The sequence below is a fragment of the Streptomyces sp. NPDC048291 genome (genome assembly GCF_043201715.1).
GTDB lineage: Bacteria > Actinomycetota > Actinomycetes > Streptomycetales > Streptomycetaceae > Streptomyces.
The window spans coordinates 109073-166131 of sequence record NZ_JBICZC010000007.1 but is presented as its reverse complement, the minus strand read 5'-3'; the positions used below and the strand labels follow the sequence as shown (position 1 = coordinate 166131).

Here is a 57059-nt window from a genome sequence, read left to right as displayed (position 1 = left end):
CCTCCTTCGGCACCGACGCGCGCCCCACACCGTCGTCCAAGGAGGAAGCGGCCCTCCAGCGGCGCAACCACCGCGAGCTGATGGCCGCCCTGTCCGAGACCAACCTCCGGGTCAACAAGGACCAGCTGACCACCACCGGCATCCGGGTGCGGCTGCGCCGCAAGTCCACCCTGCACTCCCACGACGTGCAGGTCCACGTCCGCGGGCAGCTCCGCGAGACCGGCTACCTCGGCGACACCGACGACTGGCTGGTGCGCAGCCACTCCGGCGTCACCGCCAACACGCAGAGCGGTCGCGGCAGTTCGCGGTCGATCGGCGGTCTGGTGCTCGGCCAGGCCAGGATCGTCCCCGGCATCCTGACCGGCTCGGCCCGCTACGAGAGGCACAGCACCGGCACCCGCCGCAACCAGGCCGGCCCCACCACCCGTACGGACGTCCTCACCAACGGCTCCGAGAAGGCCAGCACCTTCGGGGCGGCCCTGCGCTTCGACGTCGACGTCACCATGACCTCCCGGCAGCGCAAGCTGGGCCGCGCCCTCACTCCCGGCGCCCCCGGCCGGCAGGCGCCCGAGGCGCGGCAGCTGGCGGACCTGCACCTGGACGAGCAGGACGTACGGCTGGTCACGCCGACCGAGTTCACCCTCGACGAGGAGGGCAGGCAGCGGCAGGACGCGGTGGGCGGCCGGCGCCGGGCCCAGGCCCCGCGCCCCGAGCACGCCGTCACCGCCGAGGGCATCGGCGACCTGGCCGGTCTCGTACCCCGGCCGTCGGTGGGGCAGCCGCTGCGGGACTGGCAGCTGGTGGAGACGGTCGGCGACGGCCAGGCCGTCCGGGACCTCGCCTTGCAGCTGCTGTCCAGGGCCGCCGCCCGCAACAAGGGGGTCCGCGAGGATCCCGCACTGGCGACCGAGGGGCTCGCGCCGCGGCTGGCGATCGAGGAGCGGTTCGGGCCGCAGGCCATCACGGCCTCGCTGCGGCAGGCCGCGTCCTCCGGGTGGGTGGTGAAGAACCTGCGCTATCCGCGCCGGCTCGCCGCGCTGAACGGGGCCGTCGGCACCCGGCTCACGCTGACCAACCCGAAGTTCCTGCACCGGGGCGCGGGTCCCGGCACGGAGACTTTCGTGCTCGGCGGCCACCAGGCGGCCGGTCAGGAGGGGCAGGGCACCACCAGCACCTGGCAGTTCGGGGCCACCGGCTCGGAGAACGCCGCCGAGTGGCGGCTGGGCCAGGGCCTCTCCGGGAACCGCACCACGAGCCAGGGCGGCGCCCGGACCGAGGCGCTCTCCGGCACGGTCGAGCGCAACGCCCACACCCCGAAGAAGGCGCCGCTCTACCTGGTCCAGTGCGACCTGCTCGTCACCATGGTCGCCGAGGTCAAGGTCACCGGCGGCGGCCCCTACGTGGCGACGGCCGCCCGCACCCTGCCGGCCGAGGCGGCGGTGTGGCTGACGGAGGCACAGCTTCCGGCACCGATCCGCCGCCAGCTGAAGCTCGACCCCGAACCGGCGCCGATGACCTCGTCGCTGACCTCGCCGAAGACCTCGCCGAAGACCTCGCCGACGGACTCGCCGCTGACGTCGCCGCCGCAGCAGCCGGGGCAGCGGCCCGCGGAGGGCTCCCGGGCGGGCGCCGAGCGCGAGGGCCGGGAGCAGGCGCGCGCCGCGGACACCGCCGGGTCCTCGACCTCCGCGCCGCCGCGCACCACCGCCCCCTCCTTCGCCCGCACGCTCCCCCTCGGCTTCGGCATGGTCGAGAACCTGCCCAACTTCGTGCCGCTGCTGGCCCGGCTGCGCACCCGCCTCGCGGAGAACGGGCAGCAGAGCCTCGCCGACGACCTGCTGCCCCGGCAGCAGCTGGCCGACCGCAACGACAACGTGCAACGGCTGCTGCGCGTCCTGGACCGCGACGGCAGCGCGGGACTGCTGTCGGGCGCGATGGACGGCGGGGTCACCGTCGAGCTGTTCGACGGCCGCAAGACCCCGTACTGGGCGGTGTTCAAGGTCAACCGGCTCGCCGACGGCGCCTACGACGGTGCCGCGGACGACGGCCGGGACATGGAGTACATCACCGCGGCCGTCGCCCAGCAGGCCGCCACCCACGACGAGGGCGTGTCGACCGGCCTGGAGGGGATCTTCGCCGGGTCCGGCAAACCGGACGGCGGGGCCGGACAGCTGAAGAGCATGGGCGGCGCGGCGGGGCTCGGCGTCGGCTCGGGCGGCGCGCGGCGCTCCGGCACGGCGAGCCGCGGCCAGCTCGGCATGAAGACGGTCGCGGAGGCGAAGACCGCGAAGTCGTCGAAGATGCGGGTGCCGATCGAGGCCACCCTCGAACTGCACCGCGGCGACCGTCGGCTGGCGATGGTCTCGCTGGGCCGCCAGGCGGTGACCCACCGCGTCCTGGACAAGGACCTCGCCGCCCTCGGCCGGCTGACCGCGCCCCGCCGGCAGGCGGTGGCCCCGGCACCCGGCCCGGGCGACGGCCGCCCGGCCGCGCTCGGCGGCTGGCGCTCCGGCGGGGTGCGGCTGCCGATGGAGGCGCAGGTGAACGGCTTCCAAGGGGCACCGCAGGTACGGGAGCTGGTCGGCTCAGCGGTCCGGGAGGCGGGCGGCGGCGACCGCTTCCGGTCCAAGGGCCAGGCCGCCGCCTACACCTTGCAGGAGGCCGTCTCCACCGAGTGGCTGATCGCGGCGCTGCCGCTGCTGACCTCGGCGGGGGCGGAGCTGCCGCCGGTGCACGCCACCGGGGCGGAGGGCCAGGACCTGCGGGCGTCCCTGCACGCGCGGCTGCGGGACGGGCGGGTGCTGGGCGTCGGCGACAAGATGACCTTCGAGACGGTGGGGCAGAGCCACCTGGACGCGCCCCGGCCCACCCAGACGGACGGTCTGAGCTCCGCCGACCACGGCCGGTCGGCGCGCGGCCTCGCGGGCGCGGGGCTGCTCAACGCCGACGAGTTCCGCCTCAACCAGATGATGGGCAACGCCGGTGGTGCGGGCGGTGCGGCCGACACGGCGGTGAACGCGTCCGGCTCGATGCCGCTGCACAAGCCCAAGTCGGCGTCGGTCCTGGTGCAGTTCACGCTGGACGTGCGGGTGGTGGCGCAGGTGACCAACCGCGTCCGCGCCGGCCGTACCGGGACCGCCGTGCGGGAGCTGACGCTGCCGCGGCCGGTGGTGATCCGTATGCCGGAGCCGGCGGTCCGCCGCATGGTTGCCGCGCAGCCGGACCGGCTTCAGGATCCGGACGATCATCTGGGGTTGCGGAAGGCGGCGCCGGTGCCGGTGCCTCCGGCGAGCTGAGGGCTTCGGCCGGTGCTCGGCTGACGGTCGGTGGGGGCTGGTCGCGCAGTTCCCCGCGCCCCTTACGGGGCGCTGTCGTCAGTCCTCGACCCGGATGCCCAGCTGTGCTGCCAGGACCGGGGCCAGGTCGAGTAGTTGGGAGGTGCTGATCACGGCGCCGGACAGGCGGTCGATGCCGGTCGCGATCTCCAGGGAGGCGGCTCCCCGCAGGTCGACGTCCTTCATCGTGACCCCTCTGAAGTCCGCCGCCTTCACCGTGCAGCCGGTGAACTCCACGCGCTCCAGCACCGCGTTGCCGAAGTCCGGTTCCACCAGGACGCAGCCCTCGAAGACGACGTCCCTGAGCTTCGCGGTGCGCAGGTTGAGGTAGTCGATCTTGCCGCCGCGGATCACCACCCGCTCCAGGACGGAACCGTGCAACTGGGTGCCGCCAAGCCGGGCGTCGACCAGCTCGACGTCGCGCAGGGTCGCCTCGGCGAGATCGGTGCCGACGCCTCTTATCCCGGTGAGGACCGTGTCCAGCACGCGCGCGTGCCGCAGCCCCGTCTCGTCGAAGGCGCAGTCCGTCAGCGCGCAGTCCATGAAGCGGGCGCCCGCCCCGTCCTGCCCCGCGAAGTCCGCCTCCCGGAACGCCTGCCCGTCGTAGTCCCCGTCCGGCTCCAGCTCGCCCCCGCCCCAGGGCTCCAGCTCGGGCAGCCGCACCTCCGGCCGCCGCGCGCCCTTCACCCTGCCTCCGCCGGCCCCACCGGCCCCTGTCCTCACCATGCCCCCATCTTGCAGGCTGCCACTGACAATCACCGCGGCCCGCGAGGGCGCAAGCGGCCCGCCCTTGACCTCAAGCACACTTGAGGACGGAGAGTCGCACGGGTCAGAGAGCCGGACCGCCGGATCGGCCGTCACCTCGGGGAGTCCCTGTGCACGCCATCGTTCTGCACGCCTTCGGCCCTGCCGAGAACCTCGTCCACGAGAAGGTGGCGGCCCCGGTGCCGGGCCCGGGCCAGGTGCGGATCGCCGTCGCCGCGGCCGGTGTCCACCTGCTCGACACCGCGCTGCGGGCGGGCCACCAGGGCCCGGCGCCGCACCCGACCGTGCTGCCGACGATCCCCGGCCGCGAGGTCGCCGGGGTCGTCGAGGCGCTCGGCGACGGCGTCGACGGGCTGTGGCTCGGGCGGCGCGTGGCCGCCCACCTCGGCTTCGTCCCCGGAGGCTACGCCGAGCTCGCGGTCACCGAGGTCGAGCGGCTGCACGAGGTCCCAAAAAACCTCGGCTTCCCCGAGGCGGTCGCCATGATCGGGACGGGGCGTACGGCCCTGGGCATCCTGCAGTTCGTGGAGCTGGGCCCGGATTCGGTGGTCCTCGTCCCGGCGGCGGCCGGCGGCATCGGCACGCTGCTCGTGCAGGCCGCCCGGCACGCGGGCGCCACCGTGATCGGCCTCGCGGGCGGCCCCGAGAAGGCGGCGCGGGTCCGGGCCGACGGCGCCGACCTCGCCCTCGACTACACCGACCCCACCTGGCCGGACCGGGTCCGCGACCACTCCGGGACCGTCACCGTCGTCCTCGACGGCGTCGGCGGCGAGACCGCCCAAAAGGCCCTCGCGCTGCTCGGCGAGGGCGGCCGGCACCTCGTCTTCGGCTGGTCGGCGGAGGGGATCGGGGCCGGTGGCGGCCACCTCGCCGACGCGCGGTCGGAGTCCCTCCTCGGCCCCGCGATGCTCCGCCGGACCGGCGGCCCCGACCCGCTGCGCACCCTCGAACTCCGCGCCCTCGCGGAGGCCGCCCAGGGCCGGCTGCGCCCCGCCGTGACCCGCTTCCCGCTGGCCGAGGCGGCCACCGCACACCGTGCCCTGGAGACCAGGGCGACCATCGGAAAGGTGGTCCTGGAACCGTGACCGGTAGCAGCCGTGCTGCGGAGGGCCACTGGAGTGCCGGTTCGATGCAGAGTGCTGGTCGTGGTGGGTTGCTCGCGCAGTTCCCCGCGCCCCTGACGGGGGCGCCTCCGCGGCGCCCAGCTCTTAGGGGCGCGGGGAACTGCGCGACCAGCCACGACGGCGCCGCAGCTGCCCGACCACGTGCTGCAACCTGCGGGAACGGCCCGCACAATCCCGCCGATGACCTGCGGCCGACCGGCCAATTCGCCTCATCCGGCTGACGTTCCGCAATCCGCTCGCTACTCTCCGGCCCTGTGAAGGCAACCGGTACGGATCCGCTCCGGTTCTCGCTGCTCGGCCCCCTGCGCGCGTGGCGGGCCGAGTCCGAACTGGAACTGGGATCGCCCCAGCAGCGCGCCGTCCTGGCCGGGCTGCTGCTGCGCCGGGGCCGCGCGGCCGGGCTCGGCGACCTGGTGGCCGGTGTCTGGGGCACCGACCCGCCGCCCGGCGCGGTCTCGGTGCTGCGCACCTACGTCTCCAGGCTCCGCAAACTCCTGGAACCGGAGCGGGAGACCGGCGAGCCGCCCCGGCTGGTGGTGTCCCTCGGCGACGGGTACGCCCTGCGCACCGACGCGGTCTCCAGCGACCTCGACACGTTCGAGGAGTACGTGGCCCGCGCCGAGCGGCACCGCGCGGCCGGCGACCCGGGCAGCGCGGCCGACCTGCTCCGCACCGCACTCGGCACCTGGTCCGGCACCCCGCTCGCCGGCGTCCCCGGCCCGTACGCCGAGGCCGAGCGCACCCATCTAGACCGGCGGCGGCTGGGCATGCTGGAGACCCGGCTGCGCCTGGAGCTCGACCTCGGCCGCCACGAGGCGGTGCTGCCGGAGCTGGCCGCGCTGCGGGACGCGCATCCGCTGCGGGAGAACGTGTGCGAACTGCTGCTGCTCGCCCTGTACCGGGCGGGCCGGCAGGCCGAGGCACTGGAGGAGTACGCCCGTACCCGCCGGACCCTCGTCGACGAGCTGGGCATCGAACCGGGGCCGTCGCTGCGCGCGCTGCACGCCAGGATCCTGGCGGGGGAAGGGGAGCCGGAGGAACCGGCCGCCCGGGGTGCCGCGAGCCCCGCCGGGGACCCGGCAGCCGCGCAACCGCCCTCGCGGACAGCGCCGTTGCCCAGGGCCGCCCTGCAACCCGCGCAACTACCCGCCGATCTGCCGGTCTTCACCGGCCGCCGCAGTGAACTCGACCGTGCCACCGCGCTGTTGCCCGAGGACGGGCCCCCGGCCGGTGCGACGATCGTGCTCGTCGAGGGGATGGCCGGCACCGGCAAGACCAGCCTCGCCGTGCACTGGGCCCACCGCGTCGCCGGCCGCTTCCCCGACGGCGCCCTCTACGTCAACCTCCGCGGCTACGACCCCGGCGGCGCCGGGATGCCCCCCTCGTACGCGCTCCAGACGTTCCTCGTCGCGCTCGGCGTGCCCCCCGGCTCGGTCCCGGACGGACTCGACGCCCAGGCCGCGCTCTACCGCAGTGTCCTCGCCCGGCGCCGGGTCCTGATCGTCCTCGACAACGCGCGGGACGCCGAGCAGGTCCGGCCGTTGCTGCCCGGCACCCCCGGCTGCCTGGTCGTCGTCACCAGCCGGTCCCGGCTCAGCAGCCTGGTCGCGGGACAGGGCGCGTACCCGCTCACGCTCGGCCCGCCGACCCCGGAAGAGGCCCGCGAGATGCTCGTACGACGGCTGGGCCCGGCCCGGGTCGCGGCCGAACCGGAGGCGGCGGACGCCATCGTCGGCCTGTGCGCGGGGCTTCCGCTGGCCCTCGCCATCACCGCCGCGCGCGCCGCCCAGCACCCCGGCTTCCGGCTCGCGGACATCGCCGACGAGCTGCGGGAGAACCACGGTGGCCTCGACGCGTTCGCCGGCGGCGACGCCGAGACGGACGCGCGGGCCGTCTTCTCCTGGTCCTACCGCGCGCTGCCGCCCGCCACCGCGGAACTCTTCCGCCGGCTCGCCCTGCACCCCGGCCCGGACCTCACCAGCCCGGCCGCGGCCGCCCTGGCCGGGGTCCCGGTCAGGGCCGTCCGTACCCTGCTGGCCGAACTCACCACCGCGAACCTGCTGATGGAGCGCTCCCCGGGCCGTTTCGTCTTCCACGACCTGCTGCGCGCGTACGCGACGGAACTCGCGGAGGCGGAGGCGGAGACAGAGACAGCTGCGGAGACGGAGACCGAGACGGAGGCTGAAGGGGAGGCGGAGGAGGCGGGGGCGGCGGCGGGGGGCTCCGCGGCCGGGCGCGCGCTGCTGCGCATGCACGACCACTATCTGCGCACCGCCCACCACGCGGCCGCCGTGCTCGGGCCGTTCCACGCGATGGTGCCGCTGCCCGAAGCCGTGCCGGGCAGCTCCCCGGGCCGGTTCGAGGACCGCAAGCAGGCCACCACCTGGCTGCGCACCGAACGGCAGGTGCTCGGCGCGGTCGTCGCGCACGCCGCCGCCCACGGCTACGACGAGCACGCCTGGCGCACGGCCTGCGCGCTGGACCTGTACTTCAACCGCCTCGGCTACAACCACGACCTCGTCGAGATCAACGCCATCGCCCTGCGCGCCGCCCGCGCCCTCGGCGACCGCGTCGGCCAGGCGCACGCCCTGCGCGGACTGGGCTACTCGGCGCTGCGGCTCGGCCGCGCGGAGGGCATGCGGCAGCTCGAACACGCCCTGGAGCTGTTCCAGGAGGCCGGCGACGGCTTCGGCGAGGCCCTCACCCGCCGTTCGCTGGCCTTCCAGACCAACCAGGCGGGCCGGCACGACGTCTCGCTCGGCCACTACGACCGTGCCCTCGCGCTCTACCGGGAACTGGGGCTGCGCAACGGCGAGGCGGGGGTGCGCAACGAGGTCGGCTGGACGTACATCCTGCTCGGCGAGCACGAGAAGGCGCTGCGCGAGTGCGAGCAGGCCATCACCGTGTACCGGGAGACCGGCGACCTGTTCGGCCTGGCCTCCGCGGAGGACAGCCTCGGCTACGCGCTGCACCATCTCGGCCGGTACGACGGGGCCGTCCCGCGGTTCGAGCGGTCGGTCGAGCTGTTCCGGGAGATCGGCGACCGCTACATGGAGGCCGACTCGCTGCGGCACCTCGGGGCCACCCACCGCGCCGCGGGCGACCCGGCCGCCGCGCGGGCGGCCTGGTCGAGGGCGGTCGTCCTGCTGGCCGAGGCCGGCAACCCGGAGGCGGAGGAGGTACGGGAGGACCTGCGCGCGCTGGGCGAGACCGGCGCGGTGGACGGCGGCGCGGCCGGCACCGGCCCGTCCGGTGTCGCGAGGGAGGCGGCGGGGCATCAGGAGGGGTCGCGTTCGGCGTGACCGCCGCCGGGTAAGGCGGGCCCGGTCCGCGGCGGGGGCGGGGGCGGCGGGCCCTCGCCCAGCGAGATCCCCTGTTCCTGGAGGGCCAGTTTGAGGTTGCGCAGGGCGTAGTAGACCCGGGACTTCACGGTCCCGTGCGGTATGCCGAGGGCCTCCGCCGCCTCCTGCGTGGTGCGGTCCGCGAAGTACGTCGCCTCCAGCGCCTCCCGGTGCGCGGGCGAGAGCGCGTCCAGCGCCTCCCGCAGCACCATCGCGGAGAGCATCCGGTCGATGTCGTCGGTCCCGGCCACCACGGCGGACTTCTCGCCGAGCCAGGCGCTGCCGTCCACCTCCACCGGGCGGGCGCGGCGCGTGCGGTGGCCGTCGATGACGAGGTTGCGGGCCACCCGGAACAGCCAGGGCCGCACGGACACCTGCGCCGCGTCGGCGGGGTCGGCCCAGCCGTTCCATTTCTCCGCGTTCTTCCAGCAGCGCAGCAACGTCTCCTGGACGATGTCCTCCGCACGGTGGCAGTCCCCGCCGACCAGCCGCACGACGTACGCGTACAGGGCGGGACCGTGCGCCTTGTAGAGGCCGTGCAGCGCCCGTTCCTCGGGCGAGACCGCGGCGGCCGATCCGATGACAGTCAGGTTCATGGGCGTTCCTCGGTGTGGTCGACCCCCGTGGGCCGAGAAATTCCGTGCTCCGATGAGATGACTTGGACGACTGGGGCGGGGTGCGGCGGCGAGAGCCGCTGCCGGTGGCCCTCAACCCGGTCCGAGTGTGCCGATCCGGGATCCACGTTCCGTTGACGCCTGGTGTACGACCCCGTCGACGTAGCGGCGGACCGCCGTGACCACCTCGGCATGGGCCGGCGGCAGCAGCTCGCGCCGCGCCAACTCGTCCCACAGTTCAAGCAGTTCACGGCCGTGACCGTGCAGGGACCGCGGGTCGTCGAGGGCGCCCCAGGCCGCGGCGGCACGGGCCACGGCGTCGGCGGCCCGCGGATCCCCGCCGCGGCAGCGGACCCGGGCCACGGCCAGCGCGGGCACGACGGTCTGCCGCCGTCCGTCGCGCAGCCGGGCGAGCACGGACTCCAGGGCCCGCACCTCCCACACGTACGGATGCGTACCGCCGTCGACCTGCGCGAGCCGCTTCCGCAGGGTGCTCGCCAGTTCGTACGCCTGCTCCAGCTCGCGCACGGCCACGTCGTCGACGAGCCGCTCCATCCGGGCCGCGAGGGAGGCGGGGACGAGGGGGGCGAGGGGGGCCGGGACGAGGGCGGCGGCTGAGCGGACGGCCACGGGTGCCGGTGCCGGTGGCGGGGGCTCGGGCGTCGCGGGCGTAGGCGTCGCCGGCATGGGCGTAGGCGTCGCGGGCGTGGCGGGCAGGACGTGGCTGGAGCCGTCCGGGGCGACCTGCAGGTGGAAGCGGGTCGCGCCGGGGCGGTCGTGCACCCATGCCGTGACCGGTGTCCCCCGTTCCCGTGCCCGCCGTTGGAGCAGGTCCAGGACCAGTTCCTGGACGGACCGGCCAGCTTCGGGGAACAGCGGCACACCGTCGACGAGCGCCGCTCCGTCGTCGGAGAGGAAGACGTCGACATGAGCGCCGTTCTCCCGGTCGCCCCCGTGGTTGGTTTCCATGGTCGTACTCCTCGACTTCACTGGGTGTCCGGAGCGGGCGTCGCGGCGGCAGGCGGCGGTGCGGGCGGCGAGGTCGTCGTCGGTGGTGGCGTGACGAGGCCCTCGTACTTGGCCAGCAGGGCCCGTACCCCGGCGACGTAGCCCTGGGCCTCGTTGGTCTTCGGCACGCCCTGGGCCTGGCGGACGGCGTCCAGGCCCTGGTCGTAGCCGACCAGCGCGAGGTCCAGGACGGAGCCGTTCGCCGCGCCGCTGTCGATGAGCTGCTGGGCCTGGCCGGCGAGGTCGCACATGAAACGGCCCTGCGCGACGATCGAGTCGGCCGGATCGAGCGCCGACGTCTTGCCGTTGCCGTCCTCGTCCTCGCCGAACCGCGCGAAGACCGCGGGCGGGAGCTGTGAGATGCCCTGGGACCCGTCGGGTCCGACCAGCGTCCGGTTGTAGTTCGACTCGCGCTCGATCTGCGCGGCGATCACCGTCGGCCCGATCGCGTCGCACAGCGTGCCCGCCTTCTGGATGGGGGCGACGAGATCGGCGGGGACGGCGGCGGGGTCGAGCTCCCCCTTGCCGTCGCCCTGGAACACCGCGATCAGGTCGTCCGCGGAGGGCTGTCCGCCGCCGCCTCCGCCCCCGCCGAACGCCGTGATCAGCGCGATCAGGGGCGCCAGGACCACCCCGAACCCGCCGATGATGATGATCACGACCACCGCGCCGAGCAGCACCACCGGCGACAGCAGGCAGCCGCAGCCGGAGACGGCCAGCGCGTTGCGCACGGCGGCCGAGGCCGCCTCGCCGGTGCCGTCTCCCGTTCCCTCTTCCGAACCTGAACTCATGTGTGTGCCTTCTCCCTTCCGGCCGCCGGTGCCTTTGAACCGCCCGGGGTGACCGTGCGTTGTGAGGTCCAACGGACTCGTGAGACTCAAACGGGCCGGAAAGCAAACAGGTTCAAACCATGGGAAACCGGATGGGCATCAACGACATGAGAGACAAGGCGGCACGCGCATGACCGCTCCACCGACCACTCCGCCGGGACCGCAGTCCTGGGTACGCGGCCCGACCGCCTACGGCGGAACCGACGCCCCCACCACCTCGATTCAGGTGCCGGTACCGATGCCGATGCCGATGCCGGTGCCGGTGCCGTTGTCGACCCTGGCACCCGCACCCGCAGCCGCGCCCGCACCGGCACCGGCCGCCGAGGCAGCGCCCGCACCGCAACCCATGGCGGCGTACCTGTCGGCGCCCGCACCGGCCCACGTACCCGCGCCCGTTCCCGAAGCGGCACCCGAAGCCGCTCCCGAACCGGCCCTCCTGCCCGGCGCCCCCGTGCAGGGCCGCCGGCATCGGCGCCGGACCGGGGCGACACCCCCGGCGGTGCCCGATCCCGCGGCCTCCTGGAACGCGCCGCCGGAGTCCGAACCGCCCCGGTCCGGCCGCCGTGCGCAGCGGACCGTGTGCTGGGTGAAGGCGCACGGCGGGGCCGGTGCCAGCACGCTGGCGGGGCTCTTCGGGGGCATGGACGCGGGGAGCAGGTGGCCCGACCCGGCCGCCGGGGAGCCGAGCCGCCTCATGGTGGTGGGCCGCACCAACGCCGACGGCCTCCAGGCGGTCGCCCAGGTCCTGAACGCGCTGCGCGAGGGACGCGCCCCCGAGGGCCTGGACCTGCTGTCGCTGGTCCTGGTCGCGGACGCCCCGGGACGGCTGCCGTTCAGCCTGACCCGCCGGGTGCGGATCATCGCGTCGGTCGCGCCGGTCCAGTGGGTGCCGTGGGTGCCGGCCTGGCGGGTGGGCGGCCGGCCGAAGACCCTGCCGCGCGAATTCTCCGCACTCGCCGACCTGATCGGCGTACGCCTCGGGGACGTACGCCTCGGGGACGAGGAGGACGGCCGATGACCCCGACCGGCCCGGCCGGCCTGCCCCTCACCCTGGCCGCGTTCGACCCGGGTGCCGACGGCGACCAGATCCTCGGCATCCTCGCCTGGTCCGCGTCCGCCTGCGGCGTCGCCGGGCTCATCACCATCGGCATCCAGATGGCGCTCCAGCTCCGCCGCGGCGACCCGGGCGAGGGCGGCGAACACTTCCGGGGCGTCTTCTTCGTCCTGCTCGGCTGCGTGATCGCGGCCTCGGCGGGCCCACTGGTCGCCGCACTGGGCGACCTGTCCATCTGAGCCCCGCCCCGCGCCTCACGCCTCACGCCTCACGCCCCATCCCCGTATCCGCGGTGACGCGTCTCCGCACACCCACCCATACACCTTTCATCCAGCTTCATCCACTTTCGTCATGATTCACGGAGGGCATCATGAGCACACTCCTGCACTCGGCCTCGGTCCTGCTGGCCGACGGCGCGGTACCCGACCCCACCCGCAACGCACCCGACCAGCTCACCGGCAAGGTCAACACCGTGCTGGGCATAGCCGCCTGGGCGGGCACTGCGGCCGGTGTCGCCGGCGTGCTGATCACCGGCGCGATGATGGCCATCTCCCTCAAGCGCGGGGAGAGTTCGGAGCACATGGGCCGGCTCGGCATGGTGCTCGGCGGCTGTGTCCTGGTGGCCACCGCCGGCCCGCTGATCCAGTTCGTCTTCCAGTGAGCCGGCGGGAGACGATCCTCATGCGAGACAAGTCGAACGACCGTCAGGACGGCTTCGGCGTCCCCTGGCGGGACGAGACCCCGGTACGACGGGAACCGGCCGGCCTGCACCGGCGCGCCCCGCGCGAGGACACCCCCGTCCCGCGTCCGCAGTGGGCCGAGGACGGGCCCCGCCCGTTCTGGCGGCAGCGCAGCTGGCAGCTGTCGGCGGGCTTCTTCGCCGTCGTGCTGTTCGTGGCCGCCGTCGTGGCGCTGACCAGGAGCGGTGGCTCGGGCAGCGGCGACGGCCCGGTCTCGGCGCGCGGCGGGCAGGTGGTGGCCCTGCCGACCATGCGCGGTGGCCGCCCCGAGGGCTGTGCCACCGGCGACGGCACCGGCGACGGGGACACCGCGCCGCCCACGGCCGTACCCGACGACGTGCAGTGGCGCGACCTGTCCGGCACCCGGGTGCCGGTCTCCGCCTCGGCGGGCCCCACCATGACGACCGGACCGGTGTGGTGGTGCTTCGCGCACACCCCGACCGGCGCCGCGCTCGCCGCGCACGTCATCCCGTCCCAGATGAGCGGGTCCGCCTGGCGGACGGTCGCCCGGACGCAGGTGGTCGCGGGCCGCGGCCGTGACCTGTTCGTCGCCCAGCGCGCCACGGTGCCCGACTCACCGCAGGGCGCCTCGGGTTCCTCGGCCGCGTACGCGGGGTTCTCCGTGCTGTCGTACCAGAAGTCGGCCGCGACGGTGGCGCTGCTCATCAAGACGGCCAGCGGCTACGCCGCCACGAACGTCGGGCTGCGCTGGGGCGACGGCGACTGGAAGGTCGCGCCCGCCGCCGACGGCTCGCTGCACACCCCCGTCCGGACCGTCTCCGGTCCCGGCGGTTTCCTCCTCTGGGGAGTGTGAGATGGCGACGACCTGTACCACCGGCAACCCGATCGCCGACGCGGCCAAGGGCTTCTTCGACTTCCTCGGCGACCCCATCGGCACGATCGTCGCGGGGATCGCGAACACCGTGCTGTCGGCCGCCATCTCGGTGTTCGGCAGCCTCACCACCGCCATCCCGACCCTGGCCGGGGAGGACTCGGCCCGCGCGGTCGACGACCAGACCCAGGGCATCGTGGTCTATCTGGCCGTCGGCTCACTGCTCTTCGCCGCCGCCCGGATGGCCCTGGAGCGGCGCGGGGACGCGGGCCGTACCGCGCTCAAGGGCGTCATCCGGATGATCCTCGTCGCGGGTGCCGCCACCACCGTCCTCACGGCGGCGGCCCGGCTCTCCGACCAGTACGCCGACGAACTCTTCGCCCAGGGCGCGCAGAACCAGCTCGACAACTTCGGCTGCCAGACCGACATCGAGTCCTTTCTGCTGCTGATCCTCGCCTTCCTGCTGCTGGTCGCCGGGATCGTGCAGACCATCCTGCTGTTCGTGCGGCTCGGCGTGATGATCCTGCTGCTGGGCACGCTGCCGCTGGCCGCGGCCGCCTCGATGACCGACTGGGGCGGCGGCTGGTGGCGCAAGCACATCGGCTGGATGGTCGCCTGGCTGCTCTACAAGCCGGCCGCCGGACTCGTGCTGTTCGCGGGCTCGGCGATCTTCACCGCGGGTGGTCAGGGCGGGGACGACGGCAACGGTGACATCAACCAGCGCATCGCCGGTATCGGCGTGATGCTGCTGTCCGCGATCGCGCTGCCCGCGCTGCTGAAGCTCGTCGTACCCGCCACGGCCGCGCTCGGCAGCGGCAACGCGATGTCCGTCGCGATGTCCACGGCCGGTTCGCTCGCCTCGGGCGCTCGGTCGACGGGCGGCGGCGGCAGCGGTGGCGGGGCCGGCCAGGCGGGCCCCTCGGGCGCGTCGGGCACCGGCGGTACGAGTGGCGGCAGCGGCGCGAGCGGCGGCAACGGCTCCGCCGGTACGACGGGTTCGGCCGGCTCGGCGGGGTCCAGCGGATCCGCGGGGTCCGCCGGCGGTGCCGGGTCCGCGGGCGGTGCGGGCGCGGCCGGTGGTGCCGGTGCGGCCGGTGCCGCGGCGGCGGCAGGGCCCGCGGCAGCCGCGGTCGCCGCGGCCCAGTTCGTCGGCCGCGTCGCCTCCGGCGCCGTCCAGGACGCGGACGGCGACCGGGGCCACAACAGCTGAGCACAGCGCCCCAAAGGGGCGCGGGGAACCGCGCGACAAGCCCCCACCGGCCGCCGGCAGACACACCACATCAGCCACCCCTCCCCTCCCACGTCAACACCTCCCACCCCACCCACCTCACACCTCACACGAGAAGGAGGTCCCCTCCCATGTCCACGGAAGCCGTCACCCATCCCACCTACGGGAACTGGCGTCGTCCGCGCAGGCCGGGTCTGGGTCCGCTCGGGCTCGTCGGCACCTTCGGTGTCTTCGGCGGGCTGATCCTGACCCTGCTGGTGTCGCTGATCTCGCTGACCGCGGCGCTGGTCGTGATCGGACCGCTGCTGCTGTTCCTGGTCCCGCTCGCCGTCCGGACCCAGGACGGCCGCAACGTCTACCAGTTGATGACCCTGCGGATCGGCTGGCGCCGCCGCAAGCGCAAGGGCGCCCACCTCTACGTCTCGGGCCCGCTCTCCCGCCGTCCCGGCGGCCGGTTCCGCCCGCCGGGGCTGCTGAACAAGGTCACCATGCACGAGGGCCGGGACGCCTACGACCGCCCGTTCGGCGTGCTGCACCACGCGGCCCGGGGCCAGTACACGATCGTCCTCGGCTGCGACCCCGACGGCGGCTCCCTGGTCGACCCCGACCAGGTCGACGTGTGGGTGGCGATGTGGGGCGACTGGCTGGCCCGGCTCGCCCACGAACCCGGGCTGCGCGGCGCCGCCGTGATCGTGGAGACCGCCCCCGACCCGGGCACCCGGCTCGCCAACGAGGTGCTGCCCCGTATCGCCCCCGACGCCCCGCCCGCCGCCCGCGCGGTGATGGAGGAGGTCGTCCAGCGCTATCCGAGCGCCTCCTCCGAGATGCACACGTACGTCACCCTCACCTACGGCACCCCGCCGGGCCAGAAACGCGGCCCGGACGACATCCTCACCGACCTCGCGATCCGGATCCCCGGCCTGCTCAGCGGGCTGGTCGGCGCGGGCGGCGGCGCGGCCTACCCGCTGTCCGCGGAGCGCATCGCCGAGGTCGTCCGCGTCGCCTACGACCCGGCGGTCGCCCCCGACGTGCTCAACGCCCGCGCCCAGCACGGCGGTACCGGCCTGGAGTGGGAGGACGCCGGGCCGGCCGCCGCGGTCGAGACCGTCGGCAGCTACCAGCACGACTCGGGCGTCTCCCGGACCTGGCTGCTGACGCTGGCGCCCCGGGGCACCGTACGGTCCTCGGTGCTGCGCGGGCTGCTGGAGGCGGCGCCCGGCACCCGGCGCAAGCGGGTCGCGCTGGTCTACCGGCCCATCGACCCGGCCACCTCGGCCCGGATCGTGGAGTCCGACCGGCGCAGCGCCCAGTTCATGGCGACGTCCGGTCGGGGCATGGTGCAGGCCCGCGCCGCCTCCGAGGTGCGCGCGGCCGAGCAGGCGGCGGCCGAGGAGGCGGCCGGTGCGGGGCTCGTCGAGTTCTCGCTGATGCTGACGGTCACCGTGGACTCGGACGCGGAACTCGCCGACGCCGGAGTGACCGTGCGCAACCTGTCGGCCGCCGCGCGCGTGCAGTTGCGGGCCGCCGACCGGATGCAGGCGGCGGCCTTCAACTGCACGCTCCCCGCCGGGCTGCTGCCCTGGGAGCAGACCCTGGTTCCGCAGCAGTTGCAGGAGGCACTGTGAGCAGGCGCGACAGCAAGAAGAAGCCGGCCGACCGGCTGTACGTGCCGGCCCGTGGCTGGGCCGGACCCGGTGGCGGGCGCGTCGGGCACATGGACCCGCCGACCATGTGGCGGGCCACCACCGTGCAGGCCTGCGGCATGTGGCCGTTCGCGGCGGGTTCCGGCTCGCCGATGACCGGGGTGCCGCTCGGGCAGCACCTGTTCACCGGGGCCACGGTGTGCGGCGACCCGCTGAACTGGTTCACCCGGGCCCGGTACATCTCCAACCCGTCCCTGTTCATGCTGGGCATGCCGGGACTCGGCAAGTCCACGCTGGTCAACCGGATGCTGATCGGGCTCGCCGCGACCGGGGTCGTACCGCTGGTCCTCGGCGACCTCAAGCCCGACTACGCCGACACCGTGCGGGCGCTGGGCGGTCAGGTGATCTCCATCGGGCGCGGGCGGGGCGGCATCAACGTCCTCGACCCGGGCGCGATGGGCGCGGCGGCGGCCCGGATCGGCGGGGAGGCCGGCGAGGTCCTCAAGGCCGAGACGCACGGCCGCGTCCTGAACATGGTGGCGGCGCTGATCACCATCGTGCGCGGCCGTCCGATGGACGACCACGAGCAGTCAGTGCTCTCCGCGGTCCTGCACCATCTGCGCGAGCGCACCCCGGCCGGCCGTTCGCTGCTGCTGCCCGATCTGCTGCGGGTGCTGACCGAGGGGCCGGACCGGGTGCGGGCGGTGACCCTGGACCGGGGCGACGACACCCGCTACCGGGACGCCGTGGACCCGCTGCACCGGTCCCTGCTGGGCATCCTGGACGGGCCGCTCGGCGACACCTTCGCCTCCGAGACGTCCACCAGGATCAACCCGGACGCGCCCGCCGTGTGCATCGACATCTCCGGCATCGGGGAGGCGGACACCCAGCTGACCGCCGCGGCGATGCTGGCCGCCTGGTCGGACGGGCTGGGTACGGTGGCCGCGGCGCACGCGCTGGCGGACGCGGGCCTTGCGCCCCGCCGCTGGTTCTTCACGGTCCTCGACGAGCTGTGGCGACCGCTGCGGGCCGCCTCCGGCATCGTCGACCGCATCGACGCGCTCACCCGCCTCAACCGCTCGCTCGGCCTCGGCGACGCGAAGATCACCCACACCCTGAAGGACGCGGAGGCCCTGGGCACGGACTCGGACCGGGCCAAGGCACGCGGGTTCGTGGAGCGGGCCGGGATGGTGGTGTGCGCGGGTCTGCCGCGGGCCGAGATGGAGGATCTGGGCAAGGTCGTGGGCCTGTCCCAGCGGGAGATCGAGCTGGTCTCCTCCTGGTCGTCCCCGCCCGGCTGGGGCACGTCCGGCGACCACGAGGAGCCGCCCGGCCGGGGCCGCTTCCTCATCAAGGTCGGCGGCCGTCCCGGCATCCCGATCCGGGTCGCCATCACCGACGTGGAACGCCGGCTCCACGACACGAACACCCGCTGGACCCCGAACGGGGTGACGACGAGCCGGGTGGTGGACCTCGGCGCGATCGGAACGGCCGAAGCTGCCGGGACGGCCGGGGCTGTCGGGACGGCCGGGGCTGTCGGGACGGTGGATGCCGGTGCCGGTGCCGCGGTGGAGGCCGTCCCGCAGGGCACCCCGCAGGTCGTCGTCCCGCAGGAGGCCGCGCAGTACGCCGTGCAGGGCACCCCGCAGGACGCCGCGTTCGGTGCCGCGCCCCTGGACGACCCGCCGACCATGCTACTGAGCCGACTGCGGAGGCCCGCATGAGCGCCGGGCGGCCCTCCGCCGGGGGCGGCCAGGAGATGGCGTCCTGGGCGGTCGTCGCGGTGGCCGCCGTGTCCCTGCTGGTGTTCACGCTGCTGTGGTGCGGCGGCACCCTGGGCGCCGGGCTCAGCGGGCACGGCTGGAGCGCGCCGCCGTTCGCGCTGTCCACCGTGGCGACGCTGGCCGCCGACGGCCCGGCCCGGCTGTGGCCCGGGGCGCCGCCCGCCGCGGTGTACGCGGGCCTGGCCGGTCTGCCCGCGCTGCTCGCGGTGCCCGTCGCCATCGGCGTACGACTGGTGCTGAAGCGGCTGGCGCGGCCCTCCGGGCTGGCCGGAAGCCGGGAGCTGGCCAGCATGTGCCCGCAGGGCATCGCGGCCCGCGCCCGCGACCTGCGCCCCACCCTGAAGGGCCGGGACCGCCTGGACCCGGACGAGACCGGCAACCTCCTCGGCGACCTCGACCCCTCAGGACCCGAACTCCGCTCCTCCTACGAGGACGTGGAGCTGGACCTGATGGCCCCCCGGGCCGGCAAGTCCACCGGCATCGCGATCCCCCGGGTGCTGCGCGCGCAGGGCCCGGTGCTGCTGACCTCGAACAAGTCCGACGTGTACGCCGTCACCCGCGCCGCCCGCGCCGAGGCCGGCACCGTGTGGACCTTCGACCCGCAGGGCATCGCGCACACCCCGCGCGAGATGTGGTGGAACATGCTCGGCGAGTGCACGACGATCGAGGGCGCCCGCCGGCTGGCCGGCCACTTCGTGGCGTCGGTCAACGACGACTCGTCCCAGAAGGACTTCTGGATCGCCGCCGCCCAGAACACCCTGACCGCCCTCTTCCTGGCCGCCGCGCGCGCCGGGGTCGACGTCCGCGAGCTGCTGTCCTGGCTCGCGGACCCGGCCGACCGCACCCCGATCGACCTGCTGCGGGACGCCGGACTCCCGGCGATGGCCGACCAGTTGCAGGGCACCGTCCGGGGCGCGGTGGAGACCAGGGACGGCATCTACGAGACCGCCCGGCAGACCGTCTCCTGTCTCCTGGACCCGGAGATCCTGGCCTGGGTGACCCCGGACCCGGACCTGCCCGAGTTCGTGCCGGCCGTCCACGTCCTCGGCCGCGACACCCTCTACCTGCTGTCCAAGGACGGCGGCGGCTCGGCTGCGGGCGTCATCGCGGGCATCGCGGACGCCACCATGCGGGCCGGTGTGGTGGCGGCGGAACGGATGGGCGGCCGCCTTGACCCGCCGATGACGGCGGTCCTGGACGAGGCGGCGAACGTCTGCCGCATCTCCGACCTCCCCGACCTGTACTCCCACTTCGGCTCCCGCGGCATCAACGTCGTGACGCTGCTGCAGAGTTACCGGCAGGGGGCGCGGGTCTGGGGCGACGCCGGCATGGACGCGCTGTGGAGCGCGGCGACCGTCAAGCTGCTCGGCGCGGGCCTGGACGACGCGGACTTCGTGCAGAAGATCTCCACCCTGGTGGGCCAGCACGACGTCCGCACCCCCAGCGTCTCCCGCAGCAAGGAAGGCACCTCGCGCTCCTACTCCTACCGCCAGGAGTCGGTGCTGCCGCCGGACCGGATCCGCGCCCTCCCCAAGGGCACGGCCCTGCTCCTCGCCACCGGCATCCGGCCGGCCCTGATCCGGCTGCGCCCCTGGTACAAGGAGCCGGACGCGGGCCCCGTCTCCGCGGCGGCGAAGGCGGAGACGGCGGCCATCACCGAGCGGGCGGCGGCCCGGCTGGGGGCCGGGCCGGTGCCGCTCACCAAGGCGACGGAGCAGGTGGACAAGGACCCGGCCTCGACGGGCGCGTAACCGGGGCCACACGGTTCGGGCCGGGAGCGGGGTTCCGCTCCCGGCCCGAAGTCCTGCCCGCCGTCCCGCTCGGTGTCCTGCCCGACGGGCCGGTGGTCACCGCGACAGACCGACCGCGGCAGCGATGCCGAAGGCCAGCGTGCAGGACACGAACCAGGCGAAGGCCGCGCCCCACGGCTGCCGGCCGGGAGCGGCGGCACGCCGGTCCCCGCCCGCCCCGCCGGTCCGCCGCCCCGGGAGGAACGGCCGCGGCCGGACCGCGCGTACGGCTTCGTACACCGCGCGTGCCAGACAGCCGATCCCTGTGACCGTGCCGAACGCCTGAATCACCAACTCGCCGTCCATGACTCTCCTTGACTCTCCTCGGCTCTCGTTCGCCTCTTGCTCACCCGGCCTCCCGGCCGCACGGACACGGCGGGCCCACCGGTCCAGGGCGCGTTCCGCGCCCGGCCCGATGGGCCCGCCGTGCGGGTCCCGCCCACTCGTGTGACTAACTGAGCTGGTTTGTCGGGTTGTTGTTGGTGGGCAGGACTGGAACGGGGTTCGTGCCCGACGTGGACGCCAGCGACGAGCTGGCGTTGTTCTGGAGGTTCTGGCTTCCGGCCGGGACCAGGCTCGCGGCGGCGGCGGTCTGCTTCTCCACCAGGATCTTCTCCGAGGTCTTGATCAGGGAGTCCATCCCCTGGACGAAGTTGTCCCTGAACTTGTCCTTCGCGCCCGACATCTTGGCACCTTCGTTGGTCACCTCGAAGGGCTTTTTGTCGTCGATGACATGAGCGAAGTCGATGAGCTTCGCGTCCACCACGGCATTTCCATCGGTCTTGTCCTTGCCCGAGACCGTGAAGACGCTGGAGGCGACCAGACCGATGTCGGTCGTCTTCACCGCGTCCCTGATGCCCTTCATCTTGTCCACCATCTGCTGCCACACCGCAGGATCGTCCGAGAACTTGCTCAGGATCTTCTCGGACTTCATGCCGGCCAACGTACGATTCGAGTTCGCGTCATCCCCGGCCACCACACGCCAGTTGCGGGTGGCGGACCCGGTGGCGATGTCGAAGAACTTGAGCTTGATGGACTTGACGACCGCTTCCGGGGCGCTCTTCCCCTGCTGCTCCGTGTTGTCCCGGTAGCTCGTCGTCTGAGAGCCGATCTTCATGTCCAGGACCTTCTTCTGCTGGACGTTCGCGATGTTCTCCATGTACACGTACTTCTTGTCGTCCAGGGCGGCCTTCTGGGTGTCGTCCAGGTCGTTCTGCAGCGCGTTGCGCACCTGTTCGGCGGTGTAGGTCTGGGGCACCACACCCTGCATCGCCGGGTACTCACCGTTCCGGACCCGTTCGTAGAACTCGTTCTCCGTGTTGTGGCTCCCGGCCGGCTTCTGCACGATCTGCCGGTCCGCACCGAGGAACTGGAGGTCGCCGTGGCCGCCCGCGCTCTTGGCCTCCTTTTTCTGCTGTTCCTGTTCCTGTTCCTCATCGGTGCCGTAGCCCAGCTCGATGTGGATTTCCTCGTTCTTCTTCGTTTCCTTGGCCATGCGAACGCTCCTTTGTGGGATACCTCAGCAGTCCACAACGTGTCCGGCACGAGCGGGAGTTCAACCGAACCGAATCCACTTGAACCCCCGTCCGGCCCCTGGCGTAGTGCGGGGTGAAACGGCCACCCCACAAAGGACCGGAGTACCTCGAATGCCCTCCGTGCAGGAACAGCGAGAACGCGAAGAACACGAAGTGGACGAACAAGCGCAGCAGAAGCCGGTTTTCATCCTCTATCTGACGGGCGCCGAACACGACGAGGCCCTGCAGGGGCTGACGCAGTGGGTGCGCCATCTCCTGCTGCCGGTCTACGGCCGGGAGGTCACCTCCACGGCTCCCTGGTGCACCAGTTGGTGGCTGCACCGCGAGGCCGTGGCCCAGCTGTACGGCCTGTGGCTGTCCTGGCAGGAACTGACGAGCGCCGCCGCCGGGTTGACCGGCCCCGCCATCTGGCACCGTGACCATCTCGCGCACGTCATGAACGCGCTCCGCGATCCCTCCGGCCCGTTCGCGGGCTGCAAGGCGAGCGGTCACCGGGAGAAGGAGCCCCCGGGGATGGCGCCCTACGAGGAGTGAGCCACCGTCACCGGGAGTGGGTGGACGTCACCGACACGGTCAGCGACGGCAGTCGCACGGTGGCGTTCTCCCCGCTCCTGGTCGGGCCCTGGCCCAGCGACTCCGTGTTGACCCCGCGCAACGCCGCCGCCTCGGCGACCGACGGCGGCGCCGGGGGGTACGCGACCGTGTCCAGCGCCGGCCGGACCTCCTTCCAGGTGTCGGCGTCGTGCAGCAGGGCGTAGCCGAGTTCGTGCGCCACCGCCTGCTCCCGCGGGTTCGGGCCCAGGTGCCCGGCGAGCACGTCGGCCAGCCTCATGTCCCGGTACTCGCCCCGCAGCCCCACCCGGTCCGGCACGGTGACGCCTTCCAACTCCTCGCGGGCGAACCCCTGTTCCTCGATCAGCCAGCGGCTCACCGTCTCCCGGTCCACGGCTCCGTCCCCCGCGAACTCCCGCACGTCCTCCCGCAGCCGCTCCGGGTCCTCGTAAAGCGGCACCAGAAGCTTCCGGACCCCGTCCGGGAGGGGCGTGTCGTCGTTCCGCAGGACGATGTCCCGTACGGGGGCGGGGGCGGACGGCACGGGCACCCGCGGCGGATACGGCGCACGCGACACCGCCGGGTCCTGGGGCCCCTGGGGTCCCTGAGATCCCTGAGGCATCTGCGGCCCTTGCGGCCCCGGCGACGTCTGCGAAGTCGGCGAGTTCGCCGATGTCTGCGAAGTCCGCGGTGAAGCCCCTGCCGTCGACGGCATCCGCGAGGCCTGAGGAGTCGGCGCTTCCTGCTGCGACTGCGGCGACTGCGGTGTCCGTGGTGCCTGCTGCGCCGCCCGCCCCATCAGTTCGCCCAGCGCCCGGACCACCTTGTAGTACCGCAGGTCCTCCTCGCCGCCCAACGCGTCGAGGAGGTTCTTCCGCCACCCCTCCCCCGCGCCCTGACCTTGCCCCTGCCCTCGTCCGGCGGCCTCCGGCGCGAAGTCGACGACGTCGATGCGCCCTTCCTGGCGGAGGTCCACGAGAAGGTTCGCGTGCCGGGGCTCGACCCCGGCGACCCCGGCCTGCCGGACCGTCCCCTCCTCCTTCAGCTCGCCCAGGACCTCCCAGGCCTCCTTGACCTTTTCCTCGGGCGCGTCGAGATTGCCGATCACCGCGGCGTCGAGGTGCCCGTCGAACTTCGCCGCGACCTCCTGGAGCCTGGCCTTGAGATCGGCCCGGCTCTCGTCCGGCCGTACGTCGAACCGGTAGAGGACCTCCATCTCCTCCCGGTCAGCCCCGCTGTCCCGGACCGCCTCGGCCAGTTCGTCGGTCGTACGGCCGTAGCCCTCCCCCGCGTCGAACCGGCGGTAGCCGAGATCCACGGCGTCCCGCACGTCCTGCGTGCTCCGCCCTTCCAGCCCGAACACGGGCCACGGCTTGTGCGCCATGCGCACCCGCCTCCCCTCTCCACTGCCTTCCGGTGTCCCCGGCAGTCCCACGCCAAGGCACTCCTGCACCGACACAACGGCGGACGCTCGGAACCCGGTTCACGTCTCCCTTGAACCGCCCGCCCCGGCCGAGCCGTTGAGGTCACCACGACCCGGGACCGCACGGTGAGACACCAGCAGGGAGTGCTCCCATGAACGGCACAGTCTCGAACTTCCACTACGGCGCCATGACTCCGGTCACGGCCTATCTGATGGCCTGCCTGGGCTCGGCGCTCGGCCTGCGCTGCACCACGCGGTCGCTGCGCCGCGCCCGGCCGGGTCACAGGGCGGGCTGGCTGCTGCTGGGCGCGGTGTCGCTCGGCTGCGGCATCTGGACCATGCACTTCATCGCCATGATCGGCTTCGGTGTCGCGGAGACCCCCGTGGACTACGACCCGGAGCGGACGATGCTCAGCCTCGTGATCGCGATCGTCGTGGTCGCCGTGGGCGTCTTCCTCGTCGGCTACCGGGGCGCCGCACCCGCGAACCTGGCCGCGGCGGGCGTCTTCACCGGACTCGGGGTGGCCGCCATGCACTACGTCGGCATGGCCGCCCTGGAGATGCACGGAGCCGTGCACTACCGGACGGCGGAGGTGGTGCTGTCCGTGGTGATCTCCGTGGTCGCCGCCACCGCGGCCCTGTGGGCGGCGGTCTCGGTGCGCGGGGCCTGGCCGGCCTTCGGGGCGAGCCTGGTCATGGCGATGGCGGTGACCGGCATGCACTACACGGGCATGGCCGCCGTCACGGTCCGGCTGCACGCGGTCTCGCCGGCCGCCCAGTCGTCCGTGGGGCTGCTGTCGTTCCTGCTGGTGATGCTCGCCGGACCGCTGGTGGCCCTGCTGGTGGCCGGCGTGATCGTCATGTTCGACCCGGACGTCGTCCTGGGCGACGGCCCCTGGAACACACCGGGCACGACCCCCGGCACACCCCGGCACGCCCTCGCGAGATCCCCGCACACGACCCCGTAGCCGGCGCCCCGGCCCCCCCACCCCAGGACCGCGGGGAACTGCGCGAACGGCCACGACGGCGCCGCACCCGCCGGACGGCATCAGATGATCAGCCCATCCGGAATGTCACTCACGCACCCGGCGTTGCGGTCGTGCATGAATCGCCTCATGGGATTTCTCCGGGGAGTCGGCGGCAGGGTGTGGACGTACGTCCGCAGCGCCCCCGGTACGTACATCTGGCTGGCGATTCTCTTCATGACGGCCGTGGCGGTGCACCACATGTCACCGGAGTTCGAGCAGCAGTTCCTGCGGCAGCGGTCCACCAACATCCGGGAGCTGTCGGACAACCCGGTGCGGGTGCTGGTGGCCAGCGCGATGTGGATCGAGGGCGGGCACTGGGTGCCGTACGCCTTCCTCTACACCGTCTTCCACGCGCCGGCGGAACGCTGGCTGGGCACCGTCCGCTGGCTGGCGGTGTGCGTGACCGCGCACGTGCTCGCCACCCTGATCAGCGAGGGCGCGCTGCTGAAGGGGATCCACGACGGCATCGCCCCGCACTCCGCGGTCAACACCCTGGACATCGGGGTGAGTTACGCGCTGGCCGGGGTGATCGCGGTGCTCGCGTACCGGATCGCGACGCCCTGGCGGTACGCGTACCTCGGGGCCGTCCTGCTGGTCTACGGGCTGCCGCTGACCGAGTCGCCGACCTTCACCGACCTCGGTCACTTCGTCGCCGCCCTGCTCGGTCTCGCCTGCTATCCGCTGGTCAGAGGGCGCGGAAAAGCATGGAATCCGAAGGAGACACTGGCCGCCCTCAAGGGTTAGCGTCCAGGTCATGAGCAGCTCGGCAAGCAGGTCGGCAAGCGGGGTCGTCAACGGCGGCATCTCCTTCTGGTACGCGGACGACGGCCTCCCGGCGGTACGGGAGCCGCTCGCCGGTGACACCTCGGCGGACGTGGTGATCGTGGGCGGCGGGTACACCGGCCTGTGGACCGCGTACTACCTGAAGAAGGCCGCCCCCTTCCTCCGGATCACCCTCCTGGAGCAGAAGTTCTGCGGCTACGGCGCCTCCGGCCGCAACGGCGGCTGGCTCTACAACGGCATCGCCGGCCGCGACCGGTACGCCGCGCTGCACGGCCGCGAGGCCGCCGTACGCCTGCAGAAGGCCATGAACGACACCGTCGACGAGGTCGTCGCGGTCACCGCGGCCGAGGGCATCGACGCCGACCTGCACAAGGGCGGGGTGCTGGAGGTCGCCACCACCCCGGCCCAGCTGGCCCGGCTGAAGGCGTTCCACGCGCACGAGCTGTCGTACGGCGAGCAGGACCGCGAGCTGTACGGCGCCGGGGAGACCCGGGAGCGGATCCGCGTCGCCGACGCGGTGGGCGGCACCTGGACCCCGCACGGCGCCCGGCTGCACCCGGTGAAGCTGGTGAAGGGCCTGGTGGCGGCCGTGGAGGCGCTCGGTGTGGACATCCACGAGTCCACCCCGGTGACCGAGATCCGGCCCCAGCACGCCGTCACGCCGTACGGCACGGTCCGCGCCCCGTACATCCTGCGCTGCACGGAGGGCTTCACCGCGAACCTGAAGGGCCAGAAGCGCACCTGGCTCCCGATGAACTCCTCGATGATCGCCACCGAGCCGCTGACGGCGGAGCAGTGGGCGTCGGTGGGCTGGGACGGCCGGGAGACCCTCGGGGACATGGCGCACGCGTACATGTACGCGCAGCGCACGGCCGACGGGCGGATCGCGCTCGGCGGGCGCGGGGTGCCGTACCGGTTCGGGTCGCGCACCGACAACGACGGCCGCACGCAGGACGCGACGGTCGAGGCGCTGCGCGAGATCCTCGTCCGGTTCTTCCCGTCCCTGGCGGGTGTCGCGGTCGAACACGCCTGGTCCGGGGTGCTCGGGGTGCCGCGGGACTGGTGCGCGACCGTCACCCTGGACCGGTCGACGGGGCTCGGCTGGGCGGGCGGCTACGTCGGCTCCGGGGTCGCCACCACCAACCTCGCGGCCCGGACCCTGCGGGACCTCGTGCGGCTCGACTCCGGTCAGGCCGGCCGCACCGACCTCACCGAGCTGCCCTGGGTGAACCACAAGGTCCGCAGGTGGGAGCCGGAGCCGTTCCGCTGGCTCGGCGTCCAGGGCATGTACGCCACCTACCGCGCCGCCGACCAGCGCGAACGGCTCCGCCCGAGCACGGAGTCGTCGCGCCTGGCGCGGGTCGCGGACCGGGTCGCCGGGCGGCACTGAGGTCACGCCCCGCACGGGCGCCCCCGGAAACCCGTTGAGGCTGTGTCCCACCTGTGTGCGACCATCGCCCCAACGTCCGTATTCCAGGGGGGAATTGATGACGCTTCCCGTGCCCGGCACCGGTCCCGGTCCCGGTACGACGGCGAGACCCGGGCGGCTCACCGCCGTGACGGTCCTGGTCGTATCGCTGCTCACCTCGCTGCTCACCCTCACCGGCGCCGGGCCCGCCCGCGCCGACGACCCGGTGTGCGCGCCGCTCGCCCTCGCACCCTTCGGCGACCCCGGGGACGCGCAGGCCGAGGTGTCGGTGCCGGCGGACGGCAGTACCTGCTACACCCTCACCGCCGAGGCGCCCGGCCTGCACCTGGTCTCCCTCGGCACCGGCAGCAGCAACCTGTACCCGCAGCTGTACACCGCCGACGGCACCCAACTCGACTGCTACGACAACGAGTACGGCGTCAAGGGCTGGTGCGACCTGCCCGCGGCCGGCGCCTACACCCTCAAGGTCGTCAACACCGGCTGGGACCTCGCCGCCTCGACGCTCACCGTCGTCCCGCTCGGCTCGGCCACCCCGGGCTGCTTCGATCCGGCCGGCACCGGCTGGGACCAGCCGCCCGCCACCCGCACCAGCGTGAGCCCGGCCGAGGTCGACTGCCAGCCCTTCACCGGGCAGCCCGGCGAGCGCATCCGCCTCACCGCCGCCACCTCGGTCTACGGCAGCGCCACCGCATGGCTCACCGACGCGACCGGAGCCCGTATCTGCCCGCACTTCCCGGAGGACGGCGAGGACAGCTGCGTGCTGACCGGCAGCGGCCCCTACCGGGTGATCTCCCAGGTCGGCTACTCGGAGAACGGCTTCCCGGCCGGGTACACGGTCGCCGCCCGCCGCCTGAACGACCCGCAGGGCTGCACCACCGCCCCGGTCCGCCCCTACGGCGCCCTGGACCCGCAGGATCTCACCGTCGGCGGCTGCCACACCTTCACCACCGGCAAGGCCGGCCTCTACACCGTCCACTACGTCGACGAGGACCGCGGCACCGGCCCGGTCCAGGTCTACGACGCGGACGGCAGAACCGTGTGCCGCTCCGGCACCGACCCGTGCCGGGTGCCCGCGGCCGGCACCTACACCGCGATCCCCGAGGGCCCCGCCCGCCAGGGCGTGATCGTCCTCGACCGCGCCTCCGACGCCGGCTGCGTGACCACCGGCTACGGCCTGCACCAGGGCGAGCTGAGCACTCCCGGCCAGTACGACTGCCTGACCCTGCCCGCGCCGCAGAACGCCCGGATCGCCGCGCTCAGGCCGCTGGCCTCCGCCGGCGTCCACCCCGACGTGGAGGTCGTCGACGCCGACGGCACCGCCCAGTGCGACGCACAGGCCCTCGCGGACGGCGACTGCGCGCTCACCGGCACCGCGCCCTACCGCGTACTGCTGCACAGCGAGTACCAGGCCGAGGGCGCGACCGGCACCTACGCCCTCGCCCTGCACCGCACCGACGCCCCCGAGGGCTGCCCGGTGCTGCCCGCGGGCAGCTTCGCGGCCGACGGCGCGAAGGCCACGTTCGCCACCGGCGGCGGTGTCTTCTCGCAGTGCCTGAGCATCCCGGCGGACGCCCACACCGGCGCCGAGCTGCTCCAGCTGACCGCCACGTCCGGGGACGTACCCGCGAAGTTCTCGGTGCTGGACGCCACCGGCAAGAAGGTCTGTGAGCGCTACGCCTCCACAGACGGCTGGACCGTCTGCGCGCTCACCCCGGGCAAGGCCCACACCGTCCTGGTCACCGGTCAGGACAATGCGGCCGCGTACACGCTGACCCGCCGGGACGTCACCGCCTCCGCGACCTCGGCGGGCTGCGCGAGGACCGCGGCGGCCAAGGTCGGCGGCGCCTCCGTGCAGCGCGGTTACGGCGCCGCCGGCACCGTCGACTGCGTCCAGGTCACCACCCCCGCCGCCACCGACGTCGTCCACGTCAACGCGCGGGACGCGCTCGGCACGGCGAACATCGCGGTGTTCGGTGGCGACGGCAGGAGCGAGTGCTCCTTCCGCAACAGCGCCTGCGCGGTCACCGGGTCCACCACCCACCAGGTCCTGGTGCAGACCCCGGCCGCGCTGAAGGCCGCGCCCCAGTACCACCTGGACGCCCTGCGCATCGCGACCGCCGACGGCCCCGCGCCCGAGTGCACCAGGGTCCCGTCGGTGTCGTACGGCTACGGCCCGGTCACCGGCACCCTCGACGAGGCGCACAGCGCCGTCTGCGCGGTCCTGCCGACCGCCGGTCTCGACCGCTTCTCGGCCGACATCGAGGACACCACCGGCGCGACCGCGACGGCCGTACCGGCGCTGTACAACCCGGCGTCCTGGCGCAACGGCTGCGTCCACTACCTCGGTACGGACGGTGACGGCTACGACTGCGCCGCGCTCGGCTCGTCCGCGGCGGCCACCCCGACCGTGTTCCTGCTCGGCCTGCCCGAGACCGCGTCCCGCACCGCCTACAGCGCCCGGCTGGCCTGTTCCTCCACGCTCTGCGGCACCGACAAGGTGAGCGTCACGGGGATCAGCCCGGCCACCGGGGTGAGCGGTACGAAGGTGAAGGTGACGGTCACCGGCACCGCGCTCGGCCCGGCCACGCAGGTACGGCTGAGCCTGTCCGGCCGGACGATCTCCGCGAAGGCCGACTCGGTCGCCGCGGACAACCGCTCGGTGACGGCCACCCTGGACCTGACCGGAGCGGCCGTCGGCGCCTGGAACGTCAGCGTGCTGTCGTTCTGCTGCGAGTACCCGAGCGGCACCTTCACGGTGACCCAGCCCCAGTTGGCGAGCACGGCCGCCCCGAAGATCACCGGCACGGCCAAGGTCGGCGCCAAGGTCACGGCCACGACCGGGAGTTGGTCGGCGGCCCCGACCTCCTACACCTACCAGTGGAAGGCCGACGGCAAGGCCGTCTCCGGGGCGACCGCCGCGTCGTACACCGTCCCGGCGGCCCTGCTCGGCAAGAAGCTCACGGTGACCGTGACGGCCGTGAAGAGCGGCTGGACCGGCGGGTCGGCGACCTCGGCCGCCGCGACGGTCGCCAAGGGCGACGCCCCGAAGGCCACCAAGGCCCCGGCCGTCACCGGCACGGCGAAGGTCGGCAGGAAGCTGACGGCGGCCCACGGCACCTGGAGTCCGGCGGCCACCTCCTACGCGTACCAGTGGTACGCGAACGGCAAGGCCATCAGCGGGGCCACCAAGTCCACGCTGACCCTGAAGACGGCCCAGAAGGCCAAGAAGATCACCGTGAAGGTCACGGCCCACCGCACCGGCCACAAGGACGGCACCGCGACCAGCGGGCCGACGAAGACGGTCACCGGCTGAACACCGGCCCACCGGGGGAACGAACGGAGCCCCCTGTCGGATTCGAACCGACGACCTTCGCTTTACAAGAGCGGCGCTCTGACCAGCTGAGCTAAGGAGGCGTGCGCCCACTCCGGGTGGGCGCCTCGTGCAGTGTACCCACGTCGCGGGCGGGCCCTGTCGAAAATTTCCGCGAAGTTCACAGGGCTCCAGGTACTGACATACAGGGTGAACGCCAGGTACCGTCCTGATCCAGTTCACTCGCGTGGACCACCCGAGTGGACTACACCAACCGCCTTCCTACAACGGATCGTCCGGCACGTTCCTGCCGGTAGAAGGGGGCCTCTGAGCCATGGCCACTGTCACGTTCGACAAGGCGACCCGGATCTACCCGGGCTCCACCAAGCCCGCCGTCGACGGCCTCGACATCGCGATCGAGGACGGCGAGTTCCTCGTCCTCGTCGGCCCGTCGGGTTGCGGCAAGTCCACCTCGCTCCGGATGCTCGCGGGCCTGGAGGACGTCAACGGCGGCGCCATCCGCATCGGTGACCGCGACGTCACGCACCTGCCGCCCAAGGACCGGGACATCGCCATGGTGTTCCAGAACTACGCGCTCTACCCGCACATGAGTGTCGCCGACAACATGGGCTTCGCGCTCAAGATCGCCGGCAAGCCGAAGGCGGAGATCCGGCAGAAGGTCGAGGAGGCCGCGAAGATCCTCGACCTCACCGAGTACCTGGACCGCAAGCCGAAGGCGCTCTCCGGCGGTCAGCGCCAGCGTGTCGCGATGGGCCGCGCCATCGTCCGTGAGCCGCAGGTCTTCCTCATGGACGAGCCGCTGTCCAACCTGGACGCCAAGCTCCGCGTCTCGACCCGTACGCAGATCGCGTCGCTCCAGCGCCGCCTCGGCATCACCACCGTCTACGTCACCCACGACCAGGTCGAGGCCATGACGATGGGCGACCGCGTCGCGGTCCTCAAGGACGGTCTGCTCCAGCAGGTCGACTCGCCGCGCAACATGTACGACCGCCCGGCCAACCTCTTCGTCGCCGGCTTCATCGGCTCCCCCGCCATGAACCTGGTCGAGGTCCCGATCACCGACGGCGGCGTGAAGTTCGGCAACAGCGTGGTGCCGGTCAACCGCGACGCGCTCAAGGCCGCCTCCGACAAGGGCGACCGCACGGTCACCGTCGGCGTCCGTCCCGAGCACTTCGACGTCGTCGAGCACAACGGCGAGGCCGCCTCCGCCCTGTCCAAGGACACCGAGGACGCCCCGGCCGGTCTCGCGGTCTCCGTGAACGTCGTCGAGGAGCTCGGCGCCGACGGCTACGTCTACGGCAGCGCCAAGGTCGGCGACGACCTCAAGGACCTGGTCGTCCGCGTCAGCGGCCGCGCGGTCCCGGAGAAGGGCGCCACGCTGCACGTCGTGCCGCGGCCGGGCGAGACCCACGTGTTCTCGACCTCCACGGGCGAGCGTCTCACCGACTGAGCGATCCGACGGGTCGATCCGACGGGTCGATCAAGCAGAGAAACCTCTGACCAGGGTGAATCCACCCAGGTTGACGACAAGGGCCCCGCGACCTGCTGCGGGGCCCTTTTCGTTGCCCCGATTTACCCCGACAAGCGGGTGGTTTTCGAGCAGTGTGCGTCAACCCCGTACCCGAAACACGGCACTTCTCCATCCCCCGAACCGGTGACTAAATGTCGCCAAATCATTACCGCACGCTACCCTCACACGCGTGAAGCACTCCACCACCCCTCAGACGCGACGCGGCCACCGGGGCGGCCCTGCCCGCCGGATCGGCCGCACTCTCGCCCTTGTCCTGCCCGTCGTCCTGGTGCTCTCCGGGACCCTCGCGGTCACCCGCGTCAACTGGACCGGGTCCCCGCGGAGCTCGGTGCTCACCGCGACCGACGTGACCGACGCGCACGTCTCCTCCAAGGCGGTCTCCCAGGCCCCGCAGGACGTGCTGCGGGAGCAGCTGATGACCGAGCTCCAGGACAGGAACCCGGGCCAGGTCCTCACCCACCTCCAGCAGGCGGTCAACGGCCACCCGGCGCTGGCGAAGCACTGCACGTCCATCGCCCGTGCGCTGGGCCGGGCCGCGGTGCGGATGTACGGCGCCTCGCGCGCGCAGTCGTACGCCCGCCCGGTCTGCGACACGTCCTTCGCGTCGGGTGTGCTGGCCGCGCACAGCTGACCGCGGCTCGGTAGGTAGCAGGTAACGGCTCCTTAAGGGGTTCATCCGCCGGGAAACCGGCGCCGGGGCGCGTCGTACAGTTCGGGCATGACCCATCCGAACGCCGCGTTGCGCCCCACTCAAGCCGTGGTCCTGGCCGGTGGCCAGGGCTCACGGCTTCGTCCGTACACCGACGACCGGCCCAAGCCGATGGTCGAGATCCCGGGTACGGGCACGCCGATCATCGGCCACCAGCTGACCTGGCTCGCCGAGGAGGGCGTCACGGACGTGGTGGTCTCCTGCGGCCATCTCGCCGAGGTCCTGCAGAAGTGGCTGGCGACGGCCGACCTGCCGCTCTCCGTCACCACGGTGGTGGAGAGCGAGCCGCTGGGCCGGGGCGGCGGCCTCAGGTACGCGGCCGCGCACCTTCCCCACTCCGACCGGCCCTGGTACGCCACGAACGGCGACATCTGGACGCGGTTCTCGCTGCGCGACATGGCCGACTTCCACACGGAGCGGGACGCGGTGGCGACGCTGGCGCTGGCCCGGCCGCGGATTCCGTGGGGCGCCGTGCAGACCGACGGCTTCGGCCACATCACGGACTTCATCGAGGCGCCGCCGTCGACGTTCGAGATCAACGCCGGCGTCTACGTCTTCTCTCCCGAGTTCGCCGCGATGCTGCCGGAGCGGGGCGACCACGAGCGCACCACGTTCCCGCACCTGGCGCGGAGCCGGCAGCTGGCCGGGTTCCCGATCCCGCAGGGGGCGTACTGGCGGGCGATCGACACGGCGAAGGACCTGACGGAGGCGGCGAAGGAACTGGCCTCGCTGGGGCGGTAGGCCGAGGGGGGTTGTTGCGGCCGCTTCGTCGACCGCGGGCCGACGAGCGCCGTTCGCACAGTTCCCCGCGCCCCCTCGGGGGGGGCGAGCCGTCATTTTTGGCTGCCGGTCCGTCGTGGTTGATCGCGCAGTTCCCCGCGCCCCTCTGAGGAGGGCGAAGCGCCGTCGTCCGCTGCCGGTCCGTCGTGGCTCGGCGCGCAGTTCCCCGCGCCCCTTAAACGGGGCGCTGCGGCAGCGCCCCGTTTAAGGGGCGCGGGGAACTGCGCGAGCAGCCACGATGGTGGCGCGGTCGGCGGACGGCACAGCGGGCCCCTTCGGTACGCCGCAGCCCCGCGCCTGTGATGCGCGGGGCTGTGGTGGCTGTCAGCCGAGGAGGCCGCCCACCAGGCCGGGCTGGCCCGAGGAGGAGGCGCCGCCGGAGGTACCCGTGCCGGTGCCGCCGGTGGTCGTGGACGTGCCGCCCGTCGCGGTGCCGCCCGAGGTCGGGCCCGCCGTGGTGGGGGCCGGGGCGGTGTGCTGGGGCGGAGCCTGGCCCGTGGTGCCCTGGGTCTGGCTGGGGGTCGTCGTGGTGGCGCCGCTCGTGGTGCGGTCCGCACCCGGTGTGGTCGCCGCCTGCGAGGGGCTCGCGGTGGCACCCCCGGAGGGAGCCGTGGAGGCCGACGGAGTCTTCCGGTGGGGCTTGGCCGACTCGCCGGGCAGCGGAGAACCGGGGAGGTTGTTGCGGGGCGCCTCACCGGGGCCGGGGACGACCACGCGGCTGGAGTCGCGGACCGCGCCGCCCAGGAGGGAGCCGATGAGCAGGGTCAGACCGATGGTGACGGCCGTGATCAGGGCACCGCGGCGCAGCACGTAGGCGCGCAGGTCCCAGATGTCGGAGTGCGGGCCGAGGCGTCGCCAGGCGCTGCCCGCCAGCCTGCCGTCGATGGAGTAGACGGGGGCGCCCGCGATGATCAGCGGCGACCAGGCGGCGAGGTAGATGATGTCGGGGGCGTCGTACGCGGGGACGGTCTTCCAGCTGACGGTGACGATGAGCGCGGCGGAGAGCAGCGCGCCGACGACCGCGGCCACCCGCTGCCAGCAGCCGAGGACGGTCAGGACGCCGACGATCACCTGGAAGAAGGCGATGACGAGGCCGGAGCCGACCGGGTGCTGGAGGGCGAACTGGCGCAGCGGCTCGGCGACCTCCCAGGGGTGCAGCGTGTTGAGCCAGGTGACCATGGAGCCGCGCTTGCCGCCGTCGAAGTAGACGGGGTCGCAGAGCTTGCCCATGCCGGCGTAGACGGAGATGAAGCCGAGGAAGATGCGGAGCGGGAGGAGGACCACGCCCAGGTTCATCCGGCGGCCGGGGTAGTAGGCGTGCCGGGCCGGGTCCCCGTCGCCGGCCCGCCGGGCCGACCGCGGTTCGTCGAAGTCCTCGAACTCGTCGTCGCCGTAAGGCGGTTCGCCGTAGGCCGAGTCTCCGTAGGCCGAGTCTCCGTAGCCCGGGACGCCGTAGGCCGGGTCCTCGTAGGCGCTGCCCACCGGCGGCATGTTCGGGAGCAGCCGGTTCTCGCCGGAGGCCGGGGAGCGCGGGTGGCCGACCGTCGGCGTCTCGACGGTCTGTTCGAGAACGTCGTAGCGGTCGTCGACGCGCGGGATGACCCGGGTCGCGCCCGCCGGTTCGGCCGGCTCCTCGGCGTGCCGGACGCTGCCGCCCCGTACTGCCTGGAGCAGCCGGTGGGCCCCGGTGTCGTCGGGCGCGGACTTGCCGCTCCAGACGACCGGGCGGCGCCGGCCGGGCGCCGCCCCCGCTCTGCCCGCCGTGCCGACGACCGGGATGCGCGCGGTGTCCTCGGTGGCGCTCAGGTGCCGTGCGACCCGGGGTGATTGGGTACGCCGTGTCGATACGCCCAGCTGCACGCGGAAACTCACGTGGTTGACGATGACCTGCGCCGGATCGCTCGGCACCTTCACCATGCTCAGCGCGGGAGCGTCGTCGAGCCCGGAATCGAATCCGGAGCGGAATCCCGGCGAGCGGTCCCCCGTGGGTGTGCGGGGTGTTCTGGTGTCCACACTCATCTAACCGAGTGACGTGGAGTTAGGACACTGCTTTGACCGGCCGGATGTGTCCGGACCCCGTCAAGGATGTCCCGGACGCCGGAATTAACCCGTGCAGGTGAGGTTACGGACGTTTGTTCACCCGCGTCGGCGCGCCGCCTCGTACAGCACGATGCCGGCCGCCACACCCGCGTTGAGCGACTCGGCACCGCCCGGCATCGGGATCCGGACCCGGAAGTCGCAGGTTTCGCCGACCAGGCGGGACAGGCCCTTGCCCTCGCTGCCGACGACGATGACGACCGGGCCGCCGAGGGCCTCCAGGTCGCCGATCTCGTGCTCGCCGTCCGCGGCGAGGCCGACGATCACGATGCCGGCCTTCTTGTACGCCTCCAGGGCCCGGGTGAGGTTCGTGGCGCGGGCGACGGGCGTGCGGGCCGCCGTACCGGCCGACGTCTTCCAGGCACCGGCGGTCATACCGGCGGCGCGGCGCTCCGGGACGACCACGCCGTGGCCGCCGAAGGCGGAGACGGAGCGGACGACGGCGCCGAGGTTGCGCGGGTCGGTGACGCCGTCGAGGGCGACGATGAAGGGGTCCTCGCCCTCGTCGTACGCGGCGTTCGCCAGGTCCTCGGGGTGCGCGTACTCGTACGGCGGGACCTGGAGGACCAGGCCCTGGTGGTTGAGGCCGTTGGTCATGCGGTCCAGCTCGGGGCGCGGCGCCTCCATGAGGTTGATGCCGCCGCGCTCGGCCGCGAGCTGCAGGGCCTCGCGGACGCGCTCGTCGTTGTCGATGAACTGCTGGACGTAGAGCGTCGAGGCGGGGACGCCCTCGCGCAGCGCCTCGACGACCGGGTTGCGGCCGACGACCATCTCGGACGTGCCCTTGCCGCCCCGGCCGCGCGCCACCGGACGGCGCTGGACCTGCTTGGACTTGGCGTTCGCGATGCGGTTCTTCTTGTGGCCCTTGCGCATCTCGGCGGGCGGGGTCGGACCCTTGCCCTCCAGGCCCCGGCGCCGCTGGCCGCCACTGCCGATCTGCGCGCCCTTCTTGCCGGACATGCGGCGGTTGTTGGCTGCCATGGGTTACCCGTCTCCGTGAGCTGTCTTCGTAAGTCTTCGTACGTACGTCTTATGCAGTGTGCCGCCCGGGGGGCCGGGCGGCACAGTCGATCTTCAGATCCAGGGGCTAGGACTTGAGGGTCCAGCGCGGGCCCGAGGGGCTGTCCTCGATCGCGAGGCCGGACTGGTTGAGCTGGTCGCGGATGGCGTCGGCGGTCGCCCAGTCCTTGCGGCCGCGGGCGGACTCGCGCTGGTCGAGGACGAGGCGCACCAGGGCGTCGACGACCCCGTGCAGGTCCTCGCCCTTCTCGCCGTCGCCCGACCAGTGCGCGGCCAGCGGGTCGAGGCCGAGGACGCCGAGCATGGCGCGGACCTCGGCGAGGCGGGCGACGGCGGCTTCCTTGTCGTCGGCGGCCAGCGCGCTGTTGCCCTGCCGGACGGTGGTGTGCACGACGGCGAGGGCCTGCGGGACGCCCAGGTCGTCGTCCATCGCCTCGGCGAAGGCCGGCGGGACCTCGGCCGAGGGCTCGACGGCTCCCCCGGCCAGCTCCACCACGCGCTGCACGAAGCCCTCGATGCGCTCGAAGGCCGACTGGGCCTCGCGCAGCGAGTCCTCGCTGTACTCGATCATCGAGCGGTAGTGCGGGGTGCCGAGGTAGTAGCGCAGCACGATCGGGCGCCAGTTCTTGACCATCTCCGAGACGAGCACCGAGTTCCCGAGGGACTTCGACATCTTCTCGCCGCTCATGGTGACCCAGGCGTTGTGCACCCAGTACTGGGCGAAGTCGTCGCCGTACGCCTTGGCCTGGGCGATCTCGTTCTCGTGGTGCGGGAAGATCAGGTCGAGGCCGCCGCCGTGGATGTCGAAGGCCGCGCCGAGGTATTTGTGGGCCATCGCCGAGCACTCCAGGTGCCAGCCGGGCCGGCCGCGGCCCCACGGCGTCTCCCAGCTGGGCTCGCCCGGCTTCACGGTCTTCCACAGCGCGAAGTCGCGCTGGTCCCGCTTGCCGGTCTCGCCCTCGCCCTCGGGCTGACGGAGGTTGTCCAGCTCCTGGTTGGAGAGCTGGAGGTAGTCCGGGTAGGAGCGCACGTCGAAGTAGACGTTGCCGTCGGCCTCGTAGGCGTGACCGCGCTCGATCAGCCCGCGCATCATCTCGATCATCTCCGGTACGTGCCCGGTCGCGCGGGGCTCGTACGTCGGCGGGAGGCAGCCGAGCGCGGTGTAGCCGTCGTTGAACGCGCGCTCGTTCTCGTAGCCGATCGCCCACCAGGGGCGGCCCTGGTCGGCGGACTTGGCGATGATCTTGTCGTCGATGTCCGTGACGTTCCGGATGAACGTCACGGCATAGCCGCGGTATTCGAACCAGCGGCGCATGATGTCGAAGTTCAGGCCGGACCGGATGTGCCCGATGTGGGGCGCCGCCTGCACGGTGGCACCACAGAGGTAGATCGAGACACAGCCCGCGGTGAGCGGGGCGAAGTCACGGATCTGCCGGGCGTTGGTGTCGTACAGGCGAATAGTCACGGCACCTAGGGTAGTGGGCGGAGGGTGGTGCGTGGCACCGGCGTGCGAAGCACCGTTGCCGGGTGCGGGTGCGCTGTGGCTTGTCGCGCCCCGCGGCGGAGCCGCTGACGGATACAGCCCCGCACCCCTTGCGGAGCGCGTCCGCTCACCCCTGTTGAACGACCAATGCCGTCGCAATGGCCATCAGGCCTTCACCCCTGCCCGGAAAACCCAGACCGTCCGTCGTGGCTCCCGAAACGGAGACCGGAGCACCTGCCGCAGCCGAAAGGATCTTCTCCGCCTCGTCGCGGCGCTTTCCGATCTTCGGGCGCGGGCCCACGACCTGTACGGCGACGTTCCCGATGGTGAAACCGGCGTCGCGGACGATGCGGGCGGCCTCGGTCAGGAGGGTCACGCCCGACGCGCCGGACCACTGCGGGCGCCCGGTGCCGAAGTGCTGCCCCAGGTCACCGAGGCCCGCCGCGGAGAACAGCGCGTTGCACGCCGCGTGCGCGACGACGTCCGCGTCCGAGTGACCGGCCAGGCCCGGCCCCTCGCCCTCCCACTTCAGGCCGGCGCACCACAGGTCGCGGCCCTCCTCGAAGGCGTGGATGTCGGTGCCGATGCCCACCCGGGGGAGGATCACCTCAGAAGCCATCGTTGAGCCTCCTGCGGGCCAGGACCGCCTCGGCGAGGACCAGGTCGAGGGGGCGGGTGACCTTGAAGGCCTCCTCGTGACCGGGGACGACCACCACCCGGTCGCCGAGCTGCTCGACCATGCTGGCGTCGTCGGTGACGTTCTCGGTGACCGTCTCGTGGGCGCGGACCAGGGTCCTGCGGTCGAAGCCCTGCGGGGTCTGGACGGCACGCAGGCGGGCCCGCTCGGGGGTGGCGAGCACCGGCTCGGGGTCGCCGGGGGCGGCGGCCGGCTCGACCTCCTTGACCGTGTCGGCGAGCGGGAGGGCGGGGACGACCGCGGGGGCGCCGTCGCGGACCGCCTGGACCACGGCGTCGACCGTGTCGACGGGAACGAGGGGGCGGGCGGCGTCGTGGACCAGGACGATGTCGTAGTCCGGGGGCAGCGCGTCCAGGCCGAGCCTGACCGACTCCTGGCGGGACTCGCCGCCGGGGACGACGACGAAGTCGGTGCGGTCGGGCAGCGCGTGCGCGTCGAGCAGGGACTTGACCTCGGGCGCGCCGTCGGGCGGGGCCACGACGACGACCAGGGAGACGGCCCGGGAGGCGGCGAGGGCCCGTACCGCGTGGATGAGCATGGGCGTGCCGTTCAGCGCGCGTAGCGCCTTGGGGGCGCCCGGGCCGAGCCGTACGCCTCGGCCGGCGGCGGGAATCACGGCTGCCGTGCGCCGTGCGGTACCCGGTTCCGTACGCGAAGGACGCGAATCGTCAGACATCGGTTCCTGTCAGGTTTGTGTGCGGGCCTGGCGTGGGTATGGCCTGGGAAGTGCCGGGCGCGACGCCTTGACCGGACCCTTCCGTGACACTGGTCGAGCCAGCAGCCCGGGCCCGGCACGCTTAGTATCCGGGGTTTCCCGGCCTGGTACCGGCGTATCGGGGTTCCCCGAAGGCCGCTTCCCCGAAGGCCTGGGCAGAAGGCGCCTGGCCGGCTGGCGGGCGCCTGGGCAGCAGGCGTGGGCATAGGCGTGGGCATAAGGCCACGCAGACATGCCGCAGCGCCCGGCGACAGGGAAAATGTCATCGGGCACCGCGGCATTTCGGGTGTGCGGAGCTTCAGCGTGCCGAGCCGGACAGCGTCTGCGTCAGGACGCGAGGACCTCGTCGAGCAGGGCCTCGGCCTTGTCCTCGTTGGTGTTCTCCGCGAGGGCGAGCTCGCTCACCAGGATCTGGCGGGCCTTGGCGAGCATGCGCTTCTCACCGGCGGAGAGTCCACGCTCGCGCTCACGACGCCACAGGTCACGCACGACTTCCGCGACCTTGATGACATCGCCGGAGGCGAGCTTCTCCAGGTTTGCCTTGTAACGACGGGACCAGTTCGTGGGCTCCTCGGCGTACGGCGCGCGCAGCACCTCGAAGACCCGGTCCAGCCCGTCCTGACCGACCACATCACGCACGCCGACGAACTCCGCATTGTCCGCTGGCACACGTACCGTCAGGTCACCCTGGGCGACCTTCAGCACCAAGTAGGTCTTGTCCACGCCTTTGATCTGGCGAGTTTCGATGGCCTCGATCAGCGCGGCCCCGTGATGGGGATAGACCACGGTGTCGCCAACCTTGAACGTCATGTGACAGGTACCCCTTCCGTGGCTATCCAGGGTAACACGGAAACCGGCGGTTCTGAATGGCGTTTTCGCAGGTCAGGGCATATCTCGGGGCTTGACAACAGCAACAGGAACGTGCTTCGCGGGCCGTCCGGAAGCAGGTATTCGCAGGTGGGAGCGGCTCTCCGGGCGAGGTGAAACGCGCACGTTACACACATCCGGACGCCCGCCCGAGCGGCTGAACGTCCCCATATGTCCACTTCCAAGCGTACGACTTCCGCTACTCCGTTCGGTTGCCGGAGCCGGATCCCGGACGTTTCCGGAATTGATCACAGGGCCCGGCCGAACGCCCGACTGAACGGTACGTGAAGCCGTACCCGAAGCAGTACGTGATCAATTTCCCCGGCGGCCGTGCATTCCTTCACGGAAATTTTGCGCGCGGTGTTGCGGACGGGTTATGTGAATGCCGGACGAGCGTCGCTCCAAAGTGGCCGAAGGGGCACTTGTGGATGCCCCCGCGTACCCCCTGCCCGGGGGAAGCGCGGGGCTTGGGGAGGGTCGGGTGCGGCAGCGCGGGAACGGCTCGGTAACCTAAGGCCGCTGACAGACACTTAGGGCGGCTTTATAAGCGGGGCCGCCCGTGCGTTCAAGGAGTTGCCGCCGCCGTGAGCAGCAGCCTTCGACGCGGCGCCCTCGCCGCCTCCACCATCGCCTTCTCCGTCGCCGCGCTCTCCGCCTGCGGCGCGGGCAACAACTCCCAGACGCTGGAGATCAAGCCGGACAACGCGGCCACGAGTGTCGGCGACATCAAGGTCCAGAACGCGACCGTGATCACCCAGCCCGACCTCACGTCGACGGGTCCGGCCGTGGTCTCCGCGACCATCTTCAACACCGGCACCGAGCCGGAGACGCTGCAGTCGATCACCGTCGCCGGCACCGGCAAGACCGCCGAGCTGCACGCCACCAAGACGCAGCCGCTGACCATCCCCGGTGGCGGCCGGCTGATCCTGGGCGGCAAGGACAACGCGTCCGCGGTGCTGGGCAGCAGCCGTGAGGCGGTCCAGGACGGCAACGCCCAGAAGATCACCTTCACCTTCAGCACGACCGGTGACGTGAGCCTGCGCGCGTTCGTCGTGCCGGCCGAGAGCTTCTTCACCGGCTGGGGCCCGAGCGCGGTGCCGTCGCCCTCGGCCTCGCCGTCCACCTCGACCACTCCGGTCGCGGGCTCCACGGCGAGCGAGAGCGCCAAGCCGGGCAAGAAGGACAAGGAGTCCGCGAGCGCCACCCCGAGCGACTCGGCCTCGGAGTCAACGAACGCGGGCTGAGCGGCGCCGAAACCGGCAGAAGGGCGGCACCCCGAGGGGGTGCCGCCCTTCTCCGCTGAGAAAACCGCGCCCCATAGGGGCGCGGGGAACTGCGCGGCCCGCCCCCACCGACCCGCGGATCCGCCGCTACGGACGGCCGGGACGGGCAGCGAGCGACGGGCCCGGCGCAAGGCCGGCCTTTACGGCTCGAACTTGTAGCCGAGACCACGCACCGTCACCAGGTACCGCGGCGCGCCCGGGTCCGGCTCGATCTTCGCGCGCAGGCGCTTGACGTGGACGTCGAGGGTCTTGGTGTCGCCGACGTAGTCGGCGCCCCAGACCCGGTCGATGAGCTGCATGCGGGTGAGGACACGGCCCGCGTTGCGCAGCAGCATCTCCAGCAGGTCGAACTCCTTGAGCGGGAGGTCGACCTTGGAGCCGGAGACCGTCACCACGTGGCGGTCGACGTCCATGCGGACCGGACCGGCCTCCAGGGCGGCCGGGGTGACCTCCTCCGGCTCGCCGCGACGGCGCAGGACGGCCCGGATACGGGCCACCAGCTCGCGGGAGGAGAAGGGCTTGGTGACGTAGTCATCGGCTCCTATTTCGAGCCCGACGACCTTGTCGATCTCGCTGTCCTTGGCCGTCACCATGATGACGGGGACGTTGGAGCGGCCGCGCAGCTGGCGGCAGACCTCGGTGCCCGGCAGGCCGGGCAGCATCAGGTCGAGGAGGACGAGGTCGGCGCCGTTGCGCTCGAACTCGTCGAGTCCGTCGGGGCCCGTGGCCGCCACAGCGACCTCGAAGCCCTCCTTGCGGAGCATGTACGACAGGGCGTCGGAGAAGGACTCCTCGTCCTCGACGACAAGCACTCGGGTCACGGAAGGACCTCCGGGGCGGGAAGCGGTTCGTACGGGGATGACTCGGCGGTACCGGCCTCGTCGTCGAGGTCGGGGTCGGGGTGCTGCGACGCGCGGTCGCGTACCGCGCCCGCCTCCGGCAGCCTGAGGGTGAACGTGGAGCCCTGGTTCTCGGCGCTCCACACCGTGACCTCCCCGCCGTGCGAGGCGGCCACGTGCTTGACGATGGCGAGGCCGAGACCGGTGCCACCGGTGGCCCGCGAGCGGGCCGGGTCGACGCGGTAGAAGCGCTCGAAGATGCGCTCCTTGTCCTTGTCGGTGATGCCGATGCCCTGGTCGGTCACGGCGAGTTCGATCATGTCTCCGCCGGTCGCGCCGACCCGGCGGGCGGCTATCCCGACCCGGGTGCGGGCCGGGGAGTAGTTCACGGCGTTCTCGACCAGGTTGCCGAGGGCGGCGGCGAGCTGGCCGCGGTTGCCCCAGACATGCAGGTCGGCGGTGCCGCCGGCGGCCATGGTGATCTGCTTGGTGCCGGCCTGGTGGCGGCACCGGTCGATCGCCTCGGCGACCAGTTCGTCGACCCGGACGGGCTCGGCGTCCTCCAGCGGGTCGTCGTTCTGCACTCTCGACAGATCGATGAGCTCCTGGACCAGGTTGGTCAGGCGCGTGGCCTCGATCTGCATGCGACCGGCGAAGCGCTGCACGGCCTCCGGATCGTCCGAGGCGTCCATGACGGCCTCGGAGAGCAGGGAGAGCGCGCCGACCGGGGTCTTCAGCTCATGGCTGACGTTCGCCACGAAGTCCCGCCGTACCGCCTCGATGCGCCGGGCCTCGGTGAGGTCCTCGACGAGGAGCAGTACGAGCCGGGAGCCGAGGGGCGCCACCCGGGCGGAGACGGCCAGGGCCTCGCCCCGTCCGGTCCCCCGCCGCGGGAGGTCCAGTTCGACCTGTCGTATCTCGCCGTCCCGCCGGGTGTCACGCGCCATGCCGAGCATCGGCTCGATGGCGAGTTTGCCGCCGCGCACGAGTCCGAGGGCGTACGCCGCCGAGCTCGCCTTGACGACCGTGTCGGCCTCGTCGAGGACGACCGCGGAGGAGCGCAGCACGCTCAGTACGGTGTCCACGCCCGGCGGCAGTACGGGGTCGGTGTGCAGAGAAGTCCTGGTCGGTCGCTTCTGGTCGCGTTCGCTCCAGCGGAACGCCAGCATGGCGATGACACCGGTAAGCACCCCGGCGATCGCTGCCGCTGCGGCGACCGCCGCGTTCACGTCCATGCAAACAGGTTAAGCAGGGGGTACGACATCCCCACAGTCCGTGGGGTGTCAGCTCGAACACTCGTCGCCCAGAGTTCACCTTGGAGCCAGTATTGGTTCATTTGGGGTGGCAGAAACGGACGCGTAGGGACCGGAACGTGGGAGCGTGGGGTTCGCAGCTGGTTTCGGCCACGGCCCCCGGCCCCCGGAACCCCTGGACCACGCATACGAGAGGGAACCCTGATGCGGGACGCGTACCACGAGGAACTCGATTCGATCGGCGACAGCCTGGTCGACATGGCCCGTCTGGTCGGCTCGGCGATCGGACGCGCCACGACGGCGATCCTCGACGGCGACCTCAAGCTCGCCGAGAGCGTCATCGAGGCCGACCAGAAGGTGGACGAGCTCCACCACGACCTGGAGGCGCGCGCGATAGCCCTGCTCGCCCGCCAGCAGCCGGTGGCGACGGACCTGCGGATCGTCGTCACCTCGCTCCGCATGTCCGCCGACCTGGAGCGCTCCGGCGACCTCGCCCAGCACGTGGCGAAGCTGGCCCGGCTGCGCTTCCCCGAGCGCGCGGTCCCCCGTGACCTCGAGGCCACCATCCTGGAGATGGGCCAGCTCGCGCAGCGCCTGATGGCCAAGGCCGCCGAGGTCATCGTCACCAAGGACGTCGACCTGGCGCTCCAGCTGGAGCAGGACGACGACGAGATGGACACGCTGCACCGCGCGCTCTTCCAGCACCTGCTGGACGACCGCTGGCACCACGGCATCGAGACCGCCGTCGACGTGACCCTCCTCGGCCGCTACTACGAGCGGTACGCCGACCACGCGGTCGCCGTCGCCAAGCGCGTCGTCTTCCTGGTCACCGGCGAGCACGCGGACGAGCTGCAGCCCGACATCCAGCCGGTGACGGGCGCCGAGGGGGCGTAACCGCCCGGGCGTACGGGGCTCGCGAGGTGCGGGGCGAGCACGAGGCACCACCATGCGCCGCCGTGCGCTGTTGATGCGCCCACTGAAACGGGCATGGAATGGGCAAAGGCACCACGCCCTGCATCCAGGGCACCTAGGGACCTCTAGGAGGGATCCATGGCCGAATCCCCCAGCACCACGCCCGACCCCACGCAGCAGCACGAGACCGACCAGCCCACCGAGATCAAGAACCTGCTGGTCATCGGCGCCTGTGGCTGCGGCTCGGGCTGCGGCTGCGGCTGCCAGTCGGGCAGCCCCTGCCAGTGCGGCTGAGCGGACACGTCAGCACGCCACAGCGCACGACAGCGCACGACAGCTGTGGCGAAGGGCCCCGGACTCCGGTCCGGGGCCCTTTCGCGTACCGGGCCGCGGTGCCGGGCCGCGGTGCCGGGCCGCGGTGCCGGGCCGCGGTGCCGGGCGCAACATGGACAGGGGACGAGGCGAAGGAGGTGCGGTCGCCATGCCGCAGTACATGGACGTCCACCACGGAATGAAGGGCATCACCGCCGACCAGCTGAAGGAGGCCCACGACGCCGACCTCGCCGTCGAGAAGGAGGAAGGCGTCCACTTCGTACACGCCTGGGCCGACCCGGGCTCCGGCAAGGTCTACTGCCTCTCCGAGGCGCCCTCGGCCGAGGCGGTCAAGCGCGTCCACGAACGCGCGGGCCATCCGGCGGACGAGATCCACCAGGTGCAGCTGTCGATCTGACGAAGCCCGCGGGCCGGCGCCGATGCCCCTCAGCCGCTTTCAGACGGCGGGCAGCGCGTCGAGCCAGTCGACGAGCAGCCGGTTGACCTCGTCGGGCCGTTCCTGCTGGATCCAGTGCCCGCAGCCGTCGAGGATGTGGCAGGAGACCAGGCCCGGGAGGGTGACCGGGTACGCCTCGACGGCGTCGGCCAGCCAGGTCGTGGAGGCGTCGAGGCCGCCGCCGAGGAACAGGGACGGCTGGGTGATCGGGGCGCCGTCGTAGGCGGCGAGGTCCGCCCAGTCACGGTCCATGTTCCGGTACAGGTTGAGCGCCCCGGTCAGTCCGGTGCGCTCGAACTCCCCGGCGTAGACGTCGAGGTCCCGCTCACCGAGCCACCCGGGCAGCCGTCCGACGGGGAACCGCTCACGAAGCGTCCCCCCTCTGCTCACGAAGTGCGGGTCGGGCGCGCCGGGTCCGGGCATGGTGTCGCCGGACAGCGCGCCGTAGAACCCCGCGAGCCAGCCCCGCACATCGGGTTCGATCTCGGCCTCGGCCCGCCCGGGCTCCTGGAAGTACGAGACGTAGAACTCCTCGTCCCCGCCGGTCATCCCCGCGAAGACGTCACTGGGCCGCGGCCCGCCCCGCGGTGTGTACGGGACGCTCAGCAGCCCCACGGCCCGGAACACCTCCGGCCGCAGCAGCGCGGAGTTCGCGGCGACGGCCGCGCCCCAGTCGTGCCCGACGACCACCGCCGACTCCTCGCCGAGGGCCCGCACGACCTCGGCGTTGTCCGCCACGAGCTCGACCATCCGGTACGCGTCAGGCGCGGCCGGCCTGGACGAGCGCCCGTACCCCCGCACGTCGACGGCGACCGCCCGGTACCCCGCCGCGGCGAGCACCGGCAGCTGGTGCCGCCAGGAGTACCAGCACTCGGGAAACCCGTGCACGAGCAGCACAAGGGGCCCGCTCCCCTGCTCGACCAGATGAATCCGCCGTCCGGCCGCCAGGACCGTCCGATGCCGCGCTGCCATACGCCCTCCCTGCCTTGAAGATCACCGGGTCGGCCGGCATGCCTGCCGGCCCTCCACAGATCATGCGAAACGAGGCGTCAGGGGGCCGAGCCCGTTTGCCGGTTCGGCAAACCACGGCCGCACGCGGCTGGTCGGCCTCTGGGCACGCCGTGGCGATCATGCGAGAGTGAGCCCATGACGCCGACACCGGAAGCGGTCGACGAGGTCGAGGAACTCGCGGTGGACGGACTGCGATGGCTGACCGGGACGGCGCGCGAGACTCCCGGGGGCGGCCTCGCCTGGACGACGAGGCCCTCGGACGACACCCCCGACCCCACGCTCTACAGCGGTACGGCCGGAGTCGTCCCCGTACTCCTCGACGCGTGGCGCCACTTCGACGACGACACCTACGCCGACACCGCCCTGCGCGCGGCCCGCAGCCTCGCGGACTCCGTCGACGGCATCGGTGACGAGTCCCTCTACTTCGGCCGTACCGGAATCGCGCTCGTCCTGCGGGTCGTTCACGAGGAGCTCGGCGACGCGGCCGCCGGTGCCGCGGCCGACCGCGCGTTGCGCACCGTGCGGTCACGCTTCGACGGCACCCGCTGGGGCGACCTGTTCGAGCTGATGGGCGGCAACGCGGGAATCGGCCTGGGCGCGCTCCTGTCCGGCGACCCCGAACTGGCCGTACTCGCCCTGGAGCCCTACCTCCGCACGGCGGAACCGACCCCGGCGGGCGTCCACTGGCCCCACCGCAGGGGTGTCGACGCCCGTCTGCACCACATCTCGCACGGCACCCTCGGCATCGTCCTGGCACTCGCCCGCGTCGGCGCGGCCACCGGCCGGACGGACCTGTTCGAACTGGCCCTGGCCGGCGCCGCGGACGTCGTGTCGCGCGACGAAGCGGGGCCGGAGGGCTTCCTGGTACGGCACTCCACGCCTCAGTTCCGCCCCGAGCTGGTCGAGCCGTTCAGCTACGGCTGGTGCCACGGCCCGGCCGGGGACGCGCAGGTCTTCCGGCTGCTGCGGGACCTCACCGCCGACCCCGCCTGGACCGCCCTCGCCGACCGCTGCTGGCACACGGTCACCCACTCCGGCCTGCCCCGGCGGCTGCGCCCCGGCTTCTGGGACAACAACGGCCGCTGCTGCGGCACCGCGGGCGTCCTCACCCTGGCCTGCGACCGGATCGCCGAGCAGCAGGACGGGTACGACTTCGCCCGACTCCTCGTCACGGACCTCACCACCCGCGCGACCCACGACAGCGCCGGCGCCCGCTGGTCCAACGTCGAGCACCGGGCCACCCCCGCCACCCTGGAACCCCGCACCGACTGGGCCATGGGCAGCGCCGGCATCCTCCGCGAACTCCTGCGCTTCACCCGCCTGCACCGCGACGAGCCCACCCCGCACTACACGTTCCCCTGGCCGGACCACCTTCCGGCAGCCGCCGACCGCGGCGGGCGTCGCGTACTCCCACGAGGGCGGGCGGTCCCGAAGGGCCCTGTACGCAAGGCCACTTGAACAGGGAAAACGCAACTTCGACAGGGGCCGCCGAGGCGGCTACCTTCACCTGGCCTTCGGTGATCACCCACGGTCGCACCGCAACCAGGGAGAGACGCATGCCCCAGCTCGCGCTGTACACGTTCGGCGTTCTGAAGTCGCCTCTCGCAGACCCGGCACCTCTCACGCGCGAGTTCTACGACATCGGTGCGACCGTCTACCCGGAGATCAGCCGGCACCCCGGATACCTCGCACATGCCGAGGCCTCGGACGGTGACCCGGGCGTGCTCTTCGGCGCGGACTGGGGTGCGTGGGGAGAGTTCGCCGTACCGGCCTGGTACGGCAAGGGCCGTACGCGGGAAACCACCGCCCTGGCCGCGACCCTCTCGCTCTGGACCGGGCTGCGCCCCGCCTTCGACGCCGTCTACAGCGGTCCGCACCGTGCGGCGCTGAGCAGGCGTTACGACTGGTTCGAGAGGACAGGGCACCCGAATCACGTGTTCTGGTGGGTCTCCGACGGCGCGATACCCACCTGGCGGGAGGGGGTCTCCAGGCTGGAGCACCTCCACGACCACGGCCCCACGCCGCACGCCTTCACCTTCCACGACTCCGACGTCGGCGGGGCAACCCTGTAGCCGCCTCACGAGTCACACGGACACCACCCGTTTCACAAGCTTTCCACAGGCCCGGAAGGTGCCCCCTCTCTGTGATGACTCGTACCCGGCTGACCGTGCTGGCCGCGACGGCCGCGCTCGCCGCCACCGGCGGCCTGATCACGGCCTCCCCCGCCTCCGCGGCCGTCACCTGCGCCTCTCCCGTCTGGAAGGCGCAGTACTTCGGCAACTCCGCCTTCAGCGGCACACCGAAGCTGACCGCCTGCGACGCGGCCATCGCCGAGAACTACGGCTACGGCGACCCGCCCGGCGTCACGCTCCCCAAGGACAACTTCTCCGTCCGCTGGTCCCTCACCCGGGACTTCGGGTCCGGCGGTCCCTTCCGGCTCGCCGCCGCCACGCAGGACGGCATGCGCGTCTACGTCGACGGCGTGCGGAAGATCGACCTGTGGAAGAACGTCTCCGTCACCGCGCGCAAGACCGTCGACCTGACCGTCCCGGCCGGTAAGCACACGCTGCGCGTGGACTACGTCGCCTGGACCGGCACCGCCAACGCCGCGTTCACGTACGCCCCGCGCACCGAGGCCGCCGTCGACAAGGTCAAGCCGCTCGCCCCGGCCGGCTTCACCGCCGCGTACAACCGGGACACCGGCAAGACCGTCCTGCGCTGGTCCGCGAACAGGGAGATGGACCTCGCCGGTTACCGCGTCTACCGCCGACTGGGCACCGCCCCGTGGGCGAAGGTCAGCGGTGCCTCGCCGCTCACCTCGCCCACGTTCACGGACGCGCCGCCCGCCACGGGCCAGACCTTCCTGTACGAGGTCCGCGCCGTCGACAAGGCGGGTCACGAGTCCGCCGGCAGCACCGACGCCACCGCCGTGACCGTGGACCGCACGGGCCCGGCGGCGCCGACCGGTCTGACGGTCACCGGGGACGCCTGGTGGGCCACGCTGGCCTGGCACGGGACCGCCGACGCCGCGAAGTACGAGGTGTACGCCGCCTCCGCGGCCTCCGGCCCGTACACGCTGCTGGGTACGACGACCACGACGTCGTACCGCACCGACGCACCCGAGCACACCGTCCGCCACTACCGGGTCCGTGCCCTCGACGCGCTCGGCAACCCGTCGGCGTACGCCGATGTCACCGGCGACGGCGTCGACCGGACGCCGCCGAAGTCCCCGACCTCGCTGAACTCCGTGGCCCGCACCGACTACACCGACGTGTACTGGCAACAACCAGACGGCTTCTACGAGGACTTCGACAACGGCGGGACCTACCACGTCTACCGTTCGCCCGGAAAGACCCTCGACCCGGCCGCCCTCACGCGCGTGACCTGCGAGCACTCCGAGAGCGACGAGACCGGCACCGGCGGCGTCTGCCACGACCCGGACATGCCCGCAGGCACCTACGTGACGTACGCGGTCGCGGCGGTGGACCCGGCAGGCAACGAGTCGGCGCTGTCCGCCCCGCTCGTCGTCCGCACCGGCGACCGCGTCGCGCCCGGCCCGGTCACCGGCGTGCGGGCCACCCCGCGCGCCGACGGCACGCTGCTGAGCTGGGCGGCCTCGACCGACGACGACGTCGAACGCTATGTGGTCTGGAACGGCACCCGGCAGGCGGACGGCACGGTCAAGTGGCTCGGCACCAGCTCCTGCTGGGAGGGCACGAGCGACCCGCTCGCGGTGCTGTGCGGCGACCTGCCGGACGGCGAGACGTACGTGTACGCGGTCGTCGCCCGGGACCGCTGGGACAACGCGCTGCCCCCGAGCGACCCGAGGGTCCCGGTCGTCGAGACCACCGAACTGGACGTCCGCCCCTCCGTGACGGTCACCCGGGACTGGCACCTCGGCAGCATGGGCTACGACACCCTGACCGGCGACCCCCGCGTGCACGGGCCGTCCATCAACTGGACGTGCGACAACACGCCCGACTGCGACACCGTCGCGGGCTACCGGATCAGCCGGTGGAACACGGCCACGAACACGTACGAGCCGCTGCACTCCGGACTGCTCCCGGCCGCGACCCGCACCTACACGGACACCAGGGCCGTACGCGGGACCACGTACTTCTACACGCTGGAGGCGGTACGCGCCGACGGCAGCGTCGCGGGCACGCACCCGTGGGGCTGCGTCTTCCAGAACCGCGTCTAGCCGACACCGGCACCGTGACCGGCACCCGCCGGACGCCGGACGCCGAACGCCGAACGCCGGTCACGGTATGGCCACCTATCCCCCACATCCCGCACACCCGCCCCGGACGGGCACTACGGTCACTCCACTCGAAACGCACCCTGGGGGGACGAGATGACCAACCCGTACACGGCTCCCATACCGCCCGCACCACGCCCGCCGGACAGCCGTCCGCTCCACAAGCGCGTCCTCGTGTGGATCGGCGGCGCGGCCCTGCTCGTCACGGGCACGCTCATCGGCGCCGCCGGGAACGACGGGCAGCAGCCGATCGAGGCCAAGGTCAAGCCCGCGACGACCGTCACCGCAACCGTCACGACCACGCCGGAGCCCGGCCCGACCGTCACCGAGACCGTCAAGGCCAAGCCGAAGCCCGGCCCCACGGTCACCGTCACCAGGACCACCACCGCCAAGACGGCCGACAGCGGCAGCACCGGCAACAGCAACAGCACCGGGCAGGACGACACCGAACCCTGCACCATCACCTCCAACGCGGGGAACTGCTACTCGGCGGGGCAGTTCTGCCGGAACAGCGATCACGGCGCGGTCACCACCACGGCGGGCGGCACGAAGATCGAGTGCGCCTACAGCTCGAACGCCTGGCGCTGGACCTACGCCTGACGACGCCTGACGCCCCGACCCGGTGTTCGAGGCCGCCGTGCCCGGCTACGGCCGCCGGATCGTCCCGTCCGCCGCGATGCGGGCGGCGTCTGAGCCGAAGTCGTCCTCCGACATGGTGGAGACGAGGTCGATCGCGTCGCCGCCCGGCTCCGGCGTGCCGGGCGGCACGATCTCGGTCGGGCGCAGGCGCCCGGACACGTAGGTGCCGTCGGCGCCGAGGGTGACCTGCAGCACGCCGCTGGTCGAGAGCGTGCCGCCGAGGCCGAGCACCTTGTAGCCGGAGAAGTTCCCCAGGCTGTAGGCGATCAGGCGGCCCTTGTAGAACTCCATTCCCCGCATCACGTGCGGGCCGCTCCCCACGACCAGGTCGGCGCCGGCGTCGATCACCGCGCGGCTGAAGCGGTAGCTGTCGCCGCGGTCCTCGCCGAGGAAGTACTCGGTGCCGGGTTCCACGTGGGTGCGGTCCGAGCCCTCCGCACCGGCGTGCATCGTGACGACCACGACGTCCGCCATGCGTGCGGCGCGGGCGGTGAGCCGCTGGGCCGCGGGGATGTCCGTGAGGTCGTTCGCCCCGCGGTCGGGGGCGAAGCCGACCAACGCGACCCTGATGCCCCGCACCCGCTGGACGGTGATCTGCCCCAGGCGGCCGGTGAACGGCAGGTTCACGGCACGCAGCGCGGCGAACGTCTCGCTCCGCCCCTCCGCCCCGAAGTCGTCGATGTGGTTGTTCGCCGTGTTCAGGACCGTGAACCCGGCCTCCTTGAGCCGACGGCCGTACGACGGCGGCGCATGGAACGCAAAGCAGTTCGGCCCCTCGATGTACTCGCACTTGCTGACCCCGCCGGTGGCCAGCGTGCCCTCCAGATTCCCGAGCACCACGTCCCCGCCCAGCAGCCCTTCGACAGACTCGAAGAACGACGCCCCGTCATCCGGCGGCAGGTCATCCGGCAACGAGCCCATCACGATGTCCCCGACGGCGGCGATCCGCACGTTGCCGACGGCCCGATGCGGCGGCGCAGGCCACCCGGCCCCCACACCCCCGCCCCCACCCACCCGCCGCGAACTCTGAACGGCCCCCACGGACGCCCCGCCCCCCGGGTCCCCGCGAAACACGACCCCCGCCGCAACCACCACACCAACCGCCCCGACCAGACCCAGTGCGACCAGTCCACGCCGCCGCACCGACTCCTGCCCCTCGCGCCACGGCCGAGAACGCCGCCCACCAGATCCGATCATTCGCTCATGCTACGAAGCACACACGCTCCCTTGCCGGAGCGTCACCGGCTGGCGTGTTCCGTCCTCGGCTACTGCCGAGCGGCCTCGGAGGGACGCCCGACCTCGGTCCTCGCTGATGGGATCGCCCCGGCGGCGCTGTGATGATGGGTGGGTGAACGAAGAGTCGCCCGCGCCGAAGCCCGTCATCCTTGGCATCGACGACCTACGGCCGCTGCCCTGGGCCACGCAGATCGCGCGCACCAGCGGAGAAGGTGTCAAGCTCCTCCAAGAGCACCGCGACAGCTTCATCGACGAACTCTGGCTCGACCACGACCTCGGCGGCGACGACAGCATCTTGCCCGTGGTGACCGTCATGGAAGAAGCCGCCTTCAATGGACGGCCTTTCCGAATCGGAACGGTCTTCGTGCACAGCGCCAACCCCATTGGCGCCGAGACCGTCGTCCGGTCGCTCACACGTTGGAACTACCGGGTCCGGCGGGCGACGGCCTAGGGCTCTGCCAGACAACACCTGGATGGAAGGTCATGCTCTGGTCGCAGGGCCGTGGTTCGGTCCCGTTCATCGCTCTTGCCGTCGGCCGTTGGTGCCGGCCACCGGTGGGCGGCTTGATGAGATCGGCTTTCGGTCTCGGCTGAACGATGGTGGACCAGGCTGGATGAGACGGGCCCGGTGGTAGTTGCCAGTACATCGTCGTACTGGGCCGTACGGGGCTGTTTGCGCGACGAAGCGAGCTGCCGTGCTGGGCGTCGCGAGGGTCGAAGGCGTTCGGCCTGTGATCATGGAGTGTTCATCGAAGTGATCGACGAGGAGCTCCAGGTCGCGGGGGCCGATGTGCCGCCGCCGTCTGGTGCTCGCGGGAACGCACTGTAGGTGATGTGGTGAGCTGGTTGACCTCGCTGCCGGCGGTGGCGCTGGTTGTGGGCGGGCTCTTGGTTGCCTTTCTGGCCGCGGCCCTGGCGCGGATCGGCGTCCGGGCGCTCGTACCGGTCGGAGAACAGGACCGGGTGCCGCAGATCGCCACGCCCCTGATGCCGACGCTCGGCGCTGCCTTCGCGATCTTTGCGGCGCTCTCACTGGCCAGCGAGGCCGGCTACCTGCGCGCGGCTGAGGGATTGGTGAGCGACGAGGCGGCCTCGGCCTCCCGCCTGGCGTGGGCGGCGACAAGTCCGCGAGTCCGGTCGGAGCCGATCGATGCCGCACTGCTGGACTACTTGCAGACCACGCGTGCAAAGGAATGGAAGGGTACGGCGGCGGCGTCCGGTGACGACCCGGCCACTGCTCGCGCGATCGCACGGCTGGAGCGGAGTGTGCGCGCCGAGGCGGCCCGGCCCGAGGTGGGAACCGCGACAGACACGGAGCTGGTGGTTTCCCTGGACAGCGTCACCAGTAGTCGTCGCGCCCGCGTCGCGGCTGCCGGGCACGAGGTTCCCGGGCTCTACGTCGTCACGCTCATGGTCAGCGGACTGGCATTGATCGTGAACTCCGGCGCACTGGTCTTCCGCAGCAGCCTGCGCACGTCACTGCTCGTCGTGGGTGTCGCAAGTGTGGTCGGGCTGAGCCTGGCGTTGCTCTTCGCACTCAGCGCGCCGTGGCGCGGACCGTTCATCGTCAGCGGGCATCCACTCGACGCCATCATCGGGGACCTGAAGTCCGGCTTCTTCGGCGGCAGGCCGTAGACGAAGGCCGCGATCAGCACAGCAACAAGCCCCCTACTCACGGAGAACCCGCAGGCAGGGGGCTTGATGAGTCAGGGTTACTTCTTCTTGCCCTGGTTCTTGACCGCCTCGATGGCTGCGGCTGCCGCGTCCGGGTCGAGGTACAGGCCGCCGGGGGTGAGCGGCTTGAAGTCGGCGTCGAGTTCGTAGGCGAGGGGGATGCCGGTCGGGATGTTCAGGCCGGCGATGTCGGCGTCGGAGATGCCGTCGAGGTGCTTCACGAGGGCGCGCAGGCTGTTGCCGTGGGCGGCGACGAGGACCGTGCGGCCGGCCAGGAGGTCGGGGACGATGCCGTCGTACCAGTAGGGGAGCATGCGGACGACGACGTCCTTGAGGCACTCCGTGCGCGGACGCAGCTCCGGGGGGATGGAGGCGTAGCGGGGGTCGGCGGCCTGGGAGAACTCCGAGTCGTCCGGGAGCGGCGGGGGCGGGGTGTCGTACGAGCGGCGCCAGAGCATGAACTGCTCCTCGCCGAACTCGGCCAGCGTCGCCGCCTTGTCCTTGCCCTGGAGGGCGCCGTAGTGGCGCTCGTTCAGGCGCCAGCTGCGGTGGACCGGGATCCAGTGGCGGTCGGCTGCTTCGAGGGCGAGCTGCGCCGTGCGGATCGCCCGCTTCTGGAGGGACGTGTGGACCACGTCGGGGAGCAGGTCGGCGTCCTTCAGGAGCTCACCGCCGCGGACTGCCTCCCTCTCGCCCTTCTCGTTGAGGTTGACGTCCACCCAGCCGGTGAACAGGTTCTTCGCGTTCCATTCGCTCTCGCCATGGCGGAGGAGGATCAGCTTGTACGGTGCGTCGGCCATGGGACAGAGCGTAATCCACGGATTCGGGGCGGCGGGCGGGCGCCCGCGGGGCATCCCAGGGGGCGGACAGTTGACTGCATCTGTTAATTGACTGGCTCAGGCGAGCGGCGGGTGAGTAAGTTCCGGTCGCGGAGTGTGTCACTTACATCCGCTGCATCCGCACCGCTCACACCTGCCCTGGGGGAACCATGCCGTCCGCCGCCCTGCGCCGCGCCGCCCGGGAGACCGTCTCCGGTCTGCCCCTGGAGTTCTGGTGGCTGTGGACCAGCACCCTCGTCAACCGGCTCGGCGCTTTCGTGGCCACCTTCATGGCCCTGTACCTGACCCTCGACCGGGGGTACAGCGCGTCGTACGCCGGACTCGTCGCCTCCCTGCACGGGCTGGGCGGAGTGGTCTCGTCCCTGGCGGGCGGGGTGATGGCCGACCGGCTCGGGCGGCGGCCGACGCTGCTCGTCGCGCAGGGGTCCACCGCCGCGGCCGTCGCGCTGCTCGGGTTCGTCAGCGACCCCGTCGCCATCGCCGCCGTCGCCTTCCTCGTCGGCGTGGCCTCGAACGCCTCCCGGCCGGCCGTGCAGGCGATGATGGCCGACATCGTGCGGCCCGAGGACCGGGTGCGGGCCTTCTCGCTCAACTACTGGGCGATCAACCTGGGCTTCGCCGTGTCGTCCATGGGAGCCGGGTTCATCGCCGAGGTGAGCTACCGCGCCGGGTTCCTGATCGAGGCCGGGATGACCGCCGTCTGTGCGGTTCTGGTCTTCCTGCGGCTGCCCGAGTCGCGGCCGCGGCGGGCCGCAGCGGAGGCCGCCCGGGACGGCGAGGTCAGCCTGCTGACCGTCGTGCGCGACGGGCGGTACATGGGCGTCGTCGGGCTGTCGTTCCTGGTCGCCCTGATCTTCCAGCAGGGGTCGGTCGGGCTGCCGGTGGCGATGGGGGAGGCCGGGTTCTCGCCCGCCGACTACGGCATGGCCATCGCGGTGAACGGCGTCCTCATCGTGGTGCTGCAGATTCCGGTGACCCGGGTCATCCAGCACCGGGATCCGCGCTCCCTGCTCGTCGTCTCGTCCCTGCTCGCGGGGTACGGGTTCGGGCTCACCGCGTTCGCCGGGTCGGTCGGGGTGTTCGCGCTCACCGTGTGCGTGTGGACGCTCGCCGAGATCGTCAACGCGCCGACCCAGACGGGGCTGGTGGTGCAGCTCTCGCCGGTGCACGGGAGGGGCAGGTACCAGGGGATGTACACGCTGTCCTGGTCGGCCGCCGCGCTCATCGCACCGCTGATGTCCGGCGTGGTCATCGACCGGTTCGGGGCGGAGTGGCTGTGGGGGGTGTGCGCGGTCGTGGGGACGGCGGCGGCTCTCGGGTACGGGCTGCTGATGCGGCGGCTGCCGGCGGAGCGGCCGGTGCCGGAGGGACTTGCGGAGGGGGTTGCGGGGGCGGACGCGGACGCGGGGGTGCGGGCGGTCTGAGCACGGGCGGCCCCCTGCCCTCGAAGGCCGAAGGCCGAGGGCCGGGGGCCGGGGGCCGGGGGCCGGGGGCCGGGGGCCGGGGGCCGGGGGCCGGGGGCCGGGGACAGAGGGCCGGGGACAGAGGGCCGGGGTCCCGACCGCCGGGACGGCTCAGTCCGTGCAGCCCGTGAACGTCAACGGGGCACAGTTCGTCGGGATGTTACGGGTGATGGTGGAGTCCCTGAGCGTGATCGCGACGTTCGTCCGGACGCCGCCCGGAGCCACCGTGGAGGCGTTGTTGCGGACGGTGCTGTGGTCGAGGGTGACGGTTCCGCCGCTGTTGTAGATGCCGCCGCCCACGGCGCTGCCACCGCCGTTCGCGCTGTTGCGGAAGACGTCGGTGCCTTTGAGGTAGAGCCTGCCCGAGTTGTAGATGCCGCCGCCCTGGCCCGAATAGCCACCGACGACGTTGCCGCTGACCTCGGACTTCGTCAGCCTCAGGTTCCCGTTGTTGTAGATCCCGCCGCCCGCGGTGCCCGTGTCCGTATTGTTCGTGATCTTGCTGTCGACGATCTCCGTCAACTGGCTGCCGGCGATGTAGACGCCGCCGCCGCTCGCCGACCCGGCCGCGGTGTTGCGCCGGATCACGCTCGTGCCGATGAAGGTGCTGCCCGTGGCCTGGTAGATCCCGCCGCCGGAGGCCCGGGCGTGGTTGCGGGCGAACTCGGAGTTCTCGACGGTCACGGTCCCGGCGGTGTAGAGGCCACCACCGTTGCTCGCGTTGTCGAACGCGACGTAGCTGCTTCTGATGTCCGCCGAGCCGCCCGACTCCACCGCGATGCCGCCGCCGTTGGCCACGGCGGTGTTGTCGACCA

The 57059-nt window shown here is 72.5% G+C and carries 49 protein-coding genes and 1 tRNA gene (2 of these 50 running past the window's edge); 30 read left to right on the top strand and 20 right to left on the bottom strand.

Going from position 1 to position 57059, the window contains the following annotated elements; genetic code table 11:
• On the top strand, positions 1–3296 hold the 3' portion of the coding sequence (locus ACGF5O_RS20240; RefSeq protein WP_393811232.1) for a hypothetical protein. It extends 1978 nt beyond the left edge of the window; the window shows 3296 of its 5274 coding nt (coding positions 1979–5274); its start codon lies beyond the left edge, outside the window; the stop codon is at positions 3294–3296.
• Positions 3297–3374: 78 nt separating this feature from the next.
• Here the strand turns inward: ACGF5O_RS20240 and ACGF5O_RS20235 are convergent, their stop codons facing one another.
• Positions 3375–4061 (bottom strand): pentapeptide repeat-containing protein, encoded by a 687-nt coding sequence (locus tag ACGF5O_RS20235; protein ID WP_393811231.1) that lies wholly within the window; start codon positions 4059–4061, stop codon positions 3375–3377.
• A 149-nt stretch (positions 4062–4210) separates the two neighbouring features.
• Here ACGF5O_RS20235 and ACGF5O_RS20230 point away from each other — a divergent pair, with 149 nt between their 5' ends.
• Together ACGF5O_RS20230 and ACGF5O_RS20225 are read left to right on the top strand one after the other, a co-directional pair.
• Positions 4211–5185, top strand: coding sequence for a zinc-binding dehydrogenase (locus ACGF5O_RS20230; protein ID WP_393811230.1), 975 nt, complete (start codon positions 4211–4213; stop codon positions 5183–5185).
• A 293-nt stretch (positions 5186–5478) separates the two neighbouring features.
• Positions 5479–8526 (top strand): BTAD domain-containing putative transcriptional regulator, encoded by a 3048-nt coding sequence (locus ACGF5O_RS20225; RefSeq protein WP_393811229.1) that lies wholly within the window; start codon positions 5479–5481, stop codon positions 8524–8526.
• Here the strand turns inward: ACGF5O_RS20225 and ACGF5O_RS20220 are convergent.
• From ACGF5O_RS20220 to ACGF5O_RS20210, 3 genes are all read right to left on the bottom strand, one after another.
• Positions 8502–9161, bottom strand: a complete 660-nt coding sequence (locus ACGF5O_RS20220) for a sigma-70 family RNA polymerase sigma factor (RefSeq protein ID WP_362591649.1) — start codon at positions 9159–9161, stop codon at positions 8502–8504. The genes ACGF5O_RS20225 and ACGF5O_RS20220 overlap by 25 nt on opposite strands.
• A gap of 111 nt (positions 9162–9272) precedes the next feature.
• Positions 9273–10148: a hypothetical protein gene (locus ACGF5O_RS20215; protein ID WP_393811228.1), complete on the bottom strand. Its 876-nt coding sequence runs from the start codon at positions 10146–10148 to the stop codon at positions 9273–9275.
• Positions 10149–10165: 17 nt separating this feature from the next.
• Positions 10166–10978, bottom strand: a complete 813-nt coding sequence (locus ACGF5O_RS20210) for a transglycosylase SLT domain-containing protein (RefSeq protein ID WP_393811227.1) — start codon at positions 10976–10978, stop codon at positions 10166–10168.
• 169 nt (positions 10979–11147) lie between these two features.
• Between ACGF5O_RS20210 and ACGF5O_RS20205 the strand changes: the two genes are divergently transcribed.
• The 8 genes from ACGF5O_RS20205 to ACGF5O_RS20170 all read left to right on the top strand — a co-directional run bounded on the left by ACGF5O_RS20205 (position 11148) and on the right by ACGF5O_RS20170 (position 20049).
• Entirely contained in the window at positions 11148–12035 is an 888-nt protein-coding gene (locus ACGF5O_RS20205; RefSeq protein ID WP_393811226.1) for a DUF6668 family protein, read from the top strand.
• On the top strand, positions 12032–12310 hold the full coding sequence (locus ACGF5O_RS20200; protein WP_393811225.1) for a hypothetical protein: 279 nt from the start codon (positions 12032–12034) through the stop codon (positions 12308–12310). Before ACGF5O_RS20205 ends, ACGF5O_RS20200 begins: the two co-directional genes overlap by 4 nt.
• 131 nt (positions 12311–12441) lie before the next feature.
• Complete coding sequence (locus tag ACGF5O_RS20195) at positions 12442–12732, top strand: hypothetical protein (RefSeq protein ID WP_362591663.1); 291 nt, start codon at positions 12442–12444, stop codon at positions 12730–12732.
• 20 nt (positions 12733–12752) lie between these two features.
• Entirely contained in the window at positions 12753–13625 is an 873-nt protein-coding gene (locus ACGF5O_RS20190; RefSeq protein WP_393811224.1) for a hypothetical protein, read from the top strand.
• A 1-nt stretch (position 13626) separates the two neighbouring features.
• Positions 13627–14853: a hypothetical protein gene (locus tag ACGF5O_RS20185; protein ID WP_393811223.1), complete on the top strand. Its 1227-nt coding sequence runs from the start codon at positions 13627–13629 to the stop codon at positions 14851–14853.
• 149 nt (positions 14854–15002) lie between these two features.
• The gene (locus ACGF5O_RS20180) at positions 15003–16496 is read left to right on the top strand and encodes an SCO6880 family protein (RefSeq protein ID WP_393811222.1); all 1494 of its coding nucleotides are present in this window, start codon (positions 15003–15005) and stop codon (positions 16494–16496) included.
• Positions 16493–18238 (top strand): ATP/GTP-binding protein, encoded by a 1746-nt coding sequence (locus ACGF5O_RS20175; protein WP_393811221.1) that lies wholly within the window; start codon positions 16493–16495, stop codon positions 18236–18238. The genes ACGF5O_RS20180 and ACGF5O_RS20175 overlap by 4 nt, the downstream gene beginning before the upstream one ends.
• A 35-nt stretch (positions 18239–18273) precedes the next feature.
• On the top strand, positions 18274–20049 hold the full coding sequence (locus tag ACGF5O_RS20170) for a type IV secretory system conjugative DNA transfer family protein (protein ID WP_393811557.1): 1776 nt from the start codon (positions 18274–18276) through the stop codon (positions 20047–20049).
• Between the two features lie 96 nt (positions 20050–20145).
• Here the strand turns inward: ACGF5O_RS20170 and ACGF5O_RS20165 are convergent, their stop codons facing one another.
• Complete coding sequence (locus ACGF5O_RS20165) at positions 20146–20394, bottom strand: hypothetical protein (protein WP_393811220.1); 249 nt, start codon at positions 20392–20394, stop codon at positions 20146–20148.
• Between the two features lie 145 nt (positions 20395–20539).
• The gene (locus tag ACGF5O_RS20160; protein WP_393811219.1) at positions 20540–21583 is read right to left on the bottom strand and encodes an inositol polyphosphate kinase family protein; all 1044 of its coding nucleotides are present in this window, start codon (positions 21581–21583) and stop codon (positions 20540–20542) included.
• 193 nt (positions 21584–21776) lie between these two features.
• On the opposite strand from ACGF5O_RS20160, the gene ACGF5O_RS20155 reads away from it, so the two are divergent.
• On the top strand, positions 21777–22157 hold the full coding sequence (locus tag ACGF5O_RS20155) for a DUF4913 domain-containing protein (RefSeq protein WP_393811218.1): 381 nt from the start codon (positions 21777–21779) through the stop codon (positions 22155–22157).
• A gap of 7 nt (positions 22158–22164) precedes the next feature.
• On the opposite strand, the gene ACGF5O_RS20150 is transcribed toward ACGF5O_RS20155, so the two are convergent.
• Positions 22165–23559 (bottom strand): aldo/keto reductase, encoded by a 1395-nt coding sequence (locus ACGF5O_RS20150; protein ID WP_393811217.1) that lies wholly within the window; start codon positions 23557–23559, stop codon positions 22165–22167.
• Between the two features lie 191 nt (positions 23560–23750).
• Between ACGF5O_RS20150 and ACGF5O_RS20145 the strand changes: the two genes are divergently transcribed.
• The 4 genes from ACGF5O_RS20145 (at position 23751) to ACGF5O_RS20130 (ending at position 30151) form a co-directional block, all read left to right on the top strand.
• Complete coding sequence (locus tag ACGF5O_RS20145; protein WP_393811216.1) at positions 23751–24566, top strand: MHYT domain-containing protein; 816 nt, start codon at positions 23751–23753, stop codon at positions 24564–24566.
• Between the two features lie 147 nt (positions 24567–24713).
• On the top strand, positions 24714–25370 hold the full coding sequence (locus tag ACGF5O_RS20140; RefSeq protein WP_393811215.1) for a rhomboid-like protein: 657 nt from the start codon (positions 24714–24716) through the stop codon (positions 25368–25370).
• Between the two features lie 10 nt (positions 25371–25380).
• Positions 25381–26799, top strand: coding sequence for an NAD(P)/FAD-dependent oxidoreductase (locus ACGF5O_RS20135; RefSeq protein WP_393811214.1), 1419 nt, complete (start codon positions 25381–25383; stop codon positions 26797–26799).
• Between the two features lie 97 nt (positions 26800–26896).
• The gene (locus ACGF5O_RS20130; RefSeq protein ID WP_393811213.1) at positions 26897–30151 is read left to right on the top strand and encodes a Tat pathway signal protein; all 3255 of its coding nucleotides are present in this window, start codon (positions 26897–26899) and stop codon (positions 30149–30151) included.
• A 27-nt stretch (positions 30152–30178) separates the two neighbouring features.
• Here the strand turns inward: ACGF5O_RS20130 and ACGF5O_RS20125 are convergent.
• A tRNA-Thr gene (locus ACGF5O_RS20125) sits at positions 30179–30252 on the bottom strand.
• Positions 30253–30482: 230 nt separating this feature from the next.
• Here ACGF5O_RS20125 and ACGF5O_RS20120 point away from each other — a divergent pair.
• From ACGF5O_RS20120 to ACGF5O_RS20110, 3 genes are all read left to right on the top strand, one after another.
• A complete protein-coding gene (locus ACGF5O_RS20120) occupies positions 30483–31619 on the top strand; it encodes an ABC transporter ATP-binding protein (RefSeq protein WP_393811212.1) in 1137 nt (378 codons plus the stop codon).
• Positions 31620–31869: 250 nt separating this feature from the next.
• On the top strand, positions 31870–32331 hold the full coding sequence (locus tag ACGF5O_RS20115; RefSeq protein WP_393811211.1) for a hypothetical protein: 462 nt from the start codon (positions 31870–31872) through the stop codon (positions 32329–32331).
• Between the two features lie 87 nt (positions 32332–32418).
• Positions 32419–33150 carry an NDP-sugar synthase gene (locus ACGF5O_RS20110; protein WP_393811210.1) on the top strand — a complete coding sequence of 244 codons (732 nt, stop codon included), beginning with the start codon at positions 32419–32421 and terminating at the stop codon, positions 33148–33150.
• Positions 33151–33513: 363 nt separating this feature from the next.
• Here ACGF5O_RS20110 and ACGF5O_RS20105 read toward each other — a convergent pair whose 3' ends face one another.
• The 6 genes from ACGF5O_RS20105 to ACGF5O_RS20080 all read right to left on the bottom strand — a co-directional run bounded on the left by ACGF5O_RS20105 (position 33514) and on the right by ACGF5O_RS20080 (position 40011).
• Positions 33514–35208 (bottom strand): DoxX family protein, encoded by a 1695-nt coding sequence (locus ACGF5O_RS20105; RefSeq protein WP_393811209.1) that lies wholly within the window; start codon positions 35206–35208, stop codon positions 33514–33516.
• A gap of 117 nt (positions 35209–35325) precedes the next feature.
• Positions 35326–36267 carry a 23S rRNA (guanosine(2251)-2'-O)-methyltransferase RlmB gene (gene rlmB / locus ACGF5O_RS20100; RefSeq protein ID WP_393811208.1) on the bottom strand — a complete coding sequence of 314 codons (942 nt, stop codon included), beginning with the start codon at positions 36265–36267 and terminating at the stop codon, positions 35326–35328.
• Positions 36268–36373: 106 nt separating this feature from the next.
• Positions 36374–37771 (bottom strand): cysteine--tRNA ligase, encoded by a 1398-nt coding sequence (gene cysS / locus ACGF5O_RS20095; RefSeq protein WP_393811207.1) that lies wholly within the window; start codon positions 37769–37771, stop codon positions 36374–36376.
• Between the two features lie 145 nt (positions 37772–37916).
• Positions 37917–38408, bottom strand: coding sequence for a 2-C-methyl-D-erythritol 2,4-cyclodiphosphate synthase (ispF, locus tag ACGF5O_RS20090; protein ID WP_393811206.1), 492 nt, complete (start codon positions 38406–38408; stop codon positions 37917–37919).
• Positions 38398–39162, bottom strand: coding sequence for a 2-C-methyl-D-erythritol 4-phosphate cytidylyltransferase (gene ispD, locus ACGF5O_RS20085; RefSeq protein ID WP_393811205.1), 765 nt, complete (start codon positions 39160–39162; stop codon positions 38398–38400). Before ispD ends, ispF begins: the two co-directional genes overlap by 11 nt.
• A 366-nt stretch (positions 39163–39528) precedes the next feature.
• Complete coding sequence (locus tag ACGF5O_RS20080; protein ID WP_003953493.1) at positions 39529–40011, bottom strand: CarD family transcriptional regulator; 483 nt, start codon at positions 40009–40011, stop codon at positions 39529–39531.
• 641 nt (positions 40012–40652) lie between these two features.
• Here ACGF5O_RS20080 and ACGF5O_RS20075 point away from each other — a divergent pair.
• Entirely contained in the window at positions 40653–41312 is a 660-nt protein-coding gene (locus ACGF5O_RS20075; protein WP_393811204.1) for a DUF461 domain-containing protein, read from the top strand.
• Positions 41313–41491: 179 nt separating this feature from the next.
• Here the strand turns inward: ACGF5O_RS20075 and ACGF5O_RS20070 are convergent, their stop codons facing one another.
• The gene (locus tag ACGF5O_RS20070; protein WP_010358452.1) at positions 41492–42172 is read right to left on the bottom strand and encodes a response regulator transcription factor; all 681 of its coding nucleotides are present in this window, start codon (positions 42170–42172) and stop codon (positions 41492–41494) included.
• Complete coding sequence (locus ACGF5O_RS20065) at positions 42169–43425, bottom strand: sensor histidine kinase (RefSeq protein ID WP_393811203.1); 1257 nt, start codon at positions 43423–43425, stop codon at positions 42169–42171. The genes ACGF5O_RS20070 and ACGF5O_RS20065 overlap by 4 nt, the downstream gene beginning before the upstream one ends.
• Before the next feature lie 222 nt (positions 43426–43647).
• Here ACGF5O_RS20065 and phoU point away from each other — a divergent pair, with 222 nt between their 5' ends.
• The 3 genes from phoU (at position 43648) to ACGF5O_RS20050 (ending at position 45085) form a co-directional block, all read left to right on the top strand.
• A complete protein-coding gene (gene phoU / locus ACGF5O_RS20060; RefSeq protein WP_362591737.1) occupies positions 43648–44337 on the top strand; it encodes a phosphate signaling complex protein PhoU in 690 nt (229 codons plus the stop codon).
• A gap of 156 nt (positions 44338–44493) precedes the next feature.
• Positions 44494–44649: a hypothetical protein gene (locus ACGF5O_RS20055; protein WP_355725783.1), complete on the top strand. Its 156-nt coding sequence runs from the start codon at positions 44494–44496 to the stop codon at positions 44647–44649.
• Between the two features lie 187 nt (positions 44650–44836).
• Positions 44837–45085 carry an SCO4226 family nickel-binding protein gene (locus ACGF5O_RS20050; protein WP_393811202.1) on the top strand — a complete coding sequence of 83 codons (249 nt, stop codon included), beginning with the start codon at positions 44837–44839 and terminating at the stop codon, positions 45083–45085.
• A 39-nt stretch (positions 45086–45124) separates the two neighbouring features.
• On the opposite strand, the gene ACGF5O_RS20045 is transcribed toward ACGF5O_RS20050, so the two are convergent.
• On the bottom strand, positions 45125–46096 hold the full coding sequence (locus ACGF5O_RS20045) for an alpha/beta fold hydrolase (RefSeq protein ID WP_393811201.1): 972 nt from the start codon (positions 46094–46096) through the stop codon (positions 45125–45127).
• Positions 46097–46270: 174 nt separating this feature from the next.
• Between ACGF5O_RS20045 and ACGF5O_RS20040 the strand changes: the two genes are divergently transcribed.
• The 4 genes from ACGF5O_RS20040 to ACGF5O_RS20025 all read left to right on the top strand — a co-directional run bounded on the left by ACGF5O_RS20040 (position 46271) and on the right by ACGF5O_RS20025 (position 50993).
• The gene (locus tag ACGF5O_RS20040; RefSeq protein ID WP_393811200.1) at positions 46271–47593 is read left to right on the top strand and encodes a lanthionine synthetase LanC family protein; all 1323 of its coding nucleotides are present in this window, start codon (positions 46271–46273) and stop codon (positions 47591–47593) included.
• A 98-nt stretch (positions 47594–47691) separates the two neighbouring features.
• Entirely contained in the window at positions 47692–48207 is a 516-nt protein-coding gene (locus tag ACGF5O_RS20035) for a DUF3291 domain-containing protein (RefSeq protein WP_393811199.1), read from the top strand.
• 74 nt (positions 48208–48281) lie between these two features.
• Positions 48282–50336 carry a PA14 domain-containing protein gene (locus ACGF5O_RS20030; RefSeq protein WP_393811198.1) on the top strand — a complete coding sequence of 685 codons (2055 nt, stop codon included), beginning with the start codon at positions 48282–48284 and terminating at the stop codon, positions 50334–50336.
• Between the two features lie 153 nt (positions 50337–50489).
• Entirely contained in the window at positions 50490–50993 is a 504-nt protein-coding gene (locus tag ACGF5O_RS20025) for a hypothetical protein (RefSeq protein ID WP_393811197.1), read from the top strand.
• 45 nt (positions 50994–51038) lie between these two features.
• Here the strand turns inward: ACGF5O_RS20025 and ACGF5O_RS20020 are convergent, their stop codons facing one another.
• Positions 51039–51983, bottom strand: a complete 945-nt coding sequence (locus tag ACGF5O_RS20020) for a CapA family protein (RefSeq protein WP_393811196.1) — start codon at positions 51981–51983, stop codon at positions 51039–51041.
• A gap of 397 nt (positions 51984–52380) precedes the next feature.
• Between ACGF5O_RS20020 and ACGF5O_RS20015 the strand changes: the two genes are divergently transcribed.
• Together ACGF5O_RS20015 and ACGF5O_RS20010 are read left to right on the top strand one after the other, a co-directional pair.
• Complete coding sequence (locus ACGF5O_RS20015; protein WP_393811195.1) at positions 52381–52719, top strand: cyclic-phosphate processing receiver domain-containing protein; 339 nt, start codon at positions 52381–52383, stop codon at positions 52717–52719.
• A gap of 386 nt (positions 52720–53105) precedes the next feature.
• The gene (locus tag ACGF5O_RS20010) at positions 53106–53903 is read left to right on the top strand and encodes a hypothetical protein (RefSeq protein ID WP_393811194.1); all 798 of its coding nucleotides are present in this window, start codon (positions 53106–53108) and stop codon (positions 53901–53903) included.
• Between the two features lie 77 nt (positions 53904–53980).
• Here ACGF5O_RS20010 and ACGF5O_RS20005 read toward each other — a convergent pair whose 3' ends face one another.
• Positions 53981–54742 (bottom strand): phosphoglyceromutase, encoded by a 762-nt coding sequence (locus ACGF5O_RS20005; RefSeq protein ID WP_393811193.1) that lies wholly within the window; start codon positions 54740–54742, stop codon positions 53981–53983.
• Positions 54743–54930: 188 nt separating this feature from the next.
• Here ACGF5O_RS20005 and ACGF5O_RS20000 point away from each other — a divergent pair, with 188 nt between their 5' ends.
• Positions 54931–56205, top strand: coding sequence for an MDR family MFS transporter (locus ACGF5O_RS20000; protein WP_393811192.1), 1275 nt, complete (start codon positions 54931–54933; stop codon positions 56203–56205).
• 150 nt (positions 56206–56355) lie between these two features.
• Here the strand turns inward: ACGF5O_RS20000 and ACGF5O_RS19995 are convergent, their stop codons facing one another.
• On the bottom strand, positions 56356–57059 hold the 3' portion of the coding sequence (locus ACGF5O_RS19995; RefSeq protein WP_393811191.1) for a hypothetical protein. The gene runs 430 nt beyond the window's last position; the window shows 704 of its 1134 coding nt (coding positions 431–1134); its start codon lies off the right edge, out of view; the stop codon is at positions 56356–56358.

Coding starts and splice junctions, on each gene's coding strand:
- ACGF5O_RS20235 (WP_393811231.1), bottom strand. CDS start 4,061: ATGGTGAGGACAGGGGCCGGTGGGGCCGGCGGAGGCAGGGTGAAGGGC.
- ACGF5O_RS20220 (WP_362591649.1), bottom strand. CDS start 9,161: ATGAACCTGACTGTCATCGGATCGGCCGCCGCGGTCTCGCCCGAGGAA.
- ACGF5O_RS20215 (WP_393811228.1), bottom strand. CDS start 10,148: ATGGAAACCAACCACGGGGGCGACCGGGAGAACGGCGCTCATGTCGAC.
- ACGF5O_RS20210 (WP_393811227.1), bottom strand. CDS start 10,978: ATGAGTTCAGGTTCGGAAGAGGGAACGGGAGACGGCACCGGCGAGGCG.
- ACGF5O_RS20205 (WP_393811226.1), top strand. CDS start 11,148: ATGACCGCTCCACCGACCACTCCGCCGGGACCGCAGTCCTGGGTACGC.
- ACGF5O_RS20200 (WP_393811225.1), top strand. CDS start 12,032: ATGACCCCGACCGGCCCGGCCGGCCTGCCCCTCACCCTGGCCGCGTTC.
- ACGF5O_RS20195 (WP_362591663.1), top strand. CDS start 12,442: ATGAGCACACTCCTGCACTCGGCCTCGGTCCTGCTGGCCGACGGCGCG.
- ACGF5O_RS20190 (WP_393811224.1), top strand. CDS start 12,753: ATGCGAGACAAGTCGAACGACCGTCAGGACGGCTTCGGCGTCCCCTGG.
- ACGF5O_RS20185 (WP_393811223.1), top strand. CDS start 13,627: ATGGCGACGACCTGTACCACCGGCAACCCGATCGCCGACGCGGCCAAG.
- ACGF5O_RS20180 (WP_393811222.1), top strand. CDS start 15,003: ATGTCCACGGAAGCCGTCACCCATCCCACCTACGGGAACTGGCGTCGT.
- ACGF5O_RS20170 (WP_393811557.1), top strand. CDS start 18,274: ATGGCGTCCTGGGCGGTCGTCGCGGTGGCCGCCGTGTCCCTGCTGGTG.
- ACGF5O_RS20165 (WP_393811220.1), bottom strand. CDS start 20,394: ATGGACGGCGAGTTGGTGATTCAGGCGTTCGGCACGGTCACAGGGATC.
- ACGF5O_RS20160 (WP_393811219.1), bottom strand. CDS start 21,583: ATGGCCAAGGAAACGAAGAAGAACGAGGAAATCCACATCGAGCTGGGC.
- ACGF5O_RS20150 (WP_393811217.1), bottom strand. CDS start 23,559: ATGGCGCACAAGCCGTGGCCCGTGTTCGGGCTGGAAGGGCGGAGCACG.
- ACGF5O_RS20145 (WP_393811216.1), top strand. CDS start 23,751: ATGAACGGCACAGTCTCGAACTTCCACTACGGCGCCATGACTCCGGTC.
- ACGF5O_RS20140 (WP_393811215.1), top strand. CDS start 24,714: ATGGGATTTCTCCGGGGAGTCGGCGGCAGGGTGTGGACGTACGTCCGC.
- ACGF5O_RS20135 (WP_393811214.1), top strand. CDS start 25,381: ATGAGCAGCTCGGCAAGCAGGTCGGCAAGCGGGGTCGTCAACGGCGGC.
- ACGF5O_RS20130 (WP_393811213.1), top strand. CDS start 26,897: ATGACGCTTCCCGTGCCCGGCACCGGTCCCGGTCCCGGTACGACGGCG.
- ACGF5O_RS20120 (WP_393811212.1), top strand. CDS start 30,483: ATGGCCACTGTCACGTTCGACAAGGCGACCCGGATCTACCCGGGCTCC.
- ACGF5O_RS20110 (WP_393811210.1), top strand. CDS start 32,419: ATGACCCATCCGAACGCCGCGTTGCGCCCCACTCAAGCCGTGGTCCTG.
- ACGF5O_RS20105 (WP_393811209.1), bottom strand. CDS start 35,208: ATGAGTGTGGACACCAGAACACCCCGCACACCCACGGGGGACCGCTCG.
- rlmB (WP_393811208.1), bottom strand. CDS start 36,267: ATGGCAGCCAACAACCGCCGCATGTCCGGCAAGAAGGGCGCGCAGATC.
- ispF (WP_393811206.1), bottom strand. CDS start 38,408: ATGGCTTCTGAGGTGATCCTCCCCCGGGTGGGCATCGGCACCGACATC.
- ispD (WP_393811205.1), bottom strand. CDS start 39,162: ATGTCTGACGATTCGCGTCCTTCGCGTACGGAACCGGGTACCGCACGG.
- ACGF5O_RS20080 (WP_003953493.1), bottom strand. CDS start 40,011: ATGACGTTCAAGGTTGGCGACACCGTGGTCTATCCCCATCACGGGGCC.
- ACGF5O_RS20065 (WP_393811203.1), bottom strand. CDS start 43,425: ATGGACGTGAACGCGGCGGTCGCCGCAGCGGCAGCGATCGCCGGGGTG.
- phoU (WP_362591737.1), top strand. CDS start 43,648: ATGCGGGACGCGTACCACGAGGAACTCGATTCGATCGGCGACAGCCTG.
- ACGF5O_RS20055 (WP_355725783.1), top strand. CDS start 44,494: ATGGCCGAATCCCCCAGCACCACGCCCGACCCCACGCAGCAGCACGAG.
- ACGF5O_RS20050 (WP_393811202.1), top strand. CDS start 44,837: ATGCCGCAGTACATGGACGTCCACCACGGAATGAAGGGCATCACCGCC.
- ACGF5O_RS20045 (WP_393811201.1), bottom strand. CDS start 46,096: ATGGCAGCGCGGCATCGGACGGTCCTGGCGGCCGGACGGCGGATTCAT.
- ACGF5O_RS20040 (WP_393811200.1), top strand. CDS start 46,271: ATGACGCCGACACCGGAAGCGGTCGACGAGGTCGAGGAACTCGCGGTG.
- ACGF5O_RS20035 (WP_393811199.1), top strand. CDS start 47,692: ATGCCCCAGCTCGCGCTGTACACGTTCGGCGTTCTGAAGTCGCCTCTC.
- ACGF5O_RS20030 (WP_393811198.1), top strand. CDS start 48,282: ATGACTCGTACCCGGCTGACCGTGCTGGCCGCGACGGCCGCGCTCGCC.
- ACGF5O_RS20025 (WP_393811197.1), top strand. CDS start 50,490: ATGACCAACCCGTACACGGCTCCCATACCGCCCGCACCACGCCCGCCG.
- ACGF5O_RS20005 (WP_393811193.1), bottom strand. CDS start 54,742: ATGGCCGACGCACCGTACAAGCTGATCCTCCTCCGCCATGGCGAGAGC.
- ACGF5O_RS20000 (WP_393811192.1), top strand. CDS start 54,931: ATGCCGTCCGCCGCCCTGCGCCGCGCCGCCCGGGAGACCGTCTCCGGT.